The sequence below is a fragment of the Dietzia aurantiaca genome (assembly GCF_021033825.1).
In the GTDB taxonomy this organism is placed as follows: Bacteria; Actinomycetota; Actinomycetes; order Mycobacteriales; family Mycobacteriaceae; genus Dietzia; species Dietzia aurantiaca.
Window position 1 is genome coordinate 57,672 of record NZ_JAIFXZ010000010.1, and the last position, 56,449, is coordinate 114,120.

Below are 56,449 nucleotides of genomic sequence, written 5' to 3' on the forward strand. Positions count from 1 at the left end.
CGACGTGGTGGTGTTCTTGGCGACGCTCACGACACCGCCCGCGCTGACCGGGAAACGACGACGATCGCGCTCGCGGTCCACACCGATGAGGTCGCCGTCGCCGATGTGACAGTTCTTGTCGACGATCGCCTTGCGGACCACGGCGCCGCGGCCGATCCGCGCCCCCGGCAGCAGGACGCTCCCCTCGACCACCGCGCCGTCCTCGACGATGACGTTGTTCGACACCACCGAATTCCGCACCGTCGCGGCCGAGATGATGGTGCCCGAACCCACCATCGATTCCTGGGACATCCCGCCGTTGACGAACTTCGCCGGCGGGAGATTGTCCTGCTGGGTACGGATGGGCCACAGGTAGTTGTAGAGATTGAAGACCGGATGGACGGAGACCAGATCCCTGTGCGCGTCGTAGAACGCGTCGATCGTTCCCACGTCCCGCCAGTAGCCGCGGTCCCTGTCGGTCTCCCCCGGGACCTGGTTCCTGGCGAAGTCGTACACGTAGGCCCGCTCCTGCTCGACGAGCGCGGGGATGATGTCGCCGCCCATGTCGTGCGAGGAATCCGGCTTCTCCGCGTCCGCCCTGAGCGCCTCGATGAGCGCCTCGGTGGTGAAGATGTAGTTGCCCATCGACGCGAACGTCGCGTCCGGGTCGTCCGGTGTCCCCGGCGGATCAGCGGGCTTCTCCACCCAGCCCCGGATCAGGTCGTCCTCGCCCGCGTCGATGCAGCCGAACGCGAAGGCCTCGCTGCGCGGTACCCGAATCCCCGCCACGGTCACCGCGGCGCCGGTGGCGACGTGCTGATCGAGCATCTGGCGTGGATCCATCCGGTACACGTGATCGGCGCCGAAAACCATGATGTGATCCGGCCGCTCGTCGTACACGAGGTTCAGCGACTGCAGGATCGCATCGGCCGAGCCCGTGTACCACCGGGGCCCGAGTCGCTGCTGCGCGGGGACCGGGGTGATGTACTCGCCACCCATACCGCTCATGTGCCAAACCTGCGAGATGTGGCGATCGAGTGAATGCGACTTGTACTGGGTCAGCACACAGATCCGCATGAACCCGGCGTTGACGAGGTTGCTCAGCACGAAATCGATCAGCCGGTACGACCCGCCGAACGGCACCGCTGGCTTCGCCCGGTCCGCGGTGAGCGGGAAGAGGCGCTTGCCCTCGCCGCCGGCGAGGACGATTGCTAGGACGTGCGGCTGGTTCCTCACGCCTCTACCGTAACCGGCTCGAGGGGATCAACGCGGGGCATCGAGGGCATTGCCCCCTCCTCGCACCGGCTGGCCACCGCGGTGTCGGACGGTGTTCACCGGGGCCGGGACGGGAAGGCTCCCCAGCGGCTAGGTTGGCGTCTGTGCGAGTAGCGATGATGACGAGGGAATACCCGCCGGAGGTCTACGGTGGAGCCGGCGTCCACGTGACCGAGCTGGTGTCCACGCTGCGGCCTCTCTGCGAGGTCGACGTGCTGTGCATGGGCGCGGACCGCGACACGGCCCGCGCGTTCCGACCGGACCCCGAGCTCGGTCCGGACGCCAATCCCGCGATCCAGACCCTGTCCGCGGGACTGCGGATGTGCGTCGGCGCCGAGGGCGCGGACATCGTGCACTCCCACACGTGGTACACCGGCCTGGCCGGGCACCTGGCCGGTGAGCTGTACGGGATCCCCCACGTGGTCTCGGCACATTCGCTCGAGCCCAGCCGCCCCTGGAAGGCGGAGCAACTGGGTGGCGGATACCGGGTGTCGTCGTGGTCCGAGCGCACCGCCTTCGCAGGCGCGGACGCGGTGGTGGCCGTGAGCGCCCGGATGAAGGACGAGATCCTCCGCGTCTACCCGGAGATCGACCCAGATCGTATCCACGTGATCCTCAACGGCATCGACACCACGGAATGGGCCCCGGTCGAGCCCTTCACCGGCCACGATTCGGTGCTGCGCCGCCACGGAGTGGACCCGGACCGTCCGATCGTCGCGTTCGTCGGCCGCATCACCCGCCAGAAGGGCGTGCCCCACCTGGTGCGGGCCGCCCGGGACTTCCACCCGGATGCCCAGCTGGTGCTGTGCGCCGGCGCGCCGGACACCCCCGAGATCGCCGCCGAGATGGAAAGCCTGGTCGCCGAACTCCAGGCCGGCCGCGACGGGGTCTACTGGCTGCGGGACATGCTGCCGCGGAACGAGGTGATCGAGATCCTCTCGGCGGCGACGGTCTTCGCCTGCCCGTCCGTGTACGAACCACTGGGCATCGTCAACCTCGAGGCGATGGCCTGCCGGGCCGCGGTCGTGGCGTCCGACGTCGGTGGGATCCCCGAGGTCGTGGTGGACGGTGAGACCGGCACCCTCGTGCACTACGACGACACCGAGCCCGAGGCGTTCGAAGCGGGGATCGCCGCAGCCGTCAACGACCTGATCGCGGACCGGGACAAGGCGACCCGATTCGGACTGGCGGGTCAGGAGCGCGCCCGCACCAGATTCTCCTGGCAGGCGATCGCGGAACAGACGCACCAGCTCTACGCGTCGCTACTGCGCTGATCGCACAGGGTGGAACGTCCTGACCTCGATGTGCACCCGCACCTCGCGGTCGCCGCCACCGAGGCGTTGCTCGAGTCCGCCGCGGTCCAGGTGCACGCCGCTGGGACCCATGAGCGCGAGATCCACGGCCACGGAGCCGGGCACCTGCGCGGTGAAGTCCACGACATGAGCCGCGCCGGGTGAGAAAGAGCCGGCCAGCCCGGCTTCGAGCCGGCCCGCCTTGCCCGCCTCGGGCGTGAGCATCCCGGCGTGCGAACGAAGCGGCTCCAGGTGCCCCGGACCGGGGCCCGCCACGACCAGGACCCCGCCGGGGGCGAGCACCCGCGCGAATTCCGCGGCGTTCCTCGGCGCGAACACGACCTGCACCACGTCCACGGAATCGTCGGCCACGGGGAGCCCGTCCCACGTGTCCGCGACCAGGGCGGCGATGTCCGCGTCGGCTCTGGCGAGCCGTCGCGCGGCAGCGACGGAGATCTCGGTGCCGATGCCCAAGGGTGCGGCGGCGTCGCCCTCACCGCCGCTGCCACCGCCACCGCCGTCATCGCCACCCCGATCGCGGCGAAGCGTCGACAGGACCCGCTCGAGGTAGAAGCCGGTCCCCGCGCCGGCCTCGAGGACCACGGGGCCGGCGCCGCGATCCGCTGGATCCGCCCGGCCGATCGCCTCGCCTGCGACCCGGCCGAGCAGCGTGGCCAGCGGATCGAGGACACCGGAACCCAGGACCCGCTCCCGGGAGAGGACCTGATCGGCTGTGTCCCCGACAAACCGTCGTCCGCGGGGGCCGAAGAGCGTGAGGTGGCCCTGACGAGCACGATCGAACGCATGCCCCGAATCGCAGCGCACCCCGGTAATCGGGCCGGACGTCCCGGGACCGGACGGCTCGGCCTCGACCGCCGTGAGCGGCTCCGCGCACAGCGGGCAGCGCAGCAGCGGGACCGCCCGCCGGAGCGCCCGGGACGCCGGACTCACCCGCGTGGCCGGTCCGCGAGATCCCGCAGGAAGCCGATCAGCGTCCGGGTGGCGAACCCCGTCGCGACCGGACCGACCTCGTCGATCTCCTCCGGGGACCGCGCGGGGCCGGCGATGTCCAGGTGAACCCAGGGCCGCCCGTCCACGAATCCCTCGAGGAACAGCGCCGCGGTGATCGCGCCCGGCCCACTGGGCGCCTGGCGACGGTCGGCGATCTCCGAGCGGACCGCCGGGCGCAGATCGTCCGGCAGCGGCAGCCGCCACCACCGCTCCCCGGCCTGTGCACCGGAGTCGGCGATGCGCTCGGCGAGGTCGTCATCCGTTGCCATCACGGCTCCGGTGCGCATTCCCAGCGCGACCTTCATCGCCCCGGTCAGCGTGGCGACATCCACCACGACATCCGGATCGCACTCCGAGATCCCGTAGGCGAGGCCGTCGGCGAGGACCATGCGGCCCTCGGCGTCGGTGTTGGTGACCTCGGAGGTGATCCCCCCGATGTGGGTGACCACATCGCCGGGCCGGTACGCCGACCCCGAGAGCATGTTCTCCGCGGACGGCACCACCACGGTCAGGTCCAGATCCGCGCGCACCGGGTCGGAGCCGGCCGAGCAGAACGCCTCGGCGGCCGCGACGACCGCCGCCGATCCGGCCATGTCGGTACGCATGAGGTGCATGCCCTCGGCGGGTTTGACCGAGATCCCGCCGGTGTCGAAGGTGATGCCCTTGCCCACGAGCAGGACCCTGGGCCCGGGACCCGGGCGGCGTGCGACGAGCACACGGGGAGCCGCGTCGGATCCGCCACCTACCGCGAGCACTCCCCCGAAACCGCCGGCCTCGAGCGCCGAGCCCTCGAGGACCCTGGTCTGCATTCCCGCCGCACCGAGCAACTCCGCCATCCGGGCCACGAGCCACTCGGGGGTCTTCAGGTCCGAGGGTGCGCCGGCGAGATCCCGGGCCAGCGCGGTGGCGCGGGCCGCCTCGCGAGCAGCCGCGACTGCCCGGTGGACGTGGTCGGAGGTGGCGGCGGTGTCGTCGTCGTGGTCGTTGCCGGCCCAACGGTCTGATCGGCCGGCCCCCGTCTGCGCGGTGTCCACCCGCACCACCAGCTCCGGCGCCACCGGCGCCGGATCGGCGGCGAAGGTGTCCTGACCGCGCGCGCCGAGCAGATACCCCAGGACCAGGTCGCCGACACGATCGGGGGACACCGCGTCCGGCACGTCCACCACCACCGGGGCCGCGGCCCGCGCATCCCGCAGATGTCGCGCCACCGCCGCACCGGCACGGCGGTGGCCGAGCCCGTGATCGACCGTGCCGGCCCAGCCCGCCCGCGGCGGCTCGTCGGCGAGCTCGACCGCGATCACCGCGCGCCCCTCGCGCACCTCCACACGAACCTCGTCCGAGCGCCCGCGCGGCGCGCGGCCCCGATCAGCGAAACGGGTGATCACAGGCGTGGCGCCCTCGGGCGCGGCGCCGGAGACCACGCGTACCGCGGGCAGCGGGCGGCCCGGGACAGGACGGTCGATCGCGCCTCGGCCGGGCGCGGGGCGGCCGGGGTGACAGCGACTGGGATCAGCGGACATCAGGGAACCCTCCGGACATATGAGTCGGCGCATCCGCCACGAGGGTCGGATGCGCCGGGATCGGTGGACGTGCGACTACGAGGTGGCCTCCGCCAGCTCCACGCTCAGCGACTTGGCCTCATCGGGGGTCAGCTCGACGACAAGTCGTCCGCCGCCCTCGAGCGGGACGCGCATGATGATCGCACGGCCCTCCTTGGCCGCCTCGATCGGTCCGTCACCCGTCCTGGGCTTCATAGCCGCCATCAGGTCGATTCCCTTCGTCCTTGTCCGCGAGGCGACACTGCGAGGCAGCGCCTGACCCACGATCGGTACCGCTAGTGGATACCGACGATTCTAGCGTGTTCCGCGTTACCCGGATGCCGGAGTCGGTCGACCGTCCGACCGCCGGGACGCGGCGTCGGTCACGCCGGCCTGCCCGAGACGGGCCCGCAGCTCATCGATCTCACGCGCCGCCTCTTCCAGAGCCCAGTCGACCTCCGCCATCGTGTAGCCCCGGGCGGACATCCCGAAACGCACCGAGCGTAGATCGTCACCGGCGATCGGTCCTTCGGGCAACGAGGTGATCGTGTGCCCCTTCTCCACCGCCGGGAGCACCTCGGATCGGCCGAACAGCACCACGGACAGCGCGAACAGGGCCGCCGCGATGACGAGGGTGACCATCACGTAGATGACGACGGTGAGCATGGTCTGAGTTCCCCTCCTCCGGCGGGCGCGCCTCGTCAGGTGGCGGGCCCGGTTCGACTGCGAGTCTGGCACATCGGCTCAGGCCAGCCCGCGCACCGTCCTTGCCGGCGGGCGGGTGCCGACGATCGAGGCGACCATCTCGAGCGTGCGCAGGGTGCCGGGCACGTCGTGGGTGCGGAACACCCGGGCACCGCCGTACGCCGCCACCGCCGTGGCCGCGAGGGTGCCCTCGCCGCGGTTGTCGACGTCCGTGTCGAGGGTCTCGCCGATGAAATCCTTGTTGCTCAGCGCCATCAGCACCGGGTGGCCCACGGCGACGATCTCGTCGAGACGCCGCAGCAGCTCGAGACCGTGGAAGGTGTTCTTCCCGAAGTCGTGCGTGGGATCGATGAGCACCCCGTCCGCGGGGACCCCGGCCGCGAGCGCCCTATCGGCGGCCGCGGTGAGCTCCCCCACCACGTCCCGGACGACGTCCTCGTACCCGACCCGGTACGGGCGCGTCCGCGGCACCGCCCCGCCCGTGTGCGAGCACACGAATCCCGCCCCCGCCTCGCCCGCGGCGGCAAGGACACCGGGGTCGTGCCCGGCCCACGTGTCGTTCACCAGGTCCGCGCCCGACGCGACCGCACGTCGGGCGACCGCTCCGCGCCACGTGTCGACCGAGATGAGCACGTCCGGATGTCGCCGCCGCACCTGCTCGAGGAACGGGACGACCCTGCGGGTCTCCTCCTCGGCGTCGACCATGTCGCCGGGCCCGGCTTTGACCCCGCCGATGTCGAGGATGTCGGCCCCGGCGGCCACCACCTCGTCGACCCGCCGCATCGCCGCCGTGTCGGTGAACGTGGCGCCGCGGTCGTAGAACGAGTCGGGTGTGCGGTTGACGATCGCCATCACCAGCGGGCGCTCGATCGGCACCGCGCGACCACAGAGGGTCGGCAGCACAGCCGGGACGGGACGCGTCACCGACGACCCCCGCAGGCGTCGAGGGCGGCGTCCAGGTCGTCCCGCACCACGAGACAGTCGAAGGCCTCCTTGTGGACCAGACCCTGCTCGGCCAGGTTTGCGACCCAGTCCAGCAGCGGGTTGTAGAAGCCGACCGGGTCGTAGAGGACCACCGGCTTGTAGTGGAACCCGAGGGAGGCCGAGGTCCACATCTCGAACATCTCCTCCATGGTGCCGATGCCGCCGGGGAGGGTGAGGAACGCGTCGGAACGCTCCTCCATCTCACGCTTGCGTTCCCGCATGGAGGTGACGACGACGAGCTCGTCGGCCGACGTGTCCGCCACCTCGCGGACCCGCAGCCCCTCGGGGATCACCCCGACCGTGCGCGCGCCGCCGGCGCGGGCCGCCTCGGCGAGCGCACCCATCATCGAGACGTTGCCGCCGCCGGAGACCAGCGACCAGCCACGGCGGGCGATCGCGTCGCCCACGTCGGCGGCGATCTCCAGGAGCGTCGGATCGTAGGACGACGAGGCGCAGTAGACGCAGACCCTCCGGCCCGGGACTGGTGACATCAGCGCTCGGCCCCCCGGTGTTCCTCGCCGTACAGGTCCTCCCGCTGTTCCGCGGTCACCGCCGCGCGCTCGTGGGCGTCCCGGATGTACTCGACGGTCTCGGACACCGAGTCGGTCACCAGGAACAGGTCCGTGTCCGGGGCGGAGATCATGCCGTGCTCGACGAGCGTGCCCCGGATCCAGTCGACCAGTGGGGTCCAGAAGTCCACGCCCAGCAACACGATCGGGAACCGGGTGATCTTGTCGGTCTGGACCAGCGTGATGGCCTCGAAGAACTCATCGAGGGTGCCGAAGCCCCCGGGGGTACAGACGAACGCCTGCGTGTACTTGACGAACATCGTCTTGCGGATGAAGAAATACCGGAAGTGCAGGCCGAGGTCCACCCACCTGTTGAGGCCCTGCTCCATCGGTAGCTCGATCCCCAGGCCCACGGACCGGCCGTTGGCCTCCCAGGCGCCCTTGTTCGCAGCCTCCATCTGCCCGGGACCGCCGCCGGTGACCACGGCGTAACCGGCCTCGGTGAGCGCCCTGCCCAGCTCGACCGCCTGCTCGTACACGGGATCGCCCGGGCGGGTGCGGGCCGAGCCGAACACGCTGACGGCGTCCGGCAACTCGGCCAGCGCGCCGAATCCGTTGACGAACTCGCTCTGGATCCGCAGCACCCGCCACGGGTCCGTATGCAGCCAGTCGGTGTCCTGGTTCTGGTCCAGCAGGCGCTGATCCGTGGTCGTCCGCTCGTCACCCTTCTGTCGGCGGACGAGCACGGGACCGCGCAGGTGCACGGGGTCGGTGGGGGCCATGGGCCTTGAAACTCCTTCAGGTGTGTGGGCGCGCCCGGTGTGCCGGGTGGGCGCGGGTTCAGCCGGTTGTGGTGAGGTAGGCGCGGAGCGTGGCGGCCACCTCGGTGATCTGCTCGGCGGGACAGTGTTCGTCCCGTGTGTGGGCCAGGCCCGGATCGCCGGGACCGAGATTGACGGCGGGGATGCCCAGGGCGGCGAAGCGGGACACGTCCGTCCAGCCGTACTTGGCGCGCACCCTGCCGCCCGCCGCCTTCACGAGATCCGCGGCCGCGGGCGCGGACAGTCCCGGTAGCGCACCCGGCGAGAGATCGGTGAGCTCCCAGGACAGGCCGGGCCCGGTGGGCGGCTCGTCCCCGTCCGGCACCCGGGGAAGGCCGGAGAGGCCGAGCGCGTCGAGAGCATGGGCCAGGGCAGCGTCCGCGTCGCGATCGGGGGCCGAACGGAAATTGACGTCGAGCCACGCCTCGTCCGGCACGGTGTTCCCGGCGACGCCCGCCGACATGCGAACCGCCTGGAGTCCCTCCCGGTAGACGCAGCCGTCGATGTCCACCGAGCGCGCCGCGTAGCCAGACAACGCGTCGAGCACGGGTGCCAGACGGTGCACGGCGTTGTCCCCCAGCCAACTACGGGCGGAATGCGCCCGCACCCCGCGGGCATGGACCCGGATCCGTAGCGTGCCCTGACAGCCGGCCTCGATCAGGCCACCGGTCGGCTCCCCGAGGATCGCCACGTCGCCGGCCAGCCACTCGCGGTGAGTGCGTTCGAGGAACCCCAGCCCGTTGGCCGTGGCCTCGATCTCCTCGCAGTCGTACATCACCAGCGTGAGGTCGTGCGCGAGTGCGGGTGAATCGGCGAGCGTGGAGAACAGGTGCAGGAACACCGCGTCGCCCGATTTCATGTCGACCGCGCCGCACCCGTGCAGAACCCGCTCCGCCCCGTCTCCGGTCACCCGGCACGGCACGTTGTCCGCGATCGGGACGGTGTCGAGGTGCCCCGCCAGCACGACCCGGGTCGGCAGACCTCGATCCGTACGGGCCAGCACCCGGTTGCCGTCCCGGATGACCTCGACCCGTCCCGCCGCCGGACCCGTGAACGCGTCGACGGTGGAGACCAACGATGCGTGGACGATTCCGGCGATCCGATCCTCCTCCCGGGACGGGCTGGGGACGTCGACCAGGGCACGGGTGAGGTCGATCGGGTCGGCGGTCAGATCGAGGACGTCGGTCACGGCGTCCACCTTAGATGCCCGTCGCCGGAGCGCGTCGGGGGTGACGATTAGCATGGGACCATGAGTGCACACGGAGCAGTCGCGACCGGAATCGCCACCCTGACGTCCGACCACACGGTCCTCGACGTCTGGTACCCGCAGCCCGAGCTGGGGGTCGCCGCCGCCAGCGGTCACCGGGTCCTCTCCGGCGCCGAGGTGCCCGCCGAACTCGCCGCCCTGACCGGGCCGGATGCCGACCGTGGCGTCGAGCGCGTCGCGGTGCGGGTCGAGATCGCGGACCTCACCGAGCCTCCGGCCGACGCATACGACGCGTACCTGCGTCTGCACCTCATCAGCCACCGTCTGATCAGGCCACACTTCGCCAACATGGACGGACTGTTCGGCACCCTGACCAACGTGGTGTGGACCAACTTCGGGCCCTGCGCCGTCCAGGGCTTCGAGATCGTCCGCGCCAGGCTCCGCGCCCGGGGTGCCGTGACCGTCCACGGCATCGACAAGTTCCCGCGGATGGTGGATTACGTGGTGCCGTCCGGCGTGCGTATCGCCGACGCGGACCGTGTCCGTCTCGGTGCCCACCTGGCCGAGGGCACGACGGTCATGCACGAGGGCTTCGTCAACTTCAATGCCGGGACCCTCGGCGCCTCGATGGTCGAGGGGCGCATCTCGGCCGGCGTCGTGGTGGGCGCGGATTCCGACGTGGGCGGCGGCGCCTCGATCATGGGCACCCTCTCCGGCGGCGGAAAGGAGACCATCTCGATCGGCGAGCGCTGCCTGCTCGGCGCCAACGCCGGCGTCGGCATATCGCTCGGCGACGACTGCGTGGTCGAGGCCGGCCTGTACGTCACCGCCGGCACCAAGGTCGAGATCCGGGCCGGCGCCTGGGCGGACAACGACCCGGTCAAGGCCGGTCAGCTCTCCGGGCGGGACAACCTGCTGTTCCGCCGCAACTCGATCTCCGGCGCGGTCGAGGCCGTGCCGTGGAAGCGCGAGGGCGTCGCGCTCAACGCGGACCTGCACGCCAACTGAGGGTCCCCGCGCCGGCCCGGACCCGCGCGAGCCGATCGCCGTGGGCGGGGCCGGGAACCAGGCATCGACAAGAGCGTTCCGCACACATCGGTCGAGGGCGGTCTCAGGGAGTCAGCGCAACACCGTTGATGAGTTCGTTCATCTTGACATGGGGGCTGAGGAAGCCGTGGAGGGCGCGGGGGCGGATGTTGAGAAGGTGCTCGGTCTCGGCGAGTTCGTCATCGCTGAGGGTATTGAAGTCGGTGCCTTTGGGGTAGAAGTCGCGGATCAGGCCGTTCGTGTTCTCGTTTGATCCACGCTGCCACGGTGAGTGTGGGTCGCAGAAGTAGACCTTGCAGCCGGTTGCGACGGTGAAGTTGGCGTGCCCTGCCATCTCGGTGCCCTGGTCCCAGGTGATGGTGGCCACCAGCCGGGAGGGCAGGGCCGCGATCATCTTTGACAGCACGTCGTTGACCGTGGCGCTGTCCCGGCATCCGGGTAGCCGACCGATCAGTACGTAGCGGGTCTGGCGCTCAACCAGGGTGACCAACCCCGAGTTGTTGGGGCCCACGACCAGGTCGCCTTCCCAGTGCCCGGGAACGGCCCGGTCATCGACTTCGGCGGGCCGGTCGGTCAGGCGAGCCCCGTGCAGCCACGGGCGCGAGCTCCGGCGGGGTAGCGCGGAGGCGGGAATGCGATGCTTGCGGCCCGAGCGCAGGGCTTTTTCGACCTTGAGTTCCTGCCTCAGCGCGCCCTTGCCCTGGACGTAAAGGCCCTGGTAGATGGTTTCATGTGACACCTGCATCTCCGCCCGGTCGGGAAAGGTCAACCGCAGTTCGCCGGCGATCTGCTGCGGGGAGAACCGCTGGTTCAACCGTGCGATGACTTCGCGTCGTAACTGCACCGAGTCCAGCTTGCCTGGCCGATGACGCGCACGCTTACCCACCGCCAGATGGTGCGCCAGGCGAGCGTCGTACCGGCGCCGACCCCAATGCTCGAAGCAGTGAGCGCCGACTTCCCGAGACACGGTCGAGGCGGCCACGTTCAACCCGCGGGCGATGGCCCGGATTCCAGCCGGAGTCGGAAGGTCCAGCATCGCCTGGATAAACACCCGGTCGAACAAGGTCAACCGGCGATACCTCGCCCCCGGGCGCAGCGGCCGTAACCGACGACCTCGCACATCGGCCACGCCGCCGCGTGCACCCACTTCAAAGCTCATGCCAGCGAGCTTGGCCCACCTCCAGGCCGTCGCCACACTGACACCCCACATCGCCGAGGCCTCACGCCCCGAGGCACCCTCGAGCAACGAGCACACCAGCCTCGCCCGCAGCCGCCAGTCCAGCTCCTTCGCCACCACACACCCCGATCCAGCCAGGGTGTTGCACTAGCTCCTTGAGACCGCCGACCAGAAGGTGTGCGGAACGCTCTTGTCGATGAGGGGCTGTCGGTGAGGGGGCGCGCGGGTGGGCAGCGGCGGAGCGCGGGCCGGGCGAGGTGACCCGGCCGAGTCAGGCCAGGCGACGGACCGCCTCGGCGATGGTCGCGTCCGTGGCCGTGAGGGCGATGCGGACGTGCCGGGCGCCGCGCGGGCCGTAGAACTCGCCGGGCGCCACGAGCACTCCGCGCTCGGCGAACCATTCCGCGGTGTCGCGGCAGGGCTCGTCGCGGGTCGCCCAGAGGTACAGTCCGGCCTCCGAGTCGTCGATCCGGAAGCCCGCAGCCTCGACGGCCGGGAGCAGCCGCTCCCGTCGGATGCGGTAGCGCTCCCGCTGCTCGGCCGCGTGGGCGTCGTCGACGAGTGCCGCCGCCATGGCCGACTGGATCGGCAACGGCATCATCAGCCCGGAATGCTTGCGCACCTCGAGCAGCTCGGCCACCAGCGCGGGGTCGCCGGCCACGAAACCCGCCCGGTACGAGGCCAGGTTGGAGGTCTTGGACAGCGAGTGCAGTGCGAGCAGCCCGGTGTGGTCGCCCTCGCAGACCCGCGGGTCGAGGATCGAGGGCGCCTTGCCCTCCCACACCAGCCCGAGGTAGCACTCGTCCGAGGCCACGATCACGCCCCGCTCGCGTGCCCAGCCCACGACCTTGCGCAGGTGCTCGATGCCGAGGACCTTGCCGGTCGGATTGGACGGCGAGTTGAGGAACAGCAGGTGCGGCGAGGACGGACCGAGCTGGGTGAGCGAGTCGGCGCGGACGACGGTGCATCCGGCGAGCAGCGAGCCCACCTCGTACGTCGGGTACGCCACCTCCGGGATCACGACCGTGTGGCCCGTGCCCAGTCCCAGTTGGGCGGGCAGTCCGGCGATGAGCTCCTTGGTCCCGATCGCGGGCAGGACCGCGTCCGGGGTCAGGCCGGCGACCCCGTGGCGCCGCGCCATGGAGTCGACGACGGCCCGGCGCAGCGCAGGGGTCCCGGCCGTAGTCGGGTACCCGGGCAGTGCGGAGTCCACGGCCAGAGCGTCCCTGATGACCGGCGCCACGTGATCGACGGGCGTGCCGACCGTGAGGTCGACAAGCCCGTCGGGGTGCGCCGAGGCGCGGGCCCGGGTCTCCGCCAGCGTGTCCCACGGGAACACCGGCAGAACCTGCCCGGGCGGCCGGCGCTCCGGGCGTGGTGCCACCCGGATCACTCCTGGTTCATCGGAGGCAAGGCCTTCACGAACGGGACGTCGTAATCGACCTTGCCCACCTTGGCGGCGCCACCCGGCGACCCCAGTTCCACGAAGAAGTCGGCGTTGGCCGCGTTGTACTCGGTCCACTCGTCCGGGACGTCATCCTCGTAGAAGATGGCCTCCACGGGGCAGACCGGCTCACAGGCGCCACAATCGACACACTCATCGGGGTGGATGTAGAGCATCCGGCCACCCTCGTAGATGCAGTCGACCGGGCACTCCTCGACGCACGACTTGTCCATCACGTCGACGCACGGCTCTGCGATCGTGTAGGTCACGTCAGCCACCTTCCTCGTAGCGGTATCACCAGTATCGTAAGCCACCTCACCGCCGTCGGGCGATGCCGCCCCCACCGGTCGCGGGCTATGTGACGACGGACACGCCGATGGGTCGGGAGGCGGGCCCGTACAGGGTGTCCCGCCGACGCACCGGCCGTCCGATCCCCGTCGCGATCTCCTCGATCTCCTCCGGCGACTTGGCCGACCCGTTCTCGGCGCCGGCCATCCGCGAGATGGTCTCCTCCATCAGCGTGCCTCCGAGATCGTCGGCGCCGGACCGCAACATCGTGCGGGTGCCGGCCACGCCGAGCTTCACCCAGCTGGTCTGCACGTGGTCGATCGCGCCGTGCAGCATGATCCGCGCCAACGCGTGCACGGCGACGTTCTCCTCGCGCGTGGGGCCCGGCCGCGAGGCGCCCGCCAGGTACAGCGGCGCGCTCCGGTGCACGAACGGTAGCGGCACGAACTCGGTGAAGCCCCCGGTGCGCTCCTGGATCCCTCGCAGCGTCCGCAGGTGAGCCACCCAGTGCGCCGGTGTGTCGACGTGCCCGTACATCATGGTCGAGCTCGAACGCAGCCCCACCTCGTGGGCGGTGGTGACGATGTCGATCCACTCGGCGGCCGGGAGCTTGCCCTTGGTGAGCACCCACCGCACCTCGTCGTCGAGGATCTCCGCGGCCGTGCCGGGGATGGTGTCGAGGCCCGCGGCCCGCAGCTCGGTCAGCCACTCACGTACCCCGGTCCCGGAGCGCGAGGCACCGTTGGAGATCTCCATGGGGCTGAACGCGTGCACGTGCATGGACGGCACCCGGGCCTTGACCGCGCGAACGAGGTCCGCGTAGCCGGAGACCGGCAGGTCCGGGTCGATGCCGCCCTGCATGCACACCTCGGACGCGCCGGAGACGTACGCCTCGTACGCGCGGTCGGCGACCTCGGACGCGGACAGCGAGAACGCGTCCGCATCCCCCTTGCGCTGGGCGAACGCGCAGAAGCGGCAGCCGGTGTAGCAGATGTTGGAGAAGTTGATGTTCCGGTTGACCACATAGGTCACCGTCTCCCCCACCACGTCGGCGCGGATCCGGTCGGCCAGGCCGGCGACCGCCGCCAATCCGTCCCCGGTCGCCGTGGCCAGCGCGAGGTACTGGTCGTCGGTCAGGCCGGCCGGGTCCGACTCGGCGGCCCGCAGTGCCGCGAGGACCTCCGAGTCCGCGCGCTCCGGGGCCAGCGCGGCCGCCCCGATCTCGGCGGCTCGCGCCCGGATGACGTCCCAGTTGCCGAACGCCTCGCCGATGTCCGAGCGCGTGTCCGTATTGCGGCCCTCGGAGTCGATCGCGGTGTGCAGATCGGTCCGCCCGGACGAGTCCCAGTCGTCGTCGGGCTCCTGCCAGGGCCGTCCCTGCGGGCGGACGACCTCGTCGTCGTCGCCCGGCGCGGCCAACCCACTGACCGGGTCGGCCAGCGCGCGGACGTGGCCCGCCACCCGCGGGTCGATCCAGGCGTCTCCCCCGCCCACGTAGCGCGGATGCGCGGTGAGGCGCTCGCGCAGGTCCCACCCACTCGCGGCGAGGTCCGCGGTGAGCTCGTCCAGGTGCGGCCACGGACGTTCGGGGTTGACGTGGTCCGGAGTCAGGGGCGAGATCCCGCCCAGGTCGTCGACCCCCGCGCCGATCAGCGCCAGCACGTCGGCCCGGTCGACCAGGTTGGGCGGCGCCTGCACCGCCACGCGCGGGCCCAGGACCAGGCGCGCCACCGCGATCGCGGCGAGGAACTCGTCCCGGTCGGCGTCGTCCGCGGACCGCATCGCCGTGTCCGGCTTGGCGCGGAAGTTCTGGACGATCACCTCCTGCAGGTGGCCGAACTCGCGGTCCAGCGCGGCGAGGGCCAGCAGACTCTCCGCGCGCTCGGTCCGGTTCTCCCCGATCCCCACCAGGATCCCCGAGGTGAACGGCACCGCCAGCCGGCCGGCGTCGGTGAGCGTGCGCAGCCGCACCGCCGGATCCTTGTCGGGGCTGCCGTAGTGGGCCTCGCCGGGCGTGGTGAACAGGCGGGTCGCGGTGGTCTCGAGCATCATGCCCATCGACGGCGCGACCGGCTTGAGCTTGGACAGCTCCGCCCAGCTCATGACGCCGGGGTTGAGGTGCGGCAGCAGGCCGGTCTCCTCGAGGACGCGGATCGCCACGGCCCGCACGTAGTCCAACGTCGACGAGTAGCCGCGCGCATCGAGCCACTCGCGCGCCTCCGGCCACCGCTCCTCGGGGCGGTCCCCCAGCGTGAACAGCGCCTCCTTGCACCCGGCCTCGGCGCCGCGGCGGCACAGGTCCACCACCTCGTCCGGCTCGAGATACAGGCCCTCGCCCGCGGCGCGCAGCTTGCCCGGCACGGTGACGAACGTGCAGTAGTGGCACCGGTCCCGACACAGTCGGGTCAACGGGACGAAGACCTTGCGCGAGTACGTGACCACCCCGGGGCGCCCCTCGTCGGCCAGGCGCGCGTCGCGGCGGGCCGCGGCCAGGCCGGTGAGTCGCCCGAGGTTCTCGCCCCGCGCGGCGAGGAGCACCGCGGCCTCGGTGGCGTCCAGCGTCAGTCCGTCGGAGGCGCGGCGCAGGGCGCGCCTCATGGCCGACGTCGTGGGCTCGGGATCAGCGGGGGTCGAGGCGGAAACCATATCCGCGATGATGCCCCACCCCGCCCCTCCCGCGCGCGGGCGGTGCCTGTCGGCCGGTCTCACCAGCGCGCGCGGGCCGCCCACTAGTCTGGTGACCATGTCCGAACCCGCCCAGGCTCTCCGCGCCAACGGTGACCCACTGGTCGCCAGCCCGCCCTCCGTGACCGGGGGCGCGCACGCACTGCGCGAGCCAGCGCGTCTGCCCGACGCCCCCGTGGAGGTGGACACCGGCGACGAGCTGCTGACCTCCAACCGGATACTCATCTCGGCGCCTCGCCACAGGATCGAGAAGCGCACCCCGTTCCTGTTCATCATCGAGGGCATCTGGTCCTGGGCGATCCTGGCCGGCCTGCAGGTCGCCTGGTATTTCTGGGGCGAGAACGTGATGGGGTTCTGGAACTGGGTGGCGCTGGCGGCCACCATCCCGTTCGCGTTCATGGCCATCGTGGTGGCGCCGTGGTGGCGCTACATCGTGGCGCGCTGGGACGTCTCGGACACCGCGGTGTGTTCGCGCAAGGGCTGGTGGACCACGCAGTTCCGGATCGCTCCGCTGGTGCGCCTGCAGACGGTGTACACCACGCGCACCCTGTTCGAGCGGTGGTTCGGGTTGGCGACCGTCAACGCCTCGACCGCCTCCGCGCAGGGCACGGTCGAGATCCGCGGGCTGGCCGTGGCGGACGCCGAGGCGCTGGCGCAGCACCTCATCGCGATCGCGAACCTGGACACGGAGGACGGGACGTGACCGCGCCAGGCGGCGGGGACCCCACCGCCGTCGATGACATGCCGACGGTGGCCGCCCGGGTCGAGGGCGACGACGACGAGGGCTCCCGCCCGGAACCGTTCACGCCACCCGGAGACGACACCAGGTCTGACGCCGTGCCCGCGTCCGGGAGCGAGCCCGTCGCGGAGGCGGTCGACCCGGAAGCGCCGTGGGAGCGCCTGTCGTGGCGGATGCTGCTGGTCGACCCGCTGGGTTCGTTGACCCGACTGGCGCCGCTGTTCCTGATCTCCCTGTGGCTGGGATCGAACCGCAGCAACTACTGGTTCGAGTTCATCATCATCTCACTCGTCGTCCTGGCGGGCGTGCTGCGCTGGCTGTCGACCAGCTACCAGGTCGGCCGGACTCACATCATCCTCAGGAAGGGCTTCTTCAGCCGCCAGGTGGTGACGGTGGCCCGCAACCGGATCCGCAGCGTGGACACCGAATCGGACCTGTTCCACCGGGTCATGCGGGTATCGATCGTGGAGGTCGGCACGGGTCGGTCCGACGCCGGGAAGTCCGGTGCCGAACGATTCCGGCTCAATGCGATCGACACCGCGCACGTCGAGCCGCTGCGCGACGAGCTCCTCAAGCATCGTCGTGCGCTCGACCCGTCGCTGGGCATCGAGGACGAGGAGCAGTGGGGCTCCAAGTATGGCGAGGACATCGCCCGCTGGCGTGTCACCTGGTCCCGGTTCGCCCCGTTCTCGTTCATCGGGTTCGGTGTCCTGATGTCGCTGTGGCTCATCACGTGGCAGATGGGCGACATGCACCAGCGCATCATGGACCTGGCCGTGGTCGAGGGGACCATCGCCTGGCTCGATTCGCTCGGTGAGCCGTTCGCCATGGTGGGCAAGGGCATCGCGATCTGGTTGGTCGCCAGTGTCCTGGCGATCGTCACCTATGCGATCCGGTACGGCAAATATGCGCTCACCGAGCGCGGGTCCGTGCTCTATGTGCAGAACGGCATCCTGCGTCGCAAGCACCAGGCGCTCGACAAGGCGCGGTTGCGTGGCGTCGAGGTCCGGGCGCCGATCTACCTGCGGATGATCGGCGGCGGCAGACTCGAGCCGATCATGACCGGCACCAAGTCGGGTGGCAAAGCGTCGACGCTGCTGCCCCAGGCGCCGATGAAGGACGTCCGGCGTGTGGCCACGCGCATCCTCGGCGACGAGACTCCGGTGACGGTGCGGCTGCGCCGGCACCCGTGGAAGGCGGCCCGCCGACGCATCACCCGCGGGCTCATGCCGTTCTGGGTGGTCGCGGCCCTGCTCATCCTCATCCGCATCGATTCGGGGCCGTCCGCGGACGTGGGGGTGCGGTGGGGCATCCCCGCGGCCTTCCTCCTGTTCATCCTGCTGTCGATCGACCGGATCCGCATGCTCGGGCACGCCCTGCTGTCAGACTCGCTGGTGTCCTCGCACGGGTCGTGGGGCGCCAAGCGCACGGTCCTCGAATCCGACGGCATCATCGCCTGGACGGTCAGCCAGTCGGTGTTCCAGCGCACAGCGGGGGTGGCCACGGTCACCGCGGCCACCCCGGCGGGGGCCGGCGGCTACTCCGTCATGGACATGGATGCCGACGAGGTCTGGGCGCTCGCCGAGGCGCTGACCCCCGGGATCACGGACGTGTGGCAGTACGAGGGTGACCCCGAGGACGCCGGCCGGACCTCACCCTCGATGGGTGTCCGCCGACAGTGACCGGCCGTAGGCGGCCACCCACAACGGGATGAGCCCACCGAACACCAGCAGGGCGAGGCCTCGCAGGCCGAGAGGCACCGGCATGTCGCCGCCGGGCCCCATGTCGAGCGCGATCAGCGTGAGGATGAACACCAGGGCCGGAAAGGCCGCGACAGGCTTCCGGTCCGACCACATCGAGGCGACCCGGACCAGGACCAGCGACCAGGCACCGGCGACCAGGACGGTGATGGGGAACGGGACGGGGCCCACGTACAGGGTCAGCCACGCCGCGGCGAGGACGCAGCCGGTCACCGCGCCCACCGCGAGCAGGACCAGCGCCACCGCCAACTCGACGCCTGACGCCGCACGCCCGCCGGTGCCGGCCACGGGCGCGGTCACGCGTCCTGCCCCAGCCCGCTGAGCAGGTGGGCGACGCCCGGCGCACACCGGTCGTAGTTCTCCCCGTGCTCGTCCAGATCGTGGCCGATGTACCACTCGACCTGTGCCACGGGCTGCAGTACGCCGTTGGTCAGTGCCAGGAACCAGGGGTCGCCGTCCACGGCCGGCACCAACTCGAGCTGGGTGGCGTGCCCGGTGAGCGCCTCGAGCTTGGCCGCGTACGCGCTCTCGTCCAGCGGCACCCGATGGGTGAGCCGGGAGTCGGCCACGGACGGCAGTTCGTCGGCGTGGGCGTGCCGTAGATGCGCCGGGGGGTTCGGATGTTCCAGCGAGACGTCGGACCGCGCGGTGACGGTCCAGGCGAGCCGCTTCGGCCGGTGCTTGGCCTCGGCGACCGCCGTGTGGACGACCTCGTGCGCACGGATGTGGTCGGGATGCCCGTAGCCACCGCGCGGGTCATAGGTCACGACGAGGTCCGGTCGGAACTCGTCGATCACGGCGACCAGTGCGGCCACCGCCTCCGCTCCGGATCCGACGAACGCGCGCGGATGCTCGGCCGCGGGGGTCCCGGCCATTCCGGAATCACGCCACCGGCCGGCCTCCCCGAGGAACCGGGGCCTGCCCACGCCCAGCGCCCGCAGCGCGGTCGCCAGTTCGCTGATTCGGTACCCGCCCAGTTGATCGGCGCGGTCGGAGACGAGGCCCGCGAACCTCTCCCCCAGGACCTCGCCCTCCTCGCCGAGGGTGCACGTCATCACGCAGACCTCGGCGCCGGCGGCCACAAGGGCCGCGATGGTGCCACCGGTGGTGATCGCCTCGTCGTCGGGATGCGCATGGACGAACAGTGCGCGGATCCCCGCCGCCGGCGGGGTCGTGGCCGTCGGAGTCATCCGGTCCTCCTCCAGGTGGGTGCGGTGTCGAAGACGTCGGTGACCGTCAGGGGCACCCGCGCCCCGGCGGCGTCGTCCGGGGATGATCCGGCGGGCGACCGCCCGGGCAGCTCGACCCCATCATCCGCCAGAAGCATCGTCGGCCGCACGAGCGGAACCCGGACGGCCTGCTCCGCGACCAGATCGCCGGCCTCCACGAGGTCGACCCCGTCGCCCGGGCCCATCCCGAGCGCGCCATCGATACGGGGATCACACAGGCCGGCGATGTCCGAGGCGCGCGCAGGAGCATCGACTCCGAGCGTGCGCGCCGGCGTCGCGGGGGTGGTCGTCGGCCCCGCCTCCTCCGTCCCGGTGGCCTCGCTGTCCGGGACCCGGCCCGGGCGCGCAGGGGTCATCGTGGTCGAGGTGGGCGGCACCAGGCTCGACACCGTGGTACGGGGCCGCGAGGGCGAAGACTCCGCCCGGGTCGCGGACCCGGCTCCGGCCTCGGCCGCCTGGCGCCCTGCCGCGCAGGCGAAGCGCGATACGGCGGCCACCTCGGCATCACCCTCCGTGGGTTGCCAGCCCACCACCGCGTCGACGAGGCCGTGCGGCAGGACGTCCGCGTAGAGCTCGGCGGGCTCGAGCTCCCATACCTGCGCCCCCACCCCGGCTCCGCTGAGCTGGTCGGCCAGCGTGTACGCGGCGGTACGTGCCCGGTCATCCGCGGCCTCGACACCGAGCGTCACGGTCAGCGGCGTGTCGGCGAGCTGCCACCGGCCCCCGTCCCGGACGTATCCGGCGGCGGCGAGCTCCGTCTCGGTGACCGTGTCGTCCGAGGTCGCGGTGGTCGCGGCGCCGGCCGGGAACGGGAACGACGTGACCTGTGGGGATGCCTCACCCGTGACGATCCGGCCCACCACCTCGGGGTCGATCGCCGCGGCCAGTGCCCGGCGGACCCCGGGGTCCGACACCGTCGGCGCGGTGGTGTTGAACGCGAGCTCGAGCTGTGCCGAGGCCGTGACGGTCGTGTCTGTGACGCCCGGAATCGTCGCGGACACGTCGGCGACGACCGGTGCGTCGGCCACCATGGCCATGACCCCGGGGCCGTCCCGCAGGACCGCCCCCAGTTGACCGGGGCCGCTCTCGCGTCGGACGACGATCTGGCCGGTCTCCGGCGCCCGCGCCCAGAAGCGGTCGTTACGGACGAACTCGATCTCCCCGCGGCCGAGGTCGGCGGCGCGGATCATGTACGGGCCCGCGCTCATGACCGGAAGTCCCGCCATCGCGCCCTGGAACCCGTCGGGGGCGTCTTTGAGGATGTGCCCGGGCAGGAGGTCGGCGAACAGCGTCCGCCAGTGCTCCGGCGGCGAATCGAAGAGCACGTCCACGACCTTGCCGCCGGCACCGGCGCGGACCGCCACGATCCGCTCGTAACCCGCCGGGTCGACGACCCCGGGCTGGGTGACCATCTGGCGCCACAGGTACTCGAAGTCCTCGGCGGCCACGGGCACTCCGTCGGACCACTGGGCCTTGGGGTCGATCGTGTAGCGGATTGTCGCCGGCGACTCGGGCAGCGGCGCCGCCGAGACCAGCAGGTCGCGGTTGAGAACCGGCTCACCGTCCGGCCCGGGGACGAACGCGCTGGGCAGCAGGAGGGCCGCGACGAGGTCGGTGTCGACGCCCTGGTCGGCGAGGAGGTGCGGGTTGAAGCCGCTCTCGACACGGTCCAGGGCGAGGAGGAGTCCGCCCGCGGTGAGACTGACGTCCGTACCGGAGCCGGAGCCCTCCTCGCCGCCGACGACCGTGGGTGGCGGCGGGTCGGCCACGCACCCCGTGACGACGACGAGGGCCGCCGCCGCGGCCAGTGCCACCGCGGCCCGGCGGCGCCCTGACGCCCCCCTCGTGGTCACGTCTGCCCCCTTGATGCGCCGACTACTTGTCGCGCGCCTTGGAGCGGCTACGGGCCTTGGCCCGCTCGGTGGCCGTGAGCAGGACCTTGCGCACGCGGATCGCCTCGGGGGCCACCTCGACGCACTCGTCGCCCGCGCAGAACTCCATGGCCTCCTCGAGGCTGAGGTTGCGGTGCTTGGAGAGGGTCTCCGTGGCGTCGGAGCTCGCCGCACGCATATTGGTGAGCTTCTTCTCCTTGGTGATGTTGACGTCCATGTCCTCGGACCGCGGGTTCTCGCCCACGACGACGCCCTCGTAGACCTCGGCGCCCGGCTCGATGAAGAAGTCGCCGCGGTCGGCCAGACCCAGCAATGCGAAGGTGGTGGCCTTGCCCGAGCGGTCCGCGACCAGCGAGCCGGTGTGGCGGGCGCGGATCTCGCCGGCCCACGGCTCGTACCCGGCGGAGACCGAGTTGGCGATGCCCGAACCCCGGGTCTCGGTCATGAAGATGGTGCGGAACCCGATGAGGCCTCGGGCGGGGACGGTGAACTCCATACGGACCCAGCCGCTGCCGTGGTTGCTCATCTGCTCCATGCGACCCTTGCGGGCGGCCATGAGCTGGGTGACCGCGCCGAGGTGCTCCTCGGGCACGTCGATCGTCATGTGCTCGAACGGCTCGTGCAGCTTGCCGTCGATCGTCCTGGTGACGACCTGCGGCTTGCCGACGGTGAGCTCGAAGCCCTCACGACGCATGGTCTCGACGAGCACGGACAGTGCCATCTCGCCACGTCCCTGGACCTCCCAGTCGTCGGGACGCTCGGTGTCGAGCACCTTGAGCGAGACGTTGCCGACCAGTTCCTGATCCAGGCGGGCCTTGACCATCCGGGCGGTCAGCTTGTTGCCGCCGTTCCGGCCGGCCATGGGCGAGGTGTTGACGCCGATCGTCATGGAGATCGCGGGCTCGTCGACCGTGATGGCGGGCAGCGCGACCGGGTTCTCCGGGTCGGCGAGCGTGTCGCCGATCATGATCTCGCTGATGCCGGCCACGGCCACGATGTCGCCGGCCACGGCCTCGTCGGTCGGGACCCGCTCCACGCCGTCGGTCTTGAGCAGCTCGGAGATCTTGACCGTCTTGGTCTCCTGCTCACCGTCCGGTGTGTTGTGGATCCATGCCACCTGCTGCCCCTTCCGGAGACGGCCGTTGTGGATACGGACCAGGCCGATGCGGCCGAGGAAGTTGGAGGCGTCCAGGTTGGTGACGTGGGCCTGGAGCGGGGCCTCGACATCGCCCTTCGGGGCCGGGATGACGTCGTAGAGGAGCTCGAAGAGACCGTCCAGGTTCTCGCCGTCCGGCTCCTGGCCGTTCGCCGGCTGGGTGGTCGACGCCTTGCCGGCGCGACCGGAGGCGAACACCACGGGCAGCTCGAGCGCGTGCTCGGCCGCGGCCTGGGCGGCCGGGTCCTCGAGATCAGCGGCCAGGTCCAGCAGCAGGTCCTGGGCCTCCTCGACGACCTCGTCGATACGCGCGTCCGGGCGGTCGGTCTTGTTGACCACGATGATCACGGGCAGCGACGCGCCGAGCGCCTTCCGGAGCACGAACCGGGTCTGCGGTAGCGGCCCCTCGGAGGAGTCGATGAGCAGCACCACGCCGTCGACCATCGACAGTCCGCGCTCGACCTCGCCACCGAAATCGGCGTGACCGGGGGTGTCGATGATGTTGAGGACGAGATCCCCGCCGCCGGCGCCCGCACCAGGCCGACGCACGGCGGTGTTCTTGGCGAGAATGGTGATGCCCTTCTCGCGCTCGAGGTCGCCGGAGTCCATGACGCGGTCCACCAGCTCCGCCCGCTCGTCGAACGCCCCCGACTGACGCAGCAGTGCGTCGACGAGAGTCGTCTTGCCGTGGTCGACGTGCGCCACGATGGCGACGTTACGGAACTCGGTCAGGGCCATACGCTGGGTTCTCCCTCAGGGGCGTTCGGCGCCGGGTCGGCTGTACACCGCCGGGCGCATGACGGGAATCGGCGGATTCGCTCCGCAAGATCCACAGGCGCGTCCGGACAGGCCGCGCGTGCGGACCCACATTACCCGCTGCATGCCCCCGTGTTATATCCGCCGATGCCCGGCCACGTCGCGCCGGTCGTCTCCGTGCGCACGTCAGCGGCACCCGGAGGACCCACCGCGTGGGCTGACTGTTATTTACAACACACGCCCCATCTGTAACACTGGCCCCAGACCGAGCACGTCACCACCTCCCCGGTGTCCACATCAGGGGGCATTGTGAGAACATCGAGCGGTCGACTGGTCGTCTCCGCCGACCGGTCCGCCCGCCTCATCCGAAGAATGGACTCGCCAGTGATCCGCCACTCGCTCAGGACCTCGTTCCGGACCCTCGGCATCGGCGCCGTCGTCGCCATGGCCATGGGCCTGGCCGCACCCGCCGCCGCCAGCGCACAGTCGCTCGACGAACTGGGGCGCCCGACCGAGCCCGTCCTGCAGGCCATGGAAGGCCTGGCCGAGCAGCAGTGGATCCCCGAGGACACCCGCGGCACGATCCTGCGTCTCGTCGGGTTCTTCCGCGGCACCGGCGAGCCCGGCACCCCGCTCCCCGAGAACGGCCCGGTCATCGCGCAGTTCGCCTACCCGACCATCATGCAGAACTGCATCGGTGGCGAGCAGACCGCAGTGGGCGCCGCGACCGCCGTCCCCGGCCCGGCCGACCTCCCGCTCCCGGGTGTCCCGCAGAGCCAGCTGGGCTTCGTGTTCACCGCGCTGGGCACCGAGGGTGTCGCCGAGCACCAGGTGCAGCCCATGACCGTGGACTGGGTCAACATCCACAACGGCCGTCACGGCTCGACCGTCCTGACCTACAACGGCATCAACGAGGGTGGCCCCGCCACCCTCAACGGCGTCGCGGACACCGGCCCCGGCCACGTCCTGATGGTCCTTCAGGGTGGTGTCACCACCAAGCTCGAGAACGGTGGAGACGTGAACTGTGTGCCGTTCCCGACCGTGGGATCCGCGTTCGTCGGCTGAGACCGGATCACCGCCGCCCGACCCGGGGGGCCGATCCCGTTCCGCGAATGAGCACCGACGCCCCGGACACGCGGGACCTCCGAGACGAGCTGAACAAGGCCCGCCGCGCCCTCTCGGGCGGCGGGCCTCTCGTCGTTCTCAGCGGCGCCGGCATGAGCGCCGAGAGCGGAGTACCCACTTTCCGCGACGCCCAGACCGGGTTGTGGGAGCGCTATGACCCCACCGAACTGGCGACGCCCGAGGCGTGGCTACACGACCCGGACAGGGTGTGGGCCTGGTACCGCTGGCGCGAACATCTCGTCTCCACAGCCCCACCCAACGCGGGTCATATCGCCGTCGCCCGGGCCGAGAGACACCGGCAGGTCGTGGTGGTCACCCAGAACGTCGACGATCTACACGAGCGCGCAGGCTCGACGGTGGTCCACCACGTCCACGGCAGCCTGTTCGCGCACCGCTGCGACACCTGCGGCGAGCCGATGGACCCCGGCCCGCCGTCGGCGGTGCCGGTGGATCACCTCGAACCGCCCCGCTGTCCGCGCGGCGACGGGCGGGCGAGGCCCGGCGTGGTGTGGTTCGGCGAGATGCTGCCTTCGGCTGCCTGGGAGGCTTCGGTGTCCGCCGTCACCGGGGCCTCGGCCGTCGTCGTCGTCGGCACGTCGGGCCTGGTCCACCCCGCCGCGTCACTGCCCGCCCTCGCAGCGGAGACCGGCATATCCGTGATCGAGGTCAATCCCGGCCCCTCAGGCCTGGGCCGCGAGGTGGACGTCCACCTCCGCGCGCCCGCGGGGCGGGTGCTCCCCGACCTGTTGGCCGACTGACAGCGGCCTGAGCTGCGCTCCCCTGCCTGCGACGCCCTGACGGGCGTGGGGAACCCGCGGATCGTCATTTCCGCCTCCTCGGCCAGGCCCGCAGTCTAGCGTTCTGTTATCAGCGACGTCGCGGTGACAGCGCTGCCCCGGCAGTGGCCCGGGACTTCCAGGAGGAGGAATCCGACGCATGTCCGACTCAACAAATCCATCCACTCCCGCGATCGTGGCCGCCGAACTCATCGGCACCTTCTGGCTCGTCCTCGGAGGATGCGGCACCGCGGTCTTCGCCGCCATCCAGGTCGCCGACGGCGAGGCCGGCGCGCTCGTGCCCGTGGGGGTCGGCTATCTCGGCGTCGCGCTGGCCTTCGGCCTCACCGTCCTGACCGGCGCCTACGCCGTCGCCCATATCTCGGGAGCCCACTTCAACCCCGCCGTCAGCGTCGGCGCCGCGATGTCCGGGCGTCTGCCCTGGTCGCGGCTCCCGCTCTACATAGTGAGCCAGGTCGTGGGCGGGCTGCTCGCAGGCACGCTGATCTTCGTGGTCGCCAGCGGCAAGGCCGGTTTCGAGGCCACCGGCGGAATGGCGGCCAACGGCTACGGCGCACATTCCCCCGACGGGTACAGCCTGCTCTCCGCGCTGATCATCGAGATCGTTCTCACCGCCCTGTTCGTGTGGGTGATCCTGGGCGCAACAGACGGTCGTGCGCCCGTCGGGTTCGCGCCGGCCGCCATCGGCCTGACCCTCACCCTCATCCACCTCATCTCGATCCCGATCACCAACACCTCCGTCAACCCGGCCCGTTCCACTGCCGTGGCGTTCTTCAACGGGGACGGGGCCCCCGGACAGCTCTGGCTGTTCTGGCTGGCACCGATCGTGGGCGCGCTCATCGCAGGCGCGCTGTACGAGCCACTGTTCGGCAGCCGGTCGCGCCGGGCCGTGCCCGCCTGAGAAAGGCCTGCAACTGGTCGGCCGCCTCCCCCGACGAGGCGACCGACCAGCCTGCGGACTCCTAGCGTCGAGGAGCGTCCGGATCGATACGGTCGGGTGCGTCATCGAGCGGGCCCGGGGCCCGGCGTCCGTCCGGACCGGCGCCCGGCCCACTGATCCCGGCGCCCGCGCCCGAATCCAGCGGATCGTCCACGTTGTCGGTCCGTACGCGGTGGCGCCCCTCGTCCCGGCCCGGGCCGGCGCCCCGATCGCGGGATCGGTCATCGAGCCGGGCATCGTCGTCAGCCCGGTGGCGGGGATCGAGCTTCTCCGCGGTGCGCTCCATCCGCCGTACGTCGCTCTTCTGCTCGTCGAGGGCCCCACGGCGGTGGTCGGCCTCGGCGCGGAGCATGTCCGCCTCCGCGGACTTGGCCCTGGCCTCCTGCTCGGCGGCGCCTGCCCGGTGCTCCTGCTCACGAGCCGCGGCCTCCTGATGGTCCAGCCTCTTCTCGCGCTGACGGGCGTCGCGACGCAGTTCCGACGCCTCCGTCAGCTTCTTCCGATTGTTGTTCCGGGCGGCCAGAGCGATGAGCGCGATGACGATGATCAACGCGATCACCGCGATAACTATCCAGATCACGGGATCCATGGCGGTCTCCTTTTCCGGGTCACTGGTCGTGCAGATTCATCAGTGCCTCCGGAACCTAATCCCGACCGCCGTGGGGCGCTACCGGACTACCGATGATCGGCGGCGACTCAGCTCAGGGCCGGGATGACCTCCCGTTCGAACAGCTCGAGGCCCGAGGTGTCGGTGGCGATCTCCGGGAAGTAGAAGATCCCGTACTCCATCCCCTGTGCCTTGAGCCCGGCCAGATTCTCGGTGATCTGCTCGGGGGTACCCACTGCCGGCAATCCCTGATAGGCGCCCAGCTGGCGATCGGCCTCCTCGGCGCCGACGTGGCGGGCCATCCGGTCGTGCATGAACGCGAGCCGGTCGGCGACCTCCCGCTCGGTCTCGCCGATCGCCACGTTGTAGTTCGCGGTGCGGGTGATCTCCGCCGGATCTCGACCGATGTCTGCGCAGTGGCCCCGCAGCACCTCGGACTTGTGGGCGAAGCCGTCCGGGGTGCCGTCGAAATTCGTGTAGTCCGCGTGGCGGGCCGCGATCCGCAGGGTCTTCCGCTCCCCGCCGCCGGCGATCCACAGCGGGATGCCACCCTCCTGCAGGGGTCGGGGCTGCACGATCGCGCCGTCCACCTGATAGTGGTCGCCGTGCAGGGAGGCGACACCGTCCGACCACGCGTCGAGCATGATCCGGACACCCTCGTCGAGCATGGCCAGCCGCTCGCCGCCGGACGGGAACCCGAAGCCGTAGGCCCGCCATTCGTGCTCGTACCACCCGGCGCCGATCCCCATTTCGACGCGGCCGCCGGAGATCACGTCGACGGTCGCGGCGATCTTCGCCAGCATCGCCGGGTTCCGGTACCCGATACAGGTGCACATCTGCCCCAGGCGGACGCGGGAGGTCACCGCCCCGAGCGCCGACATCAGGCTCCACGCCTCGTGCGTCGCCTCGGTCCGGGTCAGCGGGGAGGTGTGCATGTGGTCATAGACCCACACGGACTCCCACGGGCCCGAGTCGGCCCGCGCGGCGAGCTCCGAGATAGCGGGCCAGTGCCCGGCGGGCGGGACGTCCACCAGGTCGAGCCGCCAGCCCTGAGGAAGAAACAGTCCGAATCGCATGGTCACGAGCCTAGCGCCGCGCGGTTCTTCCCGCCCCGAAGTCACCTCACGTTCAGCTGCCCGGGTGTCCGGGCCGGTCGCTGCCCACAGGTCAGGTTCGGGGGTCTTCGTCGTCGGGCGGATCCATCTCGCCCGCACGCACGGTGAACCCACTCGGACGCGGACCGTCCTGGGCGTGCCACAGCAGCGTCACCTGCACCGTCGTCTCGTCCGCACCGACCTGGTGCTCGCCGATCCGGGCGTCGACCGGAACCTCGACCCCGGAATCGACCACCGCGGTCTCCACCCGGGCCCCGGCCCGCACCACGGCCCCGGGGAGGATCACGCTGTCGCGGACCACCGCGCCGTGCTCGACGACCGCCCCGGGTCCGATCACGGAGTGCTCCACCATGCCGCGGATCACCGCCCCGCGCCCCAGGAGCGATCGGGTGACCTCCGCCTGTGGCCCCGTCCTGGCCGGCCCGCTGAACGACGACGTCGTCCGCAGCGGCCATCCGGGAACGTCGAGCTCATGGACAGGCGGCTCGCCCAACAGGTCCATGTGGCCGGCCCAGTACGACGCGACCGTGCCCACATCGCGCCAGTAACCGTCGTGCCGCCACTGACGCGCATGCCCTGCTGCGACCATCGCCGGCACCACGTTCTCCCCGAGATCCCCGGGATCGCCGCCCCCGGCGGTGAGCGCCTCTTCATGGGCGGCCTCGAGCCGGGAGATCAGGGCATCGGTGTTGAAGACGAAGATCTCGGCGCAGACCAGGTCGGAGGACGGATCCTCGGGTTTGTGACTGTAGGCGGTGACGGCGCCGTCGTCGACCTCCACCACCCCGTACCGACCGGCATCGCGCGGATCCACGCGCGTGGTCACCATCGTGACCTCCGCGAACGACGCCAGGTGGTCGCGCACGATCGCCTCGTAGTCCAGGCGGTACACCGCGTCCGCACTGACCACGACGGTCACCTCGGGTGCCGCCCTGCGCAGCGGTTCGACCTGCTTCCACAGCGCGTCGGTCGTACCGGAGTGGAACCCGTCGCGACCGGTGCCCTGCGACGGATGCAGGACCAGCAGGCCCCCGTCGAGACGGTCCAGATCCCACGGGCGGCCGCTGCGCAGGTGGGCGCCGAGCGACACGGGATGGAACTGCTGGATCGCCCAGACGTCCCGGAATCCGGAGTTCGCCGCGTTGCTCAGTGCGAAGTCCACCAGGTGGTAGCCGGCGCCGAACGGCACGGCGGGCTTGGCGCGGTGCCTGGTGAGCGCACGCAGCCGCGAGCCGGCACCGCCGGCCAGAACGAACGTGACGACAGAGGGCGGGGCCATGTGACCGGTCCTCTCCCGCGCCCGGGACCGGGGCGCGTCATGTCGCCCACTCTAGTTGCGGAAGCGGCCCGCGGGCTCCTTAACGGACCCGCTTTTGCCCCACGGCAAACACTTAGGTTAGGTTTGGCTAAGCGGTGCCCGGGGTCACATGGGCGGCGTTATCCGAGACTCAAAGCAAAGCAAGGAATTCCATGACTTCCACACGACTGCGTATCGGTGCTGTCCTCAGTGCACTCGCCCTCGGCCTCACCGCCTGCGGTGCGGACGACTCCGGAACCGAGACCGTCGCCGAGGGCGAGACCACGACCATCGAGGTCGAGGACAACAACGGCGTGCAGACCGTCACCGTTCCGCCGCGGTCGGTCGTCGCGACGGACAACCGGACGTTCGAGACCCTCGCCGACTGGGGCGTCCCGCTCAGCGCCGGCGCCGTCTCGCTGATGCCGAAGACCATCTCCTACAAGTCGGATGACTCGATCATCGACCTGGGCAGCCACCGCGAGCCGGACCTCGAGGCCGTCGTCGCCGCCGATCCGGATCTGATCATCAACGGCCAGCGCTTCACGCAGTACCACGATGACTTCACGAGCCTCGTCCCCGACGCCACGGTGCTGTCCCTGGATCCGCGCGACGGCCAGCCGTTCGACGAGGAACTCAAGCGGCAGACCACCGTCCTCGGCGAGGTCTTCGGCAAGGAGACCGAGGCCGAGCAGCTCAACGCCGACTTCGACGCCTCCATCGAGCGCGTCAAGGCCGCCTACGAGCCGGGCATGACGGTCATGGCCGTCATCACCTCCGGTGGCAACATCAACTACGCGACCCCCGGCACCGGCCGCACCCTGGGGCCGCTCTTCGACATCTTCGACTTCACCCCGTCGCTGGAGGTCGAGGACGGCTCGGGTAACCACCAGGGCGACGACATCTCCGTCGAGGCGATCGCCGACTCGAACCCGGACCTCATCCTCGTCATGGACCGCGACGCCGGCACCTCGACGGGCGCGGACGACCCCAGCTACCGCCCGGCCAGCGAGCTGCTCTCCGAGTCCGCCGCACTCCAGCGCGTGACCGCGGTGCAGGACGAGAACATCGTCTACATGCCCGCCGACACGTACACCAACGAGAGCATCCAGACCTACACCGAGTTCTTCAACTCGCTCGCCGATCAGCTCGAGGCACAGAACTGAGTACCCGAGAGCTCTAGAACGAGGGTGGGGACCGCCGGAGCCGGTGGCCCCACCCTCGTCGTCGTCCGCCGACCCCGGTCGACGGAGCTTCTTCCGCCCACATCCCGACGACATCGATTGACGGCCAGACGTGACGACCTCCTCCACATCTTCCCCGCCCGGACCGGATAACACCCGGGCGCGGTCCAAGGGCACACTGTTCGACTGGAAACTCCTCATCGGATTCCTGGTCGTCGCGGCCCTGTTGGCGCTGTCCCTGTTCACCGGCGTCTACGACGTCTTCGGCGCCGACGACGGCTCGGAGATGTTCGGCATCACCCGGATCCCCCGGACCATCGCGCTCGTCCTGGCCGGCGCGGCGATGGCGATGTCCGGACTCGTGATGCAGCTGCTGACCCAGAACCGGTTCGTCGAGCCCACCACGACGGGCACCACCGAGTGGGCGGGACTGGGGCTCCTCGCGGTCATCGTCTTCTTCCCCGGCGCGGACATCCTCACCAGGATGATCGGTGCCGTCATCGCCGCCTTCATCGGCACGATGGTCTTCTTCCTCTTCCTGCGCCGGGTCTCGCTGCGCTCCTCGATGATCGTCCCGATCGTGGGGATCATGCTCGGAGCGGTCGTCGGCTCGGTCTCCACGTTCATCGCGCTGCAGACAGACATGCTGCAGAGCCTGGGGATCTGGTTCGCCGGCAGCTTCACCTCCGTGATCCGCGGCCAGTACGAGGTCCTGTGGATCGTGGCGCTCGTCGGGGTCGCCGTGTTCTTCGTCGCGGACCGCTTCACCGTGGCCGGTCTCGGCGAGGAGATCTCCACGAACGTCGGCCTGAACTACAACCGCATCCTGCTGCTGGGAACCGCCCTCATCTCCGTCGCGACCGGTGTGGTGACCGTCGTGGTGGGCAATCTGCCGTTCCTCGGGCTCATCGTCCCCAACATCGTCTCGATGATCCGTGGGGACGACCTGCGCAGCAATCTGCCGTGGGTCTGTCTCCTCGGTATCGGCATCGTCACCGTCTGCGACCTGATCGGCAGGACCATCATCATGCCGTTCGAGGTCCCGGTCTCGCTGATCCTCGGGGTCGTCGGCTCGATCGTGTTCGTCGCCCTCCTGCTCAGGCAGCGCAGCAATGGATAGCCGGCACGCGGCCCGTGCCGCCGCCGAGTCGTCCGCCCCCGCGGTCGCCCACCGCGCGTCCGGCCCACTACCGACTCCCCGTTCACGCCGGCGCTACTGGATCGTCGTCACGGTCCTGGCCCTGCTCGCGGTCGGGTTCGGGTTCGGCATCCTCGCCTGGGACAACCCGATGCCGTTCGGCTCGGACGGATTCTGGCGGGTCGCCGGGCTGCGCACGACAACCGTCGTGGTCATGGCGACCGTGGCGTTGTGCCAGGCCGTGGCCACGGTGAGTTTCCAGACCGTCGCCAACAACCGCATCGTCACCCCGTCGATCATGGGTTTCGAGGCGCTGTATGTCGCCGTGCAGACCGCCGCCATATTCTTCCTCGGCGCCGCCGGCCTGATGGCGCTGACGGGGCTGCCGCAGTTCATCCTCCAGGTGATCCTGATGGTGGCACTGTCCGTGGCCCTCTACGGTTGGCTGCTGTCCGGTCGATACGCCAACATCCAGGTGATGCTGCTGATCGGCATCGTCATCGGCGGCGGGCTCGGATCGATCTCCACGTTCATGCAGCGGCTGCTCACACCGAGCGAGTTCGACATCCTCACCGCCAGGCTGTTCGGGTCCATGGCCAACGCGGAGGTCTCCTACCTCCCCGTCGCGATCCCCCTGTGCCTCTTCGCCACGGGGATGCTCGTGCTGAGCGCCAAGCGTCTGAACGTGGTGTCGCTCGGCAAGGACATCACCCAGAACCTGGGGCTCGACCACCGGGCCGAGGTCATGCGGACCCTGTTCTTCGTCTCGATCCTCATGGCGGTCTCCACCGCGCTGGTCGGCCCCATGACCTTCCTGGGCTTCCTGGTGGCCACGTTGGCCTACCAGTTCGCCGACAGCTACGACCACCGCTATATCTTCCCCGTGTCCGCCCTGCTCGGCTTCGTGGTGCTGGCCGGCGCCTACTTCATCATGAAGCACGTCTTCTACGCCCAGGGTGTCGTCTCGATCCTCATCGAGGTCATCGGCGGCTCGGTCTTCCTCTACGTCATCCTCAGAAAGGGCCGTCTGTGATCACACTCGAGAAAGTCGTCAGGAAGTACAGCGACGAGGTCACCATCGGCCCCGTTGACCTGGAGATCCCGAGGGGCGGGATCACCGCGCTCGTCGGACCCAACGGTGCCGGCAAGTCGACCATGCTGACGATGATCGGCCGCCTCATGGGGCTCGACGAGGGCTCCATCGAGATCGCCGGATACGACGTCGCCTCGACGAAGTCCAAGGACCTCGCCAAGATCGTGTCGATCCTGCGGCAGGAGAACCACTTCATCACGCGGCTCACCGTCCGCCAGCTCGTCGGGTTCGGCCGGTTCCCCCATTCGAAGGGGCGGCTCACCGTGGAGGACGAGGACATCATCTCCCAGGCCATCGACTTCCTCGACCTCTCAGACCTCGAGCACCGATACCTCGACCAGCTCTCGGGTGGCCAGCGACAGCGCGCCTACGTCGCGATGGTGCTGTCCCAGCAGACCGATTACGTGCTACTCGACGAGCCGCTGAACAACCTCGACATGCGGCATTCCGTGCAGATGATGAAACACCTGCGCCACGCCGCCGAGGAGCTCGGACGCACGTTCGTCGTGGTCCTCCACGACATCAACTTCGCCTCCCACTATTCCGACCACATCTGCGCGATGAAGAACGGCTCGGTGGTCGAGTTCGGCACCCCCGCCGAGATCATGACCGACGAGGTCCTGACGAGGGTGTTCGATACGCCCGTCACGGTGATAGACGGCCCCGAGGGCACGCTGGCCTGCTACTACTGACGACCTGCCGAGCGGATGCGATGGCGCTGCGTCTGCTCCACACTCGAGGCATGGACAACAAGCGAGAGTACGACCAGGACACCGACGGAGACTACGACGAGAACACCCTCGACGGCAGCGAGGGACTCGACGCCGACGCCATCACCACCGACGGCGAGGACCTCCCCGTCGAGGCTCCCGAGACGTGGAAACCGATCGAGGAGAACCATGACCTCGACGACAAGTTGGCCGCCGAGAGGCCGGATGTCGGTGAGGGCGGCGGGACCCCCGCCAACCAGCCGGGCGACGAACGACATGACGCGATCGATGATCTCGACCCCGACGGCGAGACCCGCGTCCTGGGCGAGGACTGAGTCGGGCGGGCGACCGTCGACCGGTTCGTCACCGGGGCCGATGGCGGGGAGGGGTGTCGAGCAATGCAGCAGAAATCGATCGCGGAGGCCATGAGCGCCCAGGATCGTCGCCGCTTCCTGCCGTCCGAGGTCGCCGAGTTCCACGACAGTGACCGTCCGCTGCCCATCGGGCACGGCCAGACCAACTCCCAGCCGTCGACGGTGGCCGCGATGCTCGACCTCCTCGAGCCGTTCCCCGGGATGCGCGCCCTGGACGTGGGCTCCGGAAGCGGGTGGACGGCGGCGATCCTCGGCGAACTCGGCGGGCCCGACTCCCGCATCGTCGCCGTGGAGCGCATCCCCGAACTGGTCGAGCGCTCCCGCGAGGCGATCGACCAGCCGTGGGTCTCCGTGCACCGGGCCTCCCCCGACGCACTCGGCCTCCCCGAGCTGGCCCCGTTCGACCGCATCCTCGTCTCCGCGATGGCGGAGGACGCACCCGCCCAGTTGATGGACCAGCTGGCCGACGGCGGCATCATGGTGGCGCCGTGGAACGAGGTCATGCACCGGGCACGCCGGGTCGGGGACCGGATCGAGATCACCGAACACGGCGGCTACACCTTCGTGCCCCTCATCCACACCCGATTCTGACCTGCGCCCGCTGACGCTTATCCTGAACGGTGGTTTTACCCGTTCGAGAATCCAGGAGCGTCAATGGCCGAGTTCGTCTATGAGGACCTCCTCCCGATCGGGGAGGACACCACGGAGTATCGCCTCCTGACCACCGAGGGCGTATCCACCGTGGAGGGTCCGGACGGGACGACGTTCCTGCGCGTGGAGCCCGAGGCGATCCGTCTGCTCACCGAGACGGCGATGCACGACATCTCCCACTACCTCCGTAGTGACCACCTGCGGCAGGTCGCGAGCATCCTCGAGGATCCGGAGGCCAGCGACAACGACAAGTTCGTCGCCCTGGATCTGCTCAAGAACGCGAACATCGCCGCCGGTGGCGTCCTACCCATGTGTCAGGACACCGGCACGGCGATCGTCAAGGGCGAGCGCGGCCAACGCGTACTCACCCAGGGACCCGACGAGGAGACCGTCTCGCGCGGCGTCTACGACGCGTTCACCCGCCTCAATCTCCGGTACTCGCAGAACGCCCCGCTGACGATGTGGGACGAGAAGAACACCGGCCACAACCTGCCGGCCCAGATCGAGATCGGCGCCGACACCACTCCCGGCCACGAGACCGCCTACAAGTTCCTGTTCATGGCCAAGGGCGGCGGGTCCGCCAACAAGTCGTTCCTGTACCAGGAGACCAAGGCGATCCTGAACCCCGAGCGGATGATGCAGTTCATCGAGGAGAAGATCCGCTCGATCGGCACCGCGGCATGCCCGCCCTACCACCTCGCGATCGTCGTGGGCGGCACCTCGGCCGAGTACACGGTCAAGACCGCCAAGCTCGCTTCGGCCCACTACCTGGACGAGCTGCCCACCTCCGGCGCCATGACGGGCCGCGGCTTCCGCGACCTCGAGCTCGAGGATAAGGTCTTCGAACTCACGCAGAAGATCGGCATCGGTGCCCAGTTCGGAGGCAAGTACTTCTGCCACGACGTGCGCGTGGTCCGACTGCCCCGCCACGGTGCCTCGCTGCCCGTCGCGATCGCCGTGTCCTGCTCCGCCGACCGTCAGGCCAAGGCCAAGATCACCCCGGAGGGCGTGTTCCTGGAGCAGCTCGAGTTCAACCCGGGCCAGTACCTGCCCGCCACGACCGACGCCGAGCTGGACGCCGCCACCGACGGCATCTCGGGCACCGGCAAGGGCGCCGCGGTGCGGATCGACCTGAACAAGCCGATGCCGGAGATCCTCGCCGAGCTGAGCAGGCACCCGGTCAAGACCCGCCTGTCGCTGACCGGCCCGCTGGTCGTGGCCCGCGACATCGCGCACTCCAAGATCAAGGAACGCCTCGACGCGGGCGAGGATATGCCTCAGTACCTCAAGGATCACCCGGTGTACTACGCCGGCCCGGCCAAGACCCCCGAGGGCATGCCGTCGGGCTCCTTCGGCCCCACCACGGCCGGCCGCATGGACTCCTACGTCGAGCAGTTCCAGGCCGCCGGCGGCTCCATGGTCATGCTGGCCAAGGGCAACCGCTCCAAGCAGGTCACGGACGCGTGTGCCGCCCACGGTGGCTTCTACCTGGGGTCCATCGGTGGCCCGGCGGCCCGCCTGGCGCAGGACTGCATCAAACACGTCGAGGTCATCGAGTACGAGGAGCTCGGCATGGAGGCGGTGTGGAAGATCGACGTGGAGGACTTCCCCGCGTTCATCGTCGTGGACGACAAGGGCGAGGATTTCTTCGCCCACACCGGTGAGGTCACGCTGACGATCGGTAAGCGCCCCGGCCTGTGAGCGCGGCCCGCACCGGGGAGGCGGTTCAGCCTGCCCGGGCGGCGGCCTCCAGGGGCTCGAGGTCCAGCTTGACCATGTCCATCATGGTGGCGAACGCGCGCCGCGCGGCCTCACCGTCGCCCGAGCGCCAGACGTCATAGAGGAACACCGGGACGACCTGCCAGCGCACCCCGTAGCGGTCGATCAGCCAACCACACTGGAGTGCCCGCCCACCGCCGGCCAGCAGGCCGTTCCAATAATGATCGATCTCGGCCTGGTCGGTGCACCGGATCTCGGGCGACATCGCGTTGGTGTACTCGACCCCCGGCCCGCCGTCGAGTCCGATAAACGGCCGGCCGTCCAGCTCGAACTCCACGAGCGCCACCTCCCCGGCCTTCTGCCCCGGCGTGTCGACGGGGCTGGTGTCCACGAACGTGACCCGCGAGCGGGGGAACACGGAGCAGTAGAACTCGGCCGCCTCGCGCACCGTGCCGTCGAACCACAGGCATGTCGTCATCTCGGCCATCGCGGTCTTCTCCTCCCCGGCCGCCGCGCGGACCCGGCGGCACTCCGGTCCCCAGTCTGCTCCGCGGGATCGACGCCGGGAAGGGGGTACCGGTTGCGATCCGGCCACGGACCCGGTCGGGGGGGCCGAGCGACTACGATCGACGGGTATGGACAGGATCACGCGCGTCCTCGCCGTCCTCTCCCTCACCGCGGTCGCCGGTGCGGGCCTGAGCGCCTGTGCGGGTGGCGACGAGGGATCAGGGGGCACCGCCGCGCCGGAGACGGCGGTGATGAGTACGACGACGACAACGCCGCCGGTCAGTTCGGCCACAGTGCCCGGACCCGCCGGGGACGAGGTACGCGTCCCGGGCGCGGTCGCCGAGCGCTGGGCGGAGCTCGGTGGCGTCGAGGGCGAACTGGGCGCAGCCACCGGCCCCGCCGAGGATGTCGACGGCGGCTCGATCACCGGGTTCGACCGGGGCGCGCTCGTCCTGACGCCCTCGGGCAGGGCCTTCCTTGTCCAGGGCGAGATCCTCACCGCCTACCTCGAGGCCGGCGGCCCCGGCGGTGAGCTCGGCTTCCCGACAGCGGATGAGGCCACGACCGATGGCGGCTGGATCTCCACGTTCGACGGCGGCGTGATCACCTATCTCGACGGCGTCGCCGAGGTCGAGCTGAACTGATCCGCGTGTCGCCTCGCCGGGGCACGCGCCCGGCCGGGGGTGGGGCCGGGTTGGAGCGGCGTCCCGGATGCGTTACCACGGCGGTAACGTGCCCCCTCGTGACCTCGACCCCCTCGCCCGACCCCGACCGACCCGACCGTTTCGACGAGCCCGCTGCCACGCGCACGCTGCCCGGAACGATGCTCGTCGCCCTGGCCCTCGCCGGGGCGATCGGGCCGTTCGCCACCGACACCTATCTGCCGGCGCTGCCGCTGATCGTCGAGGAGTTCGGGGTCACGGCCTCCACTGCGCAGCTCACGCTCACCGCATTCATGGTGGCGCTGGCCGCGGGCCAGCTGGTGATCGGCCCGCTGTCGGACCGGCTGGGACGCCGCGGGCTACTCGTCGTGGGATCCGTCGGTACCCTCCTCGCAGCGGTGGCGTGCGCGCTCGCCCCGTCGATCTGGGTCCTGGTTCTCGCCCGGGTCGCGCAGGGCTTCTTCGGTGCTGCGGGCATCGTGCTGGGCAAGGCCATCGTGGTGGACGTGGGCCGCGGGCCGGGGGTGGCCAAGGCCTTCGCCACGCTCATGGCCATCCAGTCGGTGGCGCCGGTGATCGCGCCGCTGTTCGGCGGGGCGGTGGTCCCCTTCGGCGGCTGGCGCGGGGTGTTCTGGCTGCTCGCCGGGCTGTCCGCCATCACGCTCATCGGCGTGATCGCCGCGATCCCGGAATCGCTGAACGCCGAGGACCGCCGGGCCGGGGACCTCAGGTCGACTCTGGCCGACATGCGCGAGGTGGCCACCTTCGGTCCCTTCCTCGCCCGGGTGTCGACCTTCGTGTTCAGCTTCGGCGTGCTGTTCGCCTATATCTCGGCCAGCCCGTTCATCTATCAGGACATGGTCGGCCTGTCCCCCAGTGCGTTCTCGGTGGCGTTCACGGTCAACGCCCTGGGCATCCTCGTGTCGAACATCGCCAGCGCGCGACTGGCCGGTCGGTTCGCTGCCGAGAAGATTCTGTACACCGGGGTGGCCGGGATGGTCGCGGCGATCGTCTACCTCGTCGTCGTCGTGGCCCTCTCCCCCGCCGGCACCCTGGGGCTGGTACCGGTCTCGGCGGGGTTCATCCTTCTCACCCTGTCGATCGGGGCCATCCTCCCCAACGCCGCGGCCCTGTCCATGCAGGCCACCCTGGGCCGTTCGGGCTCCGGATCGGCGTTGCTCGGCGCCGCCCAGTTCAGCCTCGCCGCGATCGTCTCGCCGCTCACCGGCCTCGCCGGACCGCACTCGGCGATACCCATGCTCCTCGTGATGGGAGTCAGCGCCGCGCTCGTCCTGCTCGCGGTGCGCGCGATGATCAGCCGGCCACTGCGCGCCACGTGAGCGCAGCAGCGAGCGCGCCGACGGCGTTGAACGCCCAGTGCAGGCCGATGGGGGCCAGCAGGCTCCGGCTGCGGCGGCGGAACCAGATGAAGCCGGCACCCGCGACGGAGGTAGCGACCACGGCCAGGGCGATTCCCGCGAGCTGACCGCCCAGACCGGTGCCCAACAGTCCCGACAGGCCGGCGTTGCCCGAGGTCAGTCCCAGCGACGTGGTGACGTGCCACAGACCGAACGCGATCGACCCCACCACGAAGACACCCGTGGTGCCGAACGTACGCTCGAGCGCGCCCTGCAGGACGCCGCGGAACGCGAACTCCTCCGGCAGGACTGTCATCAGTGGGATGAGCACGAGCGCGGAGAATACCGCCATCCGCAGGTCCGAGTAGCGCTCCGAGAGGAAGAACGGGCTCGTCGCGGGGATGAGACAGCCCGCCGTGACCACCGCGGCGACGGCGGCGGTCGCCGCGACGCCGTACGCCAGCCCGCGGGGCATGTGCCGAAGCGACAGACCGAGTTCCGACCAGTGCATCCCGCGCGCCTTGACCACTGCCACGAGCGCGAGGACCGAGATCGGGATGACCCACTCGCGGTGGGCGAGATCGGCGAGGTTCGCGGTGAGGTTGATCGCCGCCAACGCGCCGAGGACCCCGACGACCCCGGCCACCCCCCGGAGGCGGAGGCGTCGGGTCGGGAGCGGGTGCGGCGAGCTCATCAGCGCGACCATACCGCTCACGACGTCCATACCGCGGGTATCGTGACCCACACGACGTCCTTCGGTGAGGCGGGATTCCAGATGACGACGGTGACGACGACCGCGTCGCGCGCGCTGAGCGGGGCGCTGACCGGTGCCCGTCGACAGGTGGGGCTCGTGGTGCGGTCGCGGATCGCGGGCGACGACGCGGCGGCCGGTCGGCAGCGCATCTGGCACTCCGAGGGTGAGAGATGGAACGACCCCGGGGACGCGATCTGCAGGGTCAACGGCGACGCGTCCATGTTCGCGGCGGGCCTGACCGCGCTCCTGCTCCAGTCGCTGCATCCACTGGCGATGGCCGGTGTGGCCGATCACAGCGACTACCGGAGCGATCCGTGGGGTCGACTGCAGCGGACGTCCGGCTTCATCGCCACCACGACGTTCGGCACGATCGCCGACGCCTCCGACCTCATCCGCACCATCAACGTGGTGCACCGCTCGGTGGTGGGCGTCGACCACCGCGGCCGGCCGTATGACGCACGGGACCCGCACCTGCTGCGGTGGGTGCACGTGGCCGAGATCTGGAGCTTCCTCGAATGCCACCGTCTGTACGGGCGGGAGCGGCTCGCCCCCGGGTTGCGGGACGACTACGTCCGCCAGTCCGCACGGACCGGGCTGATGCTGGGCGCCCGCGACGTGCCGACCACCGCCCGCGAACTCGACCGGGCGCTGGAGGGGTATCTCCCCGAGCTCGAGTCCTCCCCCGCCGCGCTGGATGCCCGGCACTTCATCCTCGACGAACCGCCCGTCGGATGGACCGACAAGCCGGTGTACACCCTGCTGCGCCACGGCGCGGTGGCCGCGTTGCCGCAGTGGGCGCGAGGGATGCTCGCGCTGCCGGACGGCCCGCGGGGGTCGCACCGCCTGGGCGTGGCGCTCGGCCGGGCCGGGGTCTCCACCCTGCGATGGGTGCTGGACGCGGTCGACGACTGACATCGGTCATCCGCCGCGTCGCACGGTGGCCGGCAGCGGATGTCGCATCGCGGCGATACCCTGTGACGGTCCGCCCGTTTTTCACAGGCCGGGCACCACAGCGGGGTGGCCCCCGCCCGGATCAGTGAGGACATGATGGCCGGAGGACTCGCAGCACTGCTCGACGACGTCGCGGTACTCGCCCGCATGGCCGCGGCCAGTGTCGACGATGTCGCGGCCGCCGCCGGCCGCGCATCGGTCAAGGCGGCCGGCGTCGTGGTGGACGACACCGCGGTGACCCCGCAGTACGTCCGGGGCGTCGAGCCGTCGCGGGAGCTGCCGATCATCCGCCGCATCGCGACCGGCTCGTTGGGCAACAAGGCGGTCATCATCGTCTTCGCCCTGTTGCTCAGCCAGTTCATTCCGTGGCTGCTCACCCCGATCCTCATGCTCGGCGGTCTCTACCTGAGCTTCGAGGGCGCGGAGAAGGTGTGGGAGCGCGTCTCCGGCCACCATCAGGATGAGACCCCGGTGGTCGAGAGGGGGCCCGATGCGGAGAAGAAGCTGATCCGCAGCGCGGTGACGACCGACTTCATCCTCAGCGCCGAGATCATGGTGATCGCCCTCAACGAGATCGCCGGCGAGGCGTTCTGGTCCCGGGCGGTCATCCTTGTCGTGGTGGGCCTGGCTATCACCGCCCTCGTCTACGGTGTGGTCGCCGTGATCGTGAAGATGGACGACCTCGGGCTGCATCTCGCGGGCAAGGACTCCCCCGGTGTGCAGAAGTTCGGCCACGGCCTCGTCAGGTCCATGCCCACCGTCCTCAACGTGATCGGGTTCGTGGGCATGCTCGCCATGCTCTGGGTCGGCGGGCACATCCTCCTCGTGGGCCTCGACGAGCTCGGGGTCACCGCCCCCTACCACCTGGTTCACGTCCTGGCGGATCCCGCCGCCGGGATCGCCGGGGTCGGGGCGTTCCTGGGCTGGCTCGTCAGCACGGTGTGCTCGGCGGTCTTCGGCCTGATCGTGGGCGCCGTGATCGTCGCCGTCACCCATCTCGTCCCGCGCCGGGGCGGCGAGCCGGACCCCGCCGCCTGATGTTGCTCACTGTCGGACACGGGCGCCTCGAGCACGACGAGCTCGCCGCGCTCCTCACCGGCGCCGGAATCGAGCTGCTGGTGGACATCCGGCGCTTCCCCGGGAGCCGTGCCAACTCCGCGGCGGCCAGAGGCGCGGTCCCGAAAATCACCGCAGACGCCGGGATCGACTACCGGTGGGAGGAGGATCTCGGCGGTCGGCGGACCCTCACCGCCGCCCAGCGCCGGGCCTCACCGGACACGTGGTGGCGGGTCGAGGCGTTCCGCGCCTACAGCGCGTGGACCCGCGACCCGGCGTTCCGGTCCGCCCTCGACCGGGTCGTGGCCGACGCCCGGACGCGACGCACCGCCGTGATGTGTTCGGAATCCGTGTGGTGGCGGTGCCACCGGCGGATCGTCGCCGACGTCGTCTCGACGGTGCACGAGTTGCCCGTCGGCCACCTCATGCACTCTGGCCGGATCGTCACCCATACCCCCAGCGAGGGGTTGCGGCTGGACGAGGGCGGAGAGCCGGTCTGGGACAGGTGACACCGCCGCCCGGACATGGGCGGCGCCGGGGTGGCCTACCCTCTGAAGGCATGAACTCCCCCGCGTCCCTCGCCCCCAATCTGGCCCCCGTGCGCATGATCCTCGGAACCTGGGCAGGACCGGGGGCGGGCTCCTACCCGACGATCGACGACTTCTCCTATACCGAGGAGATCACCTTCACCGACGTCGGCAAGCCGTTCCTGCACTACGTCCAGAAGACCCGGGGCCCCGCAGGGAACCCGATGCACACCGAAACAGGGTTTCTGCGGATCCCTGGCGACGGGACCGCCGAGTTCGTGATCGCCCAACCCACCGGGCAGACCGAGCTCTGTGAGGGCACCGTGCATGCCGAAGCGGGCTCCGTGGTCCTCGAGTTCGCCGCGAGCCTGCTCAACAGCGCCACCGCCAAACAGGTGACCTCGACCCGGCGGCGCTACGAGTTCGTCGGCGACGCGGTCACCACCACGTTCGCCATGGCCGCCGTCGGGCAACCGATGACGCACCATCTGCGCTCCGCGCTGCGCCGATCCTGACCGTCACCGCCGGGTCGCATCCAGCGCGCCCCGGCCGGGCCGCGCTGATGGCGCTAGCGCGCGGTGCCGCCCCGCAGCAGCAGTCGCGACAGGGAGTCGAGCGCGAAGCCGAGGACGCCGATCACGAGAATCACGGCCATCACCTGGTCGTACGCCAGCTGGTCACGGGCATTGAGGATCTGGTAACCCAGTCCCGAACGCACACCCAGCATCTCCGCCGGCACCAGAACGATCCAGGCGGTACCCAGTGCCAGTCGGATGCCGCCGAGGATCGACGGCCGAACCGCGGGGATCACGACGCGGGTGAGCCGCTCCCAGCCACTCGCTCCCATCGTCCGGGCCACGTCGAGGTATCCGGGGTCCATGGCCTGGACGCCGGCGGAGGTCGAGAGCATGATCGGCCAGATCGCGGCGGCGGCGACGAGGAAGATCACCGGCTCGTTCCCGATGCCGAACACCGCGATGGCGACCGGTGCCCACGACAGTGGCGAGATCATGCGGAGGAACTGCACGAGCGGGCCCGCGACCGCCTCCGCGCGGCGCCGAAGCCCCAACCACAGTCCGAGCGGGACGCCGAGGAGTGCTGCCGCCGCGAGGCCGGCGACGAGCCGGTAGAGGCTGACCGAGGCGTCGGAGAGCAGCACCCCTCGATCGAGCAGATCATCGAGGCCGACCCAGGTGCGCGCGGGTGACATGCCGCTGATCACCGGGTCGTCGGTGACCAGCCCGGAGGTGAGCAGCGCCCACACGCCGAGCCCCAGCACCAGGCCCAGGAGTCCCGCCCCCCACCGCGCAGCGACGGCCGAGCCGGCCGTCGTGGGACCACCCTTGGAGCGATCGCCGCGACGGCGGCGTGCCTCACGGGGGCTCGACGCCGCGAGCCCATCCGTGTCCGGGCCCCCGCCCGGGTGGGAGGTCGTGTGCGTGCGGGTCATGAGAGCAACCGTTCGTGTCGGGTGAGCGAGGTGGGGAGTCCGAGGGCGGCCGGTCCGCCGTGTCGTTCGATCGAGGCGCGGACGAACCGGTCGTCGACGAGTTCGCGGTGAACCCTCGCCGGGTCGAGGCCGTCCAGGAACCGGGTCTCGCCGTCGACGACCGTCTGGCGCATCTGGCGGACCAGTTCCTCGGTGAAGCTCGGGAACGGGTACGGGTGGAAGTCGATCCGGGGCCTGTCGGGGCCTCCCGCGGGATCGGCGACCGTCCCGGCCATGGCGACCTCCACGGCCGGCGGGGGCTGCGGGAGGTACCCCTTACCGGACAGGATCGCGGCGGCGGCCGAGCGATCGGCCCGGATCCCCAACTGCGCGGCGACCGCCGAGTCGACCAACGCCTGGACCGTATCCGGGCGTTTGTCGATGAGATCCTCGTGCACGACCGTCACGCAACAGGCGTGATCGCGCCACACCTCGTCCAGGAGCATGTGCAGGGAGCCGACTCCCCTGGCGACCGCGCCGGCGTTGAACGGGTCCGCCACGGTGAACGCCGAGATCGACCCGGTGGCCAACGCCGGGATCATGTCGGCGGGCCCCATCACCACGAGCTCGACGGTTCCGTCCCCACGACTCGGAGCCGTGCGCGCGACGGGGGTCAGGCCGTTCGCCCGCAGCACCCGCTGCAGGAGCATGTTGTGGATCGACCACCAGCCCGGGATCGCGACCTGCGTGCCGGCGAGCTCCGAGACATCGTTGATGTGCGGCGCGACGGTGATCGCGCCGCCGCCGGTGTGGTTCCAGCTCACCATCTTCACGTCGGCGCCGAGGACGTAACGCAGCTGCACCGCCGACGGCATGAGCAGATGGATCAGATCCACCTGCTTGGTGAGGAAGGCCTCCATGAGCGACGACCAGGAGCGGAAGAGCACCGGTCGTCCGACGATGAGCTTCTGCTGCTCGAAGTAGCCGTCGCCGTGTGCGACGAGAAGTGGCGCGGCGTCGGTGATCGGCAGGTAGCCGATCCGCAGTTCCTCTGTCGCGACACCGCGCGGGGCGGTCGCCGCGGAGACGAGGTTGCCCAACGTCGCCGCACCGCCGAGTGCTCCTGCCCCCACCGCGAGTGCGCCGCCGGTACGCAGCAGCGAGCGTCGGTCGAGTACGGGGCCGCGCGCCCCCGGATCATTCTTCATCGCCGTTGTCAGGCCGTCCGGTACGCGGCCAGGATCTCGCCACGCAGCGCCGGGTCCGAGTCGGTGGCGCCGTGGGAGGTGTTGGTCCACTCCCGCTGCACGCGACCGGACGAGCCCAGCAGGGCGATGCGGGAGCCGACAACCAACGCCTCGTCCACGTCGTGGGTGACCATGACCGTGGTGACGCCGAGGTCTGCGGTCACACCGACCAGCCAGCGTTGGGAGTCGGCCCGGGTCACCGGGTCGAGCGCGCTGAACGGCTCATCGAGGAGAAGGATCTCCGGACGCGTCGCCGCGGCCCGGACGACGGCGACGCGCTGCGCCTGACCACCGGAGATCTGGTCCGGTCGTGAATCAGCCAGTTCCGCGATCCCGAAGTTCTCGAGCAGCTCGTCGACATGCTCGGAGGTCACCCGGCCGCGGAGGGCACGGAACCGGGCGCCCAGGGCGACGTTCTCGCGTACCGACAACCACGGGTAGAGCAGCGGCTTCTGGAAGACCACGGCATAGGAGTGCTCGTTACCGTCCGCCATGGACTGCGAGCCCACCCGCAGGGCACCGCCCGCCGGCTCCTCGAGGCCGGCCAGCATGCGCAGCAGGGTCGATTTGCCGACGCCGGAGGGCCCGAGCAGCACCAGCGACTCACCGGCGCGGACCCGGAGCTCGAGGTCGTCGAACAGGGTCCGCCCGCCGGGGAGCCGGTGCTGCAGACCGGTCACGCTCACGGCGACCGGTCGCTCGAGGACCGCTGAACTCACGCGACCACCCCGAGGCGGTCCAGCTCCCAGCGGAGCTGGGACTGCGACGGCGACTGCACCGGAAGGAAGGCCGCCTCGCGCATACGGCGGTTGGCCGGAGCCCCCTGCGCGTAGCCCATCCCGCCGCAGAGGATCGCCTCGAGCCGGGTCGCGGCGGGTGCGATCTCCGCGCCGTCCAGACGCAGCAGCAACAGGTCGGTGAGCGACGCCCTGTGCTGCGCGGCCGCGAGGCGGTGGAGCTCGGAGTGCATGTGCTCGTGCCGGCCCGCCAGCGCTTCGTGCTCGTCCGAGTAGAAGGCCCCGAGTCCCTCGAGCCGCCCCTCGGCCTCGGTGAGTGAGCGGGCGCCCACGCCGGAACAGAAGGCCGCCTGGAGGACGAGGAACTGCGGTCGCACGCCTGACAGGAAGTCGCCGAGGTCCTCGCCCAACACCTGCTGATCGGGCACCACGACGCCATCGAGTCCGATCATCGTGGAGGCCGTCGCGTTGAGCGCGAGCAGGTCGGGAGCCGTACGGATCTCGACGCCGGGGGTCGAGGCCCCGAAGGTCAGGACGAGGCTGCGGCCGTCCTCTGTGTTGGCCGCCAGCACGATGGTGCTGTCCGGGTACACGTTGGACGCCCACGCGATCGGTCCGTCGATCCGATAGCCACCGTCGACCGGGGTGGCGGTGATGGGCACGTTGCCGAGTCCGACGACCTGCCGCTGCGCGGCGGCCATGCCGGTCACGCCCGGTCGGGTGCCGTCGGCGACCGCCCGGTAGCTCTGCTGAGCGGCCTCGGACCGGTCGGCGGAATGTCGGAGGTAGGCCGCGGTCATCCGCTGCGCCCAGGCGCCGAACGCCACGGCCAGACTCTCCGTCGCCACGGCTTCGATGATCGTCGCGGCGACGGGGACCGGCGTGCGGTCGACGTCGAAGAGACCGAGATCGGCGAGTGCGGCGATGTCCTCCCGCAGATCCGCGTCAGCGCGATCCAGGGCGGAGGCCCGCGCGGCGATCGAGTCGATCACCGCGAGGAGCTCCGCCGCATTGACGGAACCGAGATCGCCGGCGATCAGGCGCGCCCGCGGGGCACCGAGATCCGGGGTGAGAGTGCTGGCCGTGGGTGCGCTCATGCCAGCTCGTGCAGACGCGAAATCGGGGTGGACACGATCTCACGCGCCCGGACGACCGCGTCGGTGTCGGGGGCGTTGTAGAAGCACAGGCACTTGTCCGTGTCCTCACGGACGTAGGTGCGCAGGAAGGAGACCTCGGGGATCTCGGCGTACTTCGGGGACTTCTCCTTCTTGCGGGTGAGGTAGGTGTCCATGTCGATCTCGGCCGGAATGTCCCACTCGACCAGGTAGCCGGCCTCGGGGCGGGCTGCCTTGATCGTCTCGAGGTCGGTGCCCACGAGGCGGACCTGCGCCGGCTCCGTGACCTCGGCGACGCCGAGCTTCGCGGCGTCCAGGGCGGGGGCATCGGTGGCGCAGGCGCCGCCCGGGCCGTCGGCCAGCTCCACGATGGTGAAGATCCGGGCGGCGCCCTTGGTGATCTGGGTCTCGATGACCTCGGCGCCCGCCTCGGTCAGCGTGGCCGCGATGGCGTCGATAAGCGCAGAGGGATCGGCCTGCTGCTCCTGGGACGGGGTCGTCTCGTACAGGAAGAGGGTCATGTCGTGTCCTTTCCGGGGACTGCGTGTGTCGGCCAGGGTAGGTGCGAACAGACCGCTCTGTCTACTTCGCGGCGAGGGTGCCCCCATTTGCGGGTCAGGTGGGTGAACACTGGGAGAACGGCGCTGCCGGGGGCCGCCGCGATAACTACGGTCGGAGGCATGCGTACTGTCTTCCGTTCCAAGCTCGACGAGTTCTCTGACCAGCTTGTCCGCTATTGCGAGACCAACACCACGCTCCTCGAACGCGCGACCGTGGCGCTCCTGGAGCGCGATGAGGTGGCGGCGACCGAGGTCATCGACGGCGCCACCGAGCTCGAGGAGCTCCGTGAGGTCAGCGAACAGCACGCGTTCGAGCTGCTCCTCCTGGAGGCGCCGGTCGCGCGGGACCTCCGTCAGGTCGTCTCGGGGATCTACATCGTCGAGCACTTCACCCGGATGGCCGCCCTCGCCGGCCACATCGCCCGCGTGGCCCGTCGCCGCCACCCCGAAGCCGTGGTCCCGGAGCAGGTCGTCCCTCTCATCCGGGAGCTCGCCGAGCGCGATGTCGCGATGTCCCGTCAGCTCACCGACCTGTTCGCCGAGCGAGACGTGAGCAAGGCACTGCTCCTGGATTCCCAGGACGATGCCGTGGACGGGCTCCACGCCACGCTGATGCAGCAGCTCTCCCACGAGGACTGGCCCTATGGCTCGGTCGCGGCGGTGGACCTGGCGCTGCTGGCCCGCTACTACGAGCGCTTCGCCGATCACACCGTGAGTATCGCGAACCGTCTCGTCTACCTCGCCACCGGAGAGCTGCCCGACAACGGTTCGCTGTCCCACCTCGACGACGGCACGGTCCTCGACTAATCCTCCGCCGCCACCACCGACTCGCCCCGCCGGCTGATCGTCAGCCGGCGGGGCGAGTCGTCTGGCCGATGCGCCCTCAGCGGCAGATCGCGCCCTCGGAGGCCGATTGGACCAGCTTCGAGTACTTGGCGAGGACGCCCCGGGTGTAGCGGGGCGGCAGCGGCTCCCAGCCCTCCTTGCGTCCCTCCAGCACCGTCTCTTCGACCAGGAGCTCGAGTGTGCCGTTCGAGACGTCCAGGCGGATCCGGTCCCCGTCGCGCACGAACGCGATCGGGCCGCCGTCGACTGCCTCCGGCGCGATATGCCCGACGCACAGTCCGGTCGTCCCTCCGGAGAAGCGCCCGTCGGTCATGAGCAGCACGTCCTTGCCCAGCCCCGCGCCCTTGATCGCCCCGGTGATGGCCAGCATCTCGCGCATGCCGGGACCACCCTTGGGTCCCTCGTAACGGATGACGACGACATCGCCGGCGGTGATCGTCCCGTCCTCGAGCGCGTCCATCGCGGCGCGCTCTCGCTCGAAGACCCGCGCGGTGCCCTCGAAGACATCCGAGTCGAAGCCCGCGGACTTGACCACCGCACCCTCCGGGGCGAGGGAGCCGCGCAGGATGGTGATGCCACCGGTCGGGTGGATCGGCTCGTTCATCGCACGCAGCACGAGGCCGTCCGGGTCCGGCGGCGAGATGTGCGCCAGGTTCTCGGCGACGGTCCTGCCGGTGACCGTCAGGCAGTCACCGTGCAGCAACCCGGCATCGAGCAGCGCCTTCATCACGACGGGCACTCCGCCGATCTTGTCGACGTCGTTCATCACGTGCGCACCGAACGGCTTGACGTCGGCCAGGTGCGGGACCTTGGCTCCGATGCGGGCGAAGTCGTCGAGGCTCAGCTCCACCTCCGCCTCGTTGGCGATCGCCAGAAGGTGCAGCACCGCGTTTGTCGAGCCACCGAATGCCATGACCACGGCGATGGCGTTCTCGAACGCCTCCTTGGTCATGATGTCGCGGGCGGTGATCCCGCGCCGCAGCATCTCCACCACGGCTTCGCCACTGGCCATGGCGAACCCGTCGCGACGACGGTCCGGCGCCGGTGGCGCGGCACTGCCGGGGAGGGACATCCCCATGGCCTCTGCGGCGCTGGCCATCGTGTTGGCGGTGTACATGCCGCCACAGGCGCCTTCGCCGGGACAGATGGCGCGCTCGATGCTGTCCACGTCCTCGCGGCTCATCAGTCCCCGTGAGCAGGCCCCGACCGCCTCGAACGCGTCGATGATCGTGACCTGGCGCTCGGTCCCGTCCGACATCCTGGCGAAACCGGGCATGATCGACCCGGCGTAGAGGAAGACGCTGGCCAGGTCTAGACGGGCGGCGGCCATGAGCATCCCGGGCAGCGACTTGTCACACCCGGCGAGCAGCACCGAGCCGTCGAGCCGCTCGGCACTCATGACCGTCTCCACGCTGTCCGCGATGACCTCGCGGGACACCAGCGAGAAGTGCATACCCTCGTGGCCCATCGAGATGCCGTCGGAGACCGAGATGGTGCCGAACTCGAGCGGGTACCCCCCGCCTGCGTGGGTACCCTCCTTGACCGCCTTGGCCAGCCGGTCCAGCGGGAGGTTGCACGGGGTGATCTCGTTCCACGACGACGCAACGCCGATCTGGGGCTTGACCCAGTCGTCGTCGCCCATCCCCACCGCTCGCAGCATCCCGCGCGCGGCGGTCTTCTCCAGGCCGTCGGTCACGTCGCGGCTGCGTGGCTTGATGTCGACTTCCGTCGTCGGGTTCTCTGATCGGGGGGTATCGGTTCCGGAGCTCATGGGGCCAGCCTAGGTACTCGGGCCGGATCCGCGCCGCCGGACGAGGAGTGCAGGGTCAGCCCGACGACGAACCCAGAGCGGGAAACCGGTGCACCACATGCTCGGAGAGTTCGTCGATGACCTCGCGGATCGGCCGCGTGCTCGCGCCCACTCCCAGCAGAACGTGGTTCACACCGATCTGTCGGAGATCGCCGAGGTGCTGTACCAGCGCACGCCGGCCGAGCCGGAACCCGAAGCTGATCGGCGACGCCGTCTCGTCCGGGTCCTCGGACAGATCGACCTGCAGCGATTGCGCGAAGGGCTTGAAGTGGGCGTCCGCGACTCCTCCCGTCTCGACGAGCTCTCTCCATCGCGCGGTGGTGCGGCGTTGAGCGTCGAAGTCGCGCGGGTAGGTCATCCAGCCGTCCCCGTGCTCGGCGAGGTAGGTGACGCTTTGCTGACACGAACCGATCATGAGCATCGGCACGGACGCCGCGGTGGGCTTGGGCACCACGTCCGCGCTGTGCATCCAGCCCCCCGGCCAGCGGATGCCACGCATCTCCGTGCTGAGCGCGTGTCGGGGCACGCGCAGGTTCTCGCGGAACCGCTCGCCGCGCTCCCCCTGCTCGAGTCCGAACGCGCGGAACTCCTCGGGCCGGTCGCCCGAGGCCAGCCCCAAAAGGAAGCGACCACCGGTGATCCGGTCGAGACTGGCAGCGGACTTGGCCACGTGCAACGGGTGTCGGATCGGCAGGACGATGCCAGCGGTCCCCAGCGCGATCCGGGAGGTGTGCGCCGCGATGTGGGACAGATGAATCCACGGGTCGTACACCTGCCCGAGGTCTCCGAACGACGGCACCCGCAGCGGTATGTCACGGACGTAGAGGGCGGCGAAGCCCCCGGCCTCGGCGGCGCGGGCGGCCTCGATCTGCGCGGCGAGATCCCCGGCCGACGCGTCGTCGCCCCGACTTCGTAGTGGGAACCCCAGGCCGAGCGTGAGGTGTCCGGGCGCGAAGGTGCGACGGAAGCCCGGGAGGTGGTGCGGGTCGTCGTCGGAGCGCGTGCAGAGCGGGGTCGTCATGCATCCACCTTGCACTAGGCTCGCGCTCATCCCTCCGACGGAAGGCCGGACGTGACCACCACCCTCCTGGCTTCGGGGACCTCCTCGACGGACCTGCTCTCGCTGTTCTGGATCGTGGTGGTCATCTGCGTCGCACCGGTGCTGTCCTGGTTGGCCCGATCGTTCATCCCCGCGGTCGTCCTGCTGCTGGTCGGCGGCATGCTCATCGGCCCCAACGGGATCGGCCTGGCCGAGGAGAGCGGCGGCGTGGCGATGCTGTCGGAGATCGGGCTCGGCATGCTGTTCCTGCTCGCGGGCGCAGAACTCCGGACGTCCACGCTCGCCGGCCGTCGGGGCGCGGGTGCGGCCGGCACCTGGGTGATGAGCCTGATCCTGGCGACCGGCGTCGGGTACCTGGTCTCGGACCGCTGGGAGACCGCCGTGGCGATCGGCCTGCTGCTCACCTCCACCGCGATCGGCACGCTGCTGCCGATCCTCAAGGGGGGCGGCCACGACACCACCCCGGTCGGCCGCGCGGTGCTCACCCACGGCGCGGTCGGCGAACTAGGACCCGTCCTGGCCATGGCGTTGCTGCTGGGCACACGGGACATCGGGTCGTCCGCGGTGGCGGTCGCCCTGTTCCTGCTGGCCGCCCTGTTCCTGTTCGCGGTACCGCGACGCCTGCTCTACGTCCCCGCGATGGGGCGCGCACTGGCGCAGGGCAACACATCGACCGGACAGCTCGTGGTGCGGACGGTGTTCCTGCTGCTGGCCGCGATGATGGCCGTGGCGTCGGTGTTCGGACTGGACGTGGTGCTGGGCGCGTTCGCGGCGGGCATGATCCTGCGCAGCCTCGTCGAGGCGTACGGCAGGCAACTCGTGGCCGTCCGGTCGGATTCCGCAGCTCCCCACGCGCCGCCCCGCGACCTGCTCGGCGAGCTGCTCGGCCGCCTGGACACCGTCGGATATTCCCTGTTCATCCCGGTGTTCTTCGTGGTGTCGGGGATGGGGATCAGCGTGGATGCGGTCGCGGCGGCCCCGTGGCTGCTGGTCGCCGGGGTGGCGAGCATGTTGATCCTGCGTGGCGGGGGCGTGTGGCTCTCGGAGACGTGGCTGCGGGTCAGCCCCGGTCTGGCGACGACGCGCGACCGCGCCCGGGTCGGTTTGTACGCGGCGACGGGTCTGCCGATCATCGTGGCGGTGACGGACGTGGCCGTGACCGGCGATCTGATGCGCGCCGAGGAAGCGGCGGTCCTGGTGGCGGCCGGAGCGGTGACGGTGTTGCTGTTCCCACTACTCGCCGACGTGCTGCACGCCCCGGGCGCCGGTGCGGGGGCGCCGGAGGCGGGCGCGTCACCGCCCGGCAGGGTCTCCGATGGCGATGACGACAACGGCGGCGGCATCACGACCGGTGACGACACCGGGGCTCGCACCCCGTGACCGTGACAGCGATCGACGGGACCAGCAGCTGAGGCGTGCGGGCCATCAGCAGGCCCCGAGCAGCGCCCCTGTCGCGCCGGCGGCCATGTCGCCGATCGTGTCGTGGTAGGTCACGTGGATGTCGGCGGTGATCGCGGCATGTCCGAACCATTCGACCATCTCCCAGAGCGCGCCGAGGGCCAGCCCCAGCGCGGTGGTGAGCACCACGGCTCCGAAGGCGGTGAATCGTGGCGAGACCGGCGGCGGCACGATGTCCCGGCGGGCGAGCACCAGGTACCCCATGACCGCGAGGGCGCCGGCCGTCGCCACGTGGACGGGGATGTCCCACCACCAGACTGCTCGATAGAGATCGAGTACGTTGCTCCACGCCGCGACGAGCAGAACCACGCACACCGCGGCGTCGGCCCCCGGCCGCATTCCCAGGAACCGTGGCAGCATGAGCCCTGGCGTGCAGATCGCCACGATCGCCGCGTCGGTGACCCCGGACACCGCCAGCGCCAGCAAAGCACTCAGCACACCGAGAAGCCGGACCGCATCCGCGACGACCTGTCCGCGGGTACCGGCAGGACGCAGGAAATTGTCGATCACGGCGGGCCCGCCCCGGCCACGACAGGGTCTGATGGGCCCGATGGGCTCTCTGTTCTCACCACGGCCTGCACCGGCAGGTGATCAGAGGGCCAGCCCCCGTCATGTCGGAACGGATTGATCGCGGCTTCGGTCACCCGGAGACGGGATGAGGTGAGAATCCAGTCGATCCGATCGCCATGCCGACGCGGACGACGGTGGCGACCGTAGGTGCCCCACTCCCCGGTTGCACGAGAGCGCGCACCGTCCCAGCTGTCCACCAGTCCGGCCGCGAACAGGGCCCGCACGGCATCGCTCGACAGGCCGGCGTTGAGGTCCCCGGCCAGTACCGTCGGCGGCTCGCCGGGACCCACCAGATCCCCGATCGCTACGGCCGCGCGGAGCCGCGACCTCGCCGAGAACGGATCCAGATGAGTATTCATCACGTGGATCCGCCGACTCGTGGCCCGGTCCCGGAATCGTGCACGGACCAGAATCCTGGGGAACGGGTTGCCCCACGACGTCGAACCGGGGAGCCGCGGGGTGTCCGACAGCGCGGATTGCTCCCACCCTTCGAGTTCGAGCCTGTCCGCGTCGTACACGATCGGGCACGCCTCGCCGCCGCCGTCGGCTGACCGACCGAAGCCGACGTGGTGGTACCCGCGACCGAGTCCCTCGTAGAGCGCCCCCAGTTGATCCGGGAGCACCTCCTGGGCACAGAGCACCGTCGGACGCTCCATGGTGAGCAGAGCGGTGACCCCGGGAGCGCGGCGGCACCACCGATCGGCCGACCGCGTCAGAAAGCCCGGCATCCGCCGCCGGATATTCCAGCTCATGATGTGGAGCCCGGGCGCGCGCACCGGCCCGATCACCGCCCGCGTCATGCGGTGGGTCGCCGAAGCCCGCTCGGTCATCGCCGGAGTCACCGCCCTTCTTCGTCGCCGGGCGCGGCGTCGGCCCCGCCCCCGGCCCACCAACCGTGTGACGGCCCCGCCGGCCCGGTAGCTCGCGACGCCGCTCCTTCCTGCCACCTTAGGTGTCAGCACCGTGCGCGTACGCCCTGCGCGCGGAAGTGACAGACCGCCCGGCGCGGGATGAGACGATGTGGTCCGTGCCCACACCTCCGCCACTCCCGGTACGACACGGTGTCGGGCCCACCAGGCTCCGCATCCCTGTGTCGGGGCCGTGGACGACGATCGCCGAGTACATGGTGTCGAGATTCGCGCACCTGGACCCGGATGAGCTGTTCCGCCGGATCGACGCCGGGGAGATCGTGGGCGGCGATGGTCGGCCGATCGATCGCCACACCACGCCGGGCAGCCACGAGTTCGTCTGGTATCACCGGCAGCTGCCCGATGAGCGGCCTCTGCCCTATCAGGAGACGATCCTGTTCGCGGACGACGACCTCGTCGTCGTCGACAAACCGCACTTCCTCCCCACCACCCCGTCCGGCCGCTACCTACGCGAGACCGCCCTCGTCCGGCTGCGGGTGCGCCTGGGCAACCCGGACATCACGCCGGTGCACCGACTCGACCGGCCCACCGCCGGGCTGGTCATGTTCACCGCCCGGCCCGAGATGCGCGGCGCGTACCAATCGCTGTTCGAGCAGCGGCGCGTGACCAAGGTCTACGAGGCGGTGTCCGCGCCGCCCGTCGGCTGGGACCCGGACGCCGGCACCCTCCACGGGCAACCGATGCCGCTGGTGCGCCGGGACCACCTCCACTGCCCCGGCGGCCCGCAGCGGACCGTCATACGGCCGGGGCTCGAGCCCAACGCCGAGACCGTCGTGGACGTACTGGGGCACGGGACCAGCGCCGCCGGGCGGCCCGTGCTGCACACGCTGCTGCGGCCGCGCACCGGAAAACTCCATCAGCTGCGCGTGCAGCTCGCCGCGCTCGGTATCCCGATCCTCGGCGACCGGCGCTATCCCGAGCTGTTGCCCGAGGCAGCCGACGACGACTCACTCCCCCTCCAACTCCTCGCCCGCGAGCTCGGGTTCACCGACCCGGTCAGCGGCGAGATCCGGCGATTCCGGAGTCGGCGCACACTGTCGGAGGTGCCGGTCGGCGTGTGACAGGCACGTACGACCCGGGCGCTTGCCGGCTCAGCACACCGCGTCCCCTCGAACGCCGTCGTCGAACGTCAACCGTCGACGTCGTGGAGGTGATGCTCCACGTCATGGACGATGTACTGACACAGCGTTGCGACGGTGAAGACGTACCCGTCGCCCCTACGCCCGGTGCGATCCCAGTCGGCGTCGCCGACGCGTCCGACGATCCCGCGCGTCCGGCCGGTGTCGCGGACCAACTTCCCGGCGAGCGACGCGGCCCGGGCTCGCCAGTACTCGCGCTCGCGGACGGCGGCCTCGCCGTCGAAGTCCGCATATGTGGGGTTGTCGACCTCGAGCATCGCCGCGAGGCGGTCTCCCAGTACCTCGATGAGGTCGCGACTGTGGCCCGCGTACTCCAGCGGCGACCACACCCGAGGAGCCGGCCGAGTGGCGACGTCCGGCCGGGCGAGCACCACGACCCACCGCTCGGCCACGGCGGCCAGCCTCTCGTCGGTGGTCAGCGGATCGTGCGGTCGGTAGCCACATTCTTCGCATCCGCCGTCGAGCACGGTGGTCCAATCGCGGTTGTCCGGCATGCCCGGTTCGGGTTCAGCATCCATGGGCGTCACTCTTCCACCGGGTCAACGCGCGTGCAGGCATAGCGGGCCGGTCAGCTGTCACGCGGCCCTGCGTGGCGTCGGTTCAGCCGGCTGCGTTCTCGACCTCGCGCTGATAGTGGTCGAGGAACTCGTGCGCGAGGACCAGGAAGGTCTCGGAGCCCCGCGGCCCCATGTGCGAGAGCGCGGACGCGTAGGCGCCGAGAGAACGGGCCGTGTCCGCGTCGAACACCCGACGGCCCTCGTCTGTGCGCTCGAACTCGTGGGCGCTGCCGCCATCGCGCCGTCGGCGTTCCACATACCCCGAGGCCAGAGCTGCGTTGACCTGGCGATTGATCGTGGACTGCTCCAACCGGAGCTCGTCGGCGATCTCCTTCAGGGTTCGCGCACGGCCGTCGGCCAGCAGCCAAAGCAGCCGGAGATCCGCGGTGCCGAGCCGCATGGTGCCCTCCATGGCACGGCGTTGACCGTCGAGTCGGCTGAGGATGGCAGCGAGCCGCCGTTCCGCGGGCGCGTCAGGCCCCAACCAGTGCTCACGCGATGCCGTCACCTGCAGTCCTCCTTCGCGGACGCGCCCTCGACGAGGGACGGCCGACCGCATGGTTGCCGTCTCCGAATGCGATATGTAGTCTACACAGGTTGGAATATGTATGTAACATACATATTCGGACGGAACCCCTGAAAGGAACTGATGAATCTCTCCCGCGACCGCGCGGCGGCGCCGCTGGCCGTCATCCTGGTCCTCGGCTTCTCGAGCATGTGCGCCTCGCTCATGCAGTCGCTGGTGATCCCCATCCAGCCTGAACTGCCGAGGCTTCTGGACACCGCACCGGACAACGCTGCGTGGGTGGTGACCGCGACCCTGCTGGCCGGGGGTGTCGCGATGCCGGTGGCCGGCCGACTCGCCGACATCCGGGGGCGCAAGCCGGTCCTCGTGGCCTCCGCGCTCATCCTGTTGTCGGGCTCGCTCATCTG

Annotated in this window: 57 protein-coding genes (2 of these 57 only partly in view); 24 read left to right on the top strand and 33 right to left on the bottom strand. The window is 70.4% G+C overall.

Translation table 11 applies throughout. The features are described 5' to 3' along the window. On the bottom strand, positions 1-1,215 hold the 5' portion of the coding sequence (gene glgC / locus K3888_RS11555) for a glucose-1-phosphate adenylyltransferase (RefSeq protein WP_230930413.1). Its footprint begins 12 nt before the window's first position; only the first 1,215 of its 1,227 coding nucleotides appear in the window; the start codon lies at positions 1,213-1,215; the stop codon falls past the left edge of the window. Between the two features lie 143 nt (positions 1,216-1,358). Between glgC and glgA the strand changes: the two genes are divergently transcribed. After that, positions 1,359-2,528 carry a glycogen synthase gene (glgA, locus tag K3888_RS11560; RefSeq protein ID WP_230930414.1) on the top strand — a complete coding sequence of 390 codons (1,170 nt, stop codon included), beginning with the start codon at positions 1,359-1,361 and terminating at the stop codon, positions 2,526-2,528. On the opposite strand, the gene K3888_RS11565 is transcribed toward glgA, so the two are convergent. The 8 genes from K3888_RS11565 to dapE all read right to left on the bottom strand — a co-directional run bounded on the left by K3888_RS11565 (position 2,517) and on the right by dapE (position 9,303). Then, positions 2,517-3,497, bottom strand: coding sequence for a class I SAM-dependent methyltransferase (locus K3888_RS11565; protein WP_230930415.1), 981 nt, complete (start codon positions 3,495-3,497; stop codon positions 2,517-2,519). The genes glgA and K3888_RS11565 overlap by 12 nt on opposite strands. Next, a complete protein-coding gene (locus K3888_RS11570; RefSeq protein ID WP_230930416.1) occupies positions 3,494-5,077 on the bottom strand; it encodes a leucyl aminopeptidase family protein in 1,584 nt (527 codons plus the stop codon). The genes K3888_RS11565 and K3888_RS11570 overlap by 4 nt, the downstream gene beginning before the upstream one ends. Before the next feature lie 75 nt (positions 5,078-5,152). Continuing rightward, positions 5,153-5,320, bottom strand: a complete 168-nt coding sequence (locus tag K3888_RS11575; RefSeq protein ID WP_230930417.1) for a DUF3117 domain-containing protein — start codon at positions 5,318-5,320, stop codon at positions 5,153-5,155. 105 nt (positions 5,321-5,425) lie between these two features. Then, positions 5,426-5,761, bottom strand: a complete 336-nt coding sequence (locus K3888_RS11580; RefSeq protein WP_230930418.1) for a DivIVA domain-containing protein — start codon at positions 5,759-5,761, stop codon at positions 5,426-5,428. 78 nt (positions 5,762-5,839) lie between these two features. Next, on the bottom strand, positions 5,840-6,652 hold the full coding sequence (gene folP / locus K3888_RS11585) for a dihydropteroate synthase (RefSeq protein WP_230930488.1): 813 nt from the start codon (positions 6,650-6,652) through the stop codon (positions 5,840-5,842). A 68-nt stretch (positions 6,653-6,720) separates the two neighbouring features. Then, on the bottom strand, positions 6,721-7,275 hold the full coding sequence (locus K3888_RS11590; protein WP_230930419.1) for an LOG family protein: 555 nt from the start codon (positions 7,273-7,275) through the stop codon (positions 6,721-6,723). Beyond that, a complete protein-coding gene (locus tag K3888_RS11595; protein ID WP_230930420.1) occupies positions 7,275-8,075 on the bottom strand; it encodes an LOG family protein in 801 nt (266 codons plus the stop codon). Before K3888_RS11595 ends, K3888_RS11590 begins: the two co-directional genes overlap by 1 nt. 58 nt (positions 8,076-8,133) lie before the next feature. Then, positions 8,134-9,303 (bottom strand): succinyl-diaminopimelate desuccinylase, encoded by a 1,170-nt coding sequence (dapE, locus tag K3888_RS11600; protein WP_230930421.1) that lies wholly within the window; start codon positions 9,301-9,303, stop codon positions 8,134-8,136. A gap of 60 nt (positions 9,304-9,363) precedes the next feature. On the opposite strand from dapE, the gene dapD reads away from it, so the two are divergent. Continuing rightward, complete coding sequence (gene dapD / locus K3888_RS11605; RefSeq protein ID WP_230930422.1) at positions 9,364-10,329, top strand: 2,3,4,5-tetrahydropyridine-2,6-dicarboxylate N-succinyltransferase; 966 nt, start codon at positions 9,364-9,366, stop codon at positions 10,327-10,329. 103 nt (positions 10,330-10,432) lie between these two features. Here dapD and K3888_RS11610 read toward each other — a convergent pair whose 3' ends face one another. From K3888_RS11610 to K3888_RS11625, 4 genes are all read right to left on the bottom strand, one after another. Further along, positions 10,433-11,662, bottom strand: a complete 1,230-nt coding sequence (locus tag K3888_RS11610; protein ID WP_230930423.1) for an IS30 family transposase — start codon at positions 11,660-11,662, stop codon at positions 10,433-10,435. Positions 11,663-11,816: 154 nt separating this feature from the next. After that, entirely contained in the window at positions 11,817-12,929 is a 1,113-nt protein-coding gene (gene dapC, locus K3888_RS11615; protein ID WP_230930424.1) for a succinyldiaminopimelate transaminase, read from the bottom strand. Positions 12,930-12,934: 5 nt separating this feature from the next. Next, positions 12,935-13,258, bottom strand: coding sequence for a ferredoxin (gene fdxA / locus K3888_RS11620; RefSeq protein ID WP_063972054.1), 324 nt, complete (start codon positions 13,256-13,258; stop codon positions 12,935-12,937). 85 nt (positions 13,259-13,343) lie between these two features. Next, positions 13,344-15,923, bottom strand: a complete 2,580-nt coding sequence (locus K3888_RS11625) for a bifunctional FO biosynthesis protein CofGH (protein WP_230930425.1) — start codon at positions 15,921-15,923, stop codon at positions 13,344-13,346. Positions 15,924-16,020: 97 nt separating this feature from the next. On the opposite strand from K3888_RS11625, the gene K3888_RS11630 reads away from it, so the two are divergent. Continuing rightward, positions 16,021-16,665, top strand: coding sequence for a PH domain-containing protein (locus tag K3888_RS11630; RefSeq protein WP_230930426.1), 645 nt, complete (start codon positions 16,021-16,023; stop codon positions 16,663-16,665). Continuing rightward, positions 16,662-18,383 carry a PH domain-containing protein gene (locus K3888_RS11635; protein WP_230930427.1) on the top strand — a complete coding sequence of 574 codons (1,722 nt, stop codon included), beginning with the start codon at positions 16,662-16,664 and terminating at the stop codon, positions 18,381-18,383. Before K3888_RS11630 ends, K3888_RS11635 begins: the two co-directional genes overlap by 4 nt. On the opposite strand, the gene K3888_RS11640 is transcribed toward K3888_RS11635, so the two are convergent. The 4 genes from K3888_RS11640 to typA are packed head-to-tail and all read right to left on the bottom strand — an operon-like array spanning position 18,354 to position 23,476. Beyond that, positions 18,354-18,761: a hypothetical protein gene (locus K3888_RS11640; RefSeq protein ID WP_230930428.1), complete on the bottom strand. Its 408-nt coding sequence runs from the start codon at positions 18,759-18,761 to the stop codon at positions 18,354-18,356. The two genes, K3888_RS11635 and K3888_RS11640, sit on opposite strands and share 30 nt — an antisense overlap. Beyond that, a complete protein-coding gene (gene mshB, locus K3888_RS11645) occupies positions 18,758-19,651 on the bottom strand; it encodes an N-acetyl-1-D-myo-inositol-2-amino-2-deoxy-alpha-D-glucopyranoside deacetylase (RefSeq protein ID WP_230930429.1) in 894 nt (297 codons plus the stop codon). The genes K3888_RS11640 and mshB overlap by 4 nt, the downstream gene beginning before the upstream one ends. Then, positions 19,648-21,543 (bottom strand): ABC transporter substrate-binding protein, encoded by a 1,896-nt coding sequence (locus tag K3888_RS11650; RefSeq protein ID WP_230930430.1) that lies wholly within the window; start codon positions 21,541-21,543, stop codon positions 19,648-19,650. The genes mshB and K3888_RS11650 overlap by 4 nt, the downstream gene beginning before the upstream one ends. A 22-nt stretch (positions 21,544-21,565) precedes the next feature. Then, positions 21,566-23,476: a translational GTPase TypA gene (typA, locus tag K3888_RS11655; RefSeq protein ID WP_230930431.1), complete on the bottom strand. Its 1,911-nt coding sequence runs from the start codon at positions 23,474-23,476 to the stop codon at positions 21,566-21,568. Between the two features lie 402 nt (positions 23,477-23,878). On the opposite strand from typA, the gene K3888_RS11660 reads away from it, so the two are divergent. From K3888_RS11660 to aqpZ, 3 genes are all read left to right on the top strand, one after another. Beyond that, positions 23,879-24,559, top strand: coding sequence for an Rv1157c family protein (locus K3888_RS11660; RefSeq protein WP_372459568.1), 681 nt, complete (start codon positions 23,879-23,881; stop codon positions 24,557-24,559). A gap of 47 nt (positions 24,560-24,606) precedes the next feature. Beyond that, the gene (locus K3888_RS11665) at positions 24,607-25,377 is read left to right on the top strand and encodes an SIR2 family NAD-dependent protein deacylase (protein WP_308281985.1); all 771 of its coding nucleotides are present in this window, start codon (positions 24,607-24,609) and stop codon (positions 25,375-25,377) included. Positions 25,378-25,555: 178 nt separating this feature from the next. Continuing rightward, positions 25,556-26,317, top strand: coding sequence for an aquaporin Z (gene aqpZ, locus K3888_RS11670; protein WP_230930433.1), 762 nt, complete (start codon positions 25,556-25,558; stop codon positions 26,315-26,317). Positions 26,318-26,378: 61 nt separating this feature from the next. Here aqpZ and K3888_RS11675 read toward each other — a convergent pair whose 3' ends face one another. The 3 genes from K3888_RS11675 to K3888_RS11685 all read right to left on the bottom strand — a co-directional run bounded on the left by K3888_RS11675 (position 26,379) and on the right by K3888_RS11685 (position 29,357). Further along, positions 26,379-26,945, bottom strand: coding sequence for an ATP synthase subunit B family protein (locus K3888_RS11675; RefSeq protein WP_230930434.1), 567 nt, complete (start codon positions 26,943-26,945; stop codon positions 26,379-26,381). A 107-nt stretch (positions 26,946-27,052) separates the two neighbouring features. After that, positions 27,053-28,039, bottom strand: coding sequence for an LLM class F420-dependent oxidoreductase (locus K3888_RS11680; RefSeq protein ID WP_230930435.1), 987 nt, complete (start codon positions 28,037-28,039; stop codon positions 27,053-27,055). A gap of 91 nt (positions 28,040-28,130) precedes the next feature. Further along, positions 28,131-29,357: a glucose-1-phosphate adenylyltransferase family protein gene (locus tag K3888_RS11685; RefSeq protein WP_230930436.1), complete on the bottom strand. Its 1,227-nt coding sequence runs from the start codon at positions 29,355-29,357 to the stop codon at positions 28,131-28,133. Between the two features lie 191 nt (positions 29,358-29,548). Between K3888_RS11685 and K3888_RS11690 the strand changes: the two genes are divergently transcribed. From K3888_RS11690 to K3888_RS11720, 7 genes are all read left to right on the top strand, one after another. Next, positions 29,549-30,541 (top strand): siderophore ABC transporter substrate-binding protein, encoded by a 993-nt coding sequence (locus tag K3888_RS11690; RefSeq protein WP_230930437.1) that lies wholly within the window; start codon positions 29,549-29,551, stop codon positions 30,539-30,541. A gap of 130 nt (positions 30,542-30,671) precedes the next feature. Continuing rightward, entirely contained in the window at positions 30,672-31,679 is a 1,008-nt protein-coding gene (locus K3888_RS11695; protein ID WP_230930438.1) for an ABC transporter permease, read from the top strand. After that, positions 31,672-32,730 (top strand): iron chelate uptake ABC transporter family permease subunit, encoded by a 1,059-nt coding sequence (locus K3888_RS11700; protein WP_230930439.1) that lies wholly within the window; start codon positions 31,672-31,674, stop codon positions 32,728-32,730. The genes K3888_RS11695 and K3888_RS11700 overlap by 8 nt, the downstream gene beginning before the upstream one ends. After that, positions 32,727-33,482: an iron ABC transporter ATP-binding protein gene (locus K3888_RS11705; RefSeq protein WP_230930440.1), complete on the top strand. Its 756-nt coding sequence runs from the start codon at positions 32,727-32,729 to the stop codon at positions 33,480-33,482. Before K3888_RS11700 ends, K3888_RS11705 begins: the two co-directional genes overlap by 4 nt. 50 nt (positions 33,483-33,532) lie before the next feature. Beyond that, positions 33,533-33,835 (top strand): hypothetical protein, encoded by a 303-nt coding sequence (locus K3888_RS11710; RefSeq protein WP_230930441.1) that lies wholly within the window; start codon positions 33,533-33,535, stop codon positions 33,833-33,835. 63 nt (positions 33,836-33,898) lie between these two features. After that, positions 33,899-34,465 carry a protein-L-isoaspartate O-methyltransferase family protein gene (locus K3888_RS11715; protein WP_230930442.1) on the top strand — a complete coding sequence of 189 codons (567 nt, stop codon included), beginning with the start codon at positions 33,899-33,901 and terminating at the stop codon, positions 34,463-34,465. Between the two features lie 63 nt (positions 34,466-34,528). After that, the gene (locus K3888_RS11720) at positions 34,529-36,226 is read left to right on the top strand and encodes a fumarate hydratase (RefSeq protein ID WP_230930443.1); all 1,698 of its coding nucleotides are present in this window, start codon (positions 34,529-34,531) and stop codon (positions 36,224-36,226) included. Positions 36,227-36,251: 25 nt separating this feature from the next. Here K3888_RS11720 and K3888_RS11725 read toward each other — a convergent pair whose 3' ends face one another. Beyond that, on the bottom strand, positions 36,252-36,731 hold the full coding sequence (locus K3888_RS11725) for a VOC family protein (RefSeq protein WP_230930444.1): 480 nt from the start codon (positions 36,729-36,731) through the stop codon (positions 36,252-36,254). Between the two features lie 148 nt (positions 36,732-36,879). Here K3888_RS11725 and K3888_RS11730 point away from each other — a divergent pair, with 148 nt between their 5' ends. Then, a complete protein-coding gene (locus K3888_RS11730) occupies positions 36,880-37,395 on the top strand; it encodes an LGFP repeat-containing protein (RefSeq protein WP_230930445.1) in 516 nt (171 codons plus the stop codon). 98 nt (positions 37,396-37,493) lie between these two features. Next, the gene (locus tag K3888_RS11735; protein ID WP_230930446.1) at positions 37,494-38,753 is read left to right on the top strand and encodes a multidrug effflux MFS transporter; all 1,260 of its coding nucleotides are present in this window, start codon (positions 37,494-37,496) and stop codon (positions 38,751-38,753) included. Here the strand turns inward: K3888_RS11735 and K3888_RS11740 are convergent. Next, positions 38,728-39,516, bottom strand: a complete 789-nt coding sequence (locus K3888_RS11740; RefSeq protein ID WP_230930447.1) for a CPBP family intramembrane glutamic endopeptidase — start codon at positions 39,514-39,516, stop codon at positions 38,728-38,730. The genes K3888_RS11735 and K3888_RS11740 overlap by 26 nt on opposite strands. On the opposite strand from K3888_RS11740, the gene K3888_RS11745 reads away from it, so the two are divergent. From K3888_RS11745 to K3888_RS11760, 4 genes are all read left to right on the top strand, one after another. Next, positions 39,508-40,437, top strand: a complete 930-nt coding sequence (locus tag K3888_RS11745) for an oxygenase MpaB family protein (RefSeq protein WP_230930448.1) — start codon at positions 39,508-39,510, stop codon at positions 40,435-40,437. The two genes, K3888_RS11740 and K3888_RS11745, sit on opposite strands and share 9 nt — an antisense overlap. A 135-nt stretch (positions 40,438-40,572) precedes the next feature. Further along, a complete protein-coding gene (locus K3888_RS11750; protein WP_230930449.1) occupies positions 40,573-41,514 on the top strand; it encodes a DUF808 domain-containing protein in 942 nt (313 codons plus the stop codon). After that, positions 41,514-42,041: a DUF488 domain-containing protein gene (locus K3888_RS11755; protein WP_230930450.1), complete on the top strand. Its 528-nt coding sequence runs from the start codon at positions 41,514-41,516 to the stop codon at positions 42,039-42,041. The genes K3888_RS11750 and K3888_RS11755 overlap by 1 nt, the downstream gene beginning before the upstream one ends. Positions 42,042-42,091: 50 nt before the next feature. Further along, the gene (locus K3888_RS11760; RefSeq protein ID WP_230930451.1) at positions 42,092-42,574 is read left to right on the top strand and encodes a heme-binding beta-barrel domain-containing protein; all 483 of its coding nucleotides are present in this window, start codon (positions 42,092-42,094) and stop codon (positions 42,572-42,574) included. A gap of 53 nt (positions 42,575-42,627) precedes the next feature. Here K3888_RS11760 and K3888_RS11765 read toward each other — a convergent pair whose 3' ends face one another. The 5 genes from K3888_RS11765 to K3888_RS11785 form a co-directional block, all read right to left on the bottom strand. Next, positions 42,628-43,509 carry an ABC transporter permease gene (locus tag K3888_RS11765; RefSeq protein ID WP_230930452.1) on the bottom strand — a complete coding sequence of 294 codons (882 nt, stop codon included), beginning with the start codon at positions 43,507-43,509 and terminating at the stop codon, positions 42,628-42,630. Continuing rightward, positions 43,506-44,696, bottom strand: a complete 1,191-nt coding sequence (locus tag K3888_RS11770) for an ABC transporter substrate-binding protein (RefSeq protein ID WP_230930453.1) — start codon at positions 44,694-44,696, stop codon at positions 43,506-43,508. Before K3888_RS11770 ends, K3888_RS11765 begins: the two co-directional genes overlap by 4 nt. A gap of 8 nt (positions 44,697-44,704) precedes the next feature. Next, on the bottom strand, positions 44,705-45,376 hold the full coding sequence (locus tag K3888_RS11775; RefSeq protein WP_372459569.1) for an ABC transporter ATP-binding protein: 672 nt from the start codon (positions 45,374-45,376) through the stop codon (positions 44,705-44,707). Positions 45,377-45,450: 74 nt separating this feature from the next. Then, positions 45,451-46,569 (bottom strand): acyl-CoA dehydrogenase family protein, encoded by a 1,119-nt coding sequence (locus tag K3888_RS11780; protein WP_230930454.1) that lies wholly within the window; start codon positions 46,567-46,569, stop codon positions 45,451-45,453. Beyond that, positions 46,566-47,108 (bottom strand): DUF4242 domain-containing protein, encoded by a 543-nt coding sequence (locus K3888_RS11785; protein WP_230930455.1) that lies wholly within the window; start codon positions 47,106-47,108, stop codon positions 46,566-46,568. Before K3888_RS11785 ends, K3888_RS11780 begins: the two co-directional genes overlap by 4 nt. Positions 47,109-47,267: 159 nt before the next feature. Between K3888_RS11785 and K3888_RS11790 the strand changes: the two genes are divergently transcribed. Then, the gene (locus K3888_RS11790) at positions 47,268-47,954 is read left to right on the top strand and encodes a phosphate signaling complex PhoU family protein (protein ID WP_230930456.1); all 687 of its coding nucleotides are present in this window, start codon (positions 47,268-47,270) and stop codon (positions 47,952-47,954) included. Positions 47,955-48,030: 76 nt separating this feature from the next. Here K3888_RS11790 and ilvD read toward each other — a convergent pair whose 3' ends face one another. Together ilvD and K3888_RS11800 are read right to left on the bottom strand one after the other, a co-directional pair. Next, on the bottom strand, positions 48,031-49,764 hold the full coding sequence (gene ilvD, locus K3888_RS11795) for a dihydroxy-acid dehydratase (protein ID WP_230930457.1): 1,734 nt from the start codon (positions 49,762-49,764) through the stop codon (positions 48,031-48,033). A 55-nt stretch (positions 49,765-49,819) separates the two neighbouring features. Further along, a complete protein-coding gene (locus K3888_RS11800; protein ID WP_230930458.1) occupies positions 49,820-50,824 on the bottom strand; it encodes an LLM class oxidoreductase in 1,005 nt (334 codons plus the stop codon). Positions 50,825-50,875: 51 nt separating this feature from the next. Between K3888_RS11800 and K3888_RS11805 the strand changes: the two genes are divergently transcribed. Next, complete coding sequence (locus K3888_RS11805; protein ID WP_230930459.1) at positions 50,876-52,243, top strand: cation:proton antiporter; 1,368 nt, start codon at positions 50,876-50,878, stop codon at positions 52,241-52,243. Between the two features lie 45 nt (positions 52,244-52,288). Here K3888_RS11805 and K3888_RS11810 read toward each other — a convergent pair whose 3' ends face one another. Both K3888_RS11810 and K3888_RS11815 read right to left on the bottom strand, forming a co-directional pair. Continuing rightward, the gene (locus K3888_RS11810; RefSeq protein ID WP_230930460.1) at positions 52,289-52,831 is read right to left on the bottom strand and encodes a DUF2238 domain-containing protein; all 543 of its coding nucleotides are present in this window, start codon (positions 52,829-52,831) and stop codon (positions 52,289-52,291) included. Next, positions 52,828-53,721: an endonuclease/exonuclease/phosphatase family protein gene (locus K3888_RS11815; RefSeq protein ID WP_230930461.1), complete on the bottom strand. Its 894-nt coding sequence runs from the start codon at positions 53,719-53,721 to the stop codon at positions 52,828-52,830. Before K3888_RS11815 ends, K3888_RS11810 begins: the two co-directional genes overlap by 4 nt. A 188-nt stretch (positions 53,722-53,909) precedes the next feature. On the opposite strand from K3888_RS11815, the gene K3888_RS11820 reads away from it, so the two are divergent. Beyond that, positions 53,910-54,881, top strand: a complete 972-nt coding sequence (locus tag K3888_RS11820; protein ID WP_230930462.1) for a pseudouridine synthase — start codon at positions 53,910-53,912, stop codon at positions 54,879-54,881. A gap of 68 nt (positions 54,882-54,949) precedes the next feature. Here the strand turns inward: K3888_RS11820 and K3888_RS11825 are convergent, their stop codons facing one another. Together K3888_RS11825 and K3888_RS11830 are read right to left on the bottom strand one after the other, a co-directional pair. Beyond that, a complete protein-coding gene (locus tag K3888_RS11825) occupies positions 54,950-55,477 on the bottom strand; it encodes a DinB family protein (RefSeq protein WP_230930463.1) in 528 nt (175 codons plus the stop codon). Between the two features lie 82 nt (positions 55,478-55,559). After that, a complete protein-coding gene (locus K3888_RS11830) occupies positions 55,560-56,024 on the bottom strand; it encodes a MarR family winged helix-turn-helix transcriptional regulator (RefSeq protein WP_230930464.1) in 465 nt (154 codons plus the stop codon). A gap of 141 nt (positions 56,025-56,165) precedes the next feature. On the opposite strand from K3888_RS11830, the gene K3888_RS11835 reads away from it, so the two are divergent. After that, positions 56,166-56,449: the beginning of an MFS transporter gene (locus K3888_RS11835; RefSeq protein ID WP_230930465.1), read on the top strand. The gene runs 1,195 nt beyond the window's last position; the window shows 284 of its 1,479 coding nt (coding positions 1-284); it begins with the start codon at positions 56,166-56,168; the stop codon falls past the right edge of the window.

Bases quoted from the DNA above. Each gene is read 5' to 3' on its own strand.
- dapD (WP_230930422.1), top strand. From the start codon at position 9,364: ATGAGTGCACACGGAGCAGTCGCGACCGGAATCGCCACCCTGACGTCC.
- K3888_RS11625 (WP_230930425.1), bottom strand. From the start codon at position 15,923: ATGGTTTCCGCCTCGACCCCCGCTGATCCCGAGCCCACGACGTCGGCC.
- typA (WP_230930431.1), bottom strand. From the start codon at position 23,476: ATGGCCCTGACCGAGTTCCGTAACGTCGCCATCGTGGCGCACGTCGAC.
- K3888_RS11725 (WP_230930444.1), bottom strand. From the start codon at position 36,731: ATGGCCGAGATGACGACATGCCTGTGGTTCGACGGCACGGTGCGCGAG.
- K3888_RS11680 (WP_230930435.1), bottom strand. From the start codon at position 28,039: ATGCGATTCGGACTGTTTCTTCCTCAGGGCTGGCGGCTCGACCTGGTG.
- K3888_RS11730 (WP_230930445.1), top strand. From the start codon at position 36,880: ATGGACAGGATCACGCGCGTCCTCGCCGTCCTCTCCCTCACCGCGGTC.
- K3888_RS11750 (WP_230930449.1), top strand. From the start codon at position 40,573: ATGGCCGGAGGACTCGCAGCACTGCTCGACGACGTCGCGGTACTCGCC.
- K3888_RS11580 (WP_230930418.1), bottom strand. From the start codon at position 5,761: ATGCTCACCGTCGTCATCTACGTGATGGTCACCCTCGTCATCGCGGCG.
- K3888_RS11720 (WP_230930443.1), top strand. From the start codon at position 34,529: ATGGCCGAGTTCGTCTATGAGGACCTCCTCCCGATCGGGGAGGACACC.
- K3888_RS11665 (WP_308281985.1), top strand. From the start codon at position 24,607: ATGAGCACCGACGCCCCGGACACGCGGGACCTCCGAGACGAGCTGAAC.
- K3888_RS11570 (WP_230930416.1), bottom strand. From the start codon at position 5,077: ATGTCCGCTGATCCCAGTCGCTGTCACCCCGGCCGCCCCGCGCCCGGC.
- K3888_RS11590 (WP_230930419.1), bottom strand. From the start codon at position 7,275: ATGTCACCAGTCCCGGGCCGGAGGGTCTGCGTCTACTGCGCCTCGTCG.
- K3888_RS11765 (WP_230930452.1), bottom strand. From the start codon at position 43,509: ATGACCCGCACGCACACGACCTCCCACCCGGGCGGGGGCCCGGACACG.
- K3888_RS11700 (WP_230930439.1), top strand. From the start codon at position 31,672: ATGGATAGCCGGCACGCGGCCCGTGCCGCCGCCGAGTCGTCCGCCCCC.
- K3888_RS11760 (WP_230930451.1), top strand. From the start codon at position 42,092: ATGAACTCCCCCGCGTCCCTCGCCCCCAATCTGGCCCCCGTGCGCATG.
- K3888_RS11675 (WP_230930434.1), bottom strand. From the start codon at position 26,945: ATGGATCCCGTGATCTGGATAGTTATCGCGGTGATCGCGTTGATCATC.
- folP (WP_230930488.1), bottom strand. From the start codon at position 6,652: ATGGCGATCGTCAACCGCACACCCGACTCGTTCTACGACCGCGGCGCC.
- aqpZ (WP_230930433.1), top strand. From the start codon at position 25,556: ATGTCCGACTCAACAAATCCATCCACTCCCGCGATCGTGGCCGCCGAA.
- K3888_RS11780 (WP_230930454.1), bottom strand. From the start codon at position 46,569: ATGAGCGCACCCACGGCCAGCACTCTCACCCCGGATCTCGGTGCCCCG.
- K3888_RS11815 (WP_230930461.1), bottom strand. From the start codon at position 53,721: ATGACCGAGCGGGCTTCGGCGACCCACCGCATGACGCGGGCGGTGATC.
- K3888_RS11690 (WP_230930437.1), top strand. From the start codon at position 29,549: ATGACTTCCACACGACTGCGTATCGGTGCTGTCCTCAGTGCACTCGCC.
- K3888_RS11710 (WP_230930441.1), top strand. From the start codon at position 33,533: ATGGACAACAAGCGAGAGTACGACCAGGACACCGACGGAGACTACGAC.
- K3888_RS11800 (WP_230930458.1), bottom strand. From the start codon at position 50,824: ATGACGACCCCGCTCTGCACGCGCTCCGACGACGACCCGCACCACCTC.
- K3888_RS11630 (WP_230930426.1), top strand. From the start codon at position 16,021: ATGTCCGAACCCGCCCAGGCTCTCCGCGCCAACGGTGACCCACTGGTC.
- K3888_RS11770 (WP_230930453.1), bottom strand. From the start codon at position 44,696: ATGAAGAATGATCCGGGGGCGCGCGGCCCCGTACTCGACCGACGCTCG.
- K3888_RS11825 (WP_230930463.1), bottom strand. From the start codon at position 55,477: ATGGATGCTGAACCCGAACCGGGCATGCCGGACAACCGCGATTGGACC.
- K3888_RS11785 (WP_230930455.1), bottom strand. From the start codon at position 47,108: ATGACCCTCTTCCTGTACGAGACGACCCCGTCCCAGGAGCAGCAGGCC.
- K3888_RS11820 (WP_230930462.1), top strand. From the start codon at position 53,910: ATGTGGTCCGTGCCCACACCTCCGCCACTCCCGGTACGACACGGTGTC.
- K3888_RS11715 (WP_230930442.1), top strand. From the start codon at position 33,899: ATGCAGCAGAAATCGATCGCGGAGGCCATGAGCGCCCAGGATCGTCGC.
- K3888_RS11755 (WP_230930450.1), top strand. From the start codon at position 41,514: ATGTTGCTCACTGTCGGACACGGGCGCCTCGAGCACGACGAGCTCGCC.
- K3888_RS11790 (WP_230930456.1), top strand. From the start codon at position 47,268: ATGCGTACTGTCTTCCGTTCCAAGCTCGACGAGTTCTCTGACCAGCTT.
- ilvD (WP_230930457.1), bottom strand. From the start codon at position 49,764: ATGAGCTCCGGAACCGATACCCCCCGATCAGAGAACCCGACGACGGAA.
- K3888_RS11575 (WP_230930417.1), bottom strand. From the start codon at position 5,320: ATGGCGGCTATGAAGCCCAGGACGGGTGACGGACCGATCGAGGCGGCC.
- K3888_RS11595 (WP_230930420.1), bottom strand. From the start codon at position 8,075: ATGGCCCCCACCGACCCCGTGCACCTGCGCGGTCCCGTGCTCGTCCGC.
- mshB (WP_230930429.1), bottom strand. From the start codon at position 19,651: ATGACTCCGACGGCCACGACCCCGCCGGCGGCGGGGATCCGCGCACTG.
- K3888_RS11685 (WP_230930436.1), bottom strand. From the start codon at position 29,357: ATGGCCCCGCCCTCTGTCGTCACGTTCGTTCTGGCCGGCGGTGCCGGC.